This is a genomic window from Enterococcus sp. CR-Ec1 (assembly GCF_002850555.1).
Taxonomy (GTDB): Bacteria; Bacillota; Bacilli; order Lactobacillales; family Enterococcaceae; genus Enterococcus_D; species Enterococcus_D entomosocium.
This window is the reverse complement of sequence record NZ_CP025223.1, coordinates 2,045,244-2,102,144: the sequence shown is the minus strand read 5'-3', so window position 1 is coordinate 2,102,144 and position 56,901 is coordinate 2,045,244. Positions and strand designations below refer to the sequence as shown.

64 protein-coding genes and 1 pseudogene (2 of these 65 running past the window's edge) are annotated in these 56,901 nt (G+C 41.9%); 58 read left to right on the top strand and 7 right to left on the bottom strand.

Annotated elements, in window-relative coordinates; all coding sequences use genetic code 11:
* The 6 genes and pseudogenes from CXM95_RS10135 to CXM95_RS10110 all read left to right on the top strand — a co-directional run.
* A protein-coding gene (locus CXM95_RS10135; RefSeq protein ID WP_101699120.1) for an AAA family ATPase crosses the window boundary here: on the top strand, positions 1 to 643 show its end. It extends 695 nt beyond the left edge of the window; the window shows 643 of its 1,338 coding nt (coding positions 696-1,338); its start codon lies off the left edge, out of view; its stop codon occupies positions 641 to 643.
* Complete coding sequence (locus tag CXM95_RS10130; protein ID WP_101699119.1) at positions 643 to 1,707, top strand: ATP-binding protein; 1,065 nt, start codon at positions 643 to 645, stop codon at positions 1,705 to 1,707. Before CXM95_RS10135 ends, CXM95_RS10130 begins: the two co-directional genes overlap by 1 nt.
* A 12-nt stretch (positions 1,708 to 1,719) precedes the next feature.
* Positions 1,720 to 2,355 (top strand): hypothetical protein, encoded by a 636-nt coding sequence (locus CXM95_RS10125; RefSeq protein WP_101699118.1) that lies wholly within the window; start codon positions 1,720 to 1,722, stop codon positions 2,353 to 2,355.
* Between the two features lie 12 nt (positions 2,356 to 2,367).
* Positions 2,368 to 2,795, top strand: a pseudogene (locus tag CXM95_RS10120) (replication terminator protein).
* Positions 2,796 to 2,799: 4 nt separating this feature from the next.
* Entirely contained in the window at positions 2,800 to 3,564 is a 765-nt protein-coding gene (locus tag CXM95_RS10115; RefSeq protein WP_101699117.1) for a hypothetical protein, read from the top strand.
* Between the two features lie 10 nt (positions 3,565 to 3,574).
* Positions 3,575 to 3,757, top strand: coding sequence for a hypothetical protein (locus tag CXM95_RS10110; RefSeq protein WP_101699116.1), 183 nt, complete (start codon positions 3,575 to 3,577; stop codon positions 3,755 to 3,757).
* Here the strand turns inward: CXM95_RS10110 and CXM95_RS10105 are convergent.
* Positions 3,741 to 4,532 carry a hypothetical protein gene (locus CXM95_RS10105; protein ID WP_101699115.1) on the bottom strand — a complete coding sequence of 264 codons (792 nt, stop codon included), beginning with the start codon at positions 4,530 to 4,532 and terminating at the stop codon, positions 3,741 to 3,743. The genes CXM95_RS10110 and CXM95_RS10105 overlap by 17 nt on opposite strands.
* A 57-nt stretch (positions 4,533 to 4,589) precedes the next feature.
* On the opposite strand from CXM95_RS10105, the gene CXM95_RS10100 reads away from it, so the two are divergent.
* The 13 genes from CXM95_RS10100 (at position 4,590) to CXM95_RS10035 (ending at position 16,160) form a co-directional block, all read left to right on the top strand.
* The gene (locus tag CXM95_RS10100) at positions 4,590 to 6,191 is read left to right on the top strand and encodes a DEAD/DEAH box helicase (RefSeq protein ID WP_101699114.1); all 1,602 of its coding nucleotides are present in this window, start codon (positions 4,590 to 4,592) and stop codon (positions 6,189 to 6,191) included.
* 31 nt (positions 6,192 to 6,222) lie between these two features.
* The gene (locus tag CXM95_RS10095) at positions 6,223 to 6,456 is read left to right on the top strand and encodes a hypothetical protein (RefSeq protein WP_101699113.1); all 234 of its coding nucleotides are present in this window, start codon (positions 6,223 to 6,225) and stop codon (positions 6,454 to 6,456) included.
* Positions 6,457 to 6,904: 448 nt separating this feature from the next.
* Positions 6,905 to 7,162, top strand: coding sequence for a helix-turn-helix domain-containing protein (locus tag CXM95_RS10085; protein ID WP_101699111.1), 258 nt, complete (start codon positions 6,905 to 6,907; stop codon positions 7,160 to 7,162).
* Positions 7,163 to 7,176: 14 nt separating this feature from the next.
* Positions 7,177 to 9,414, top strand: coding sequence for an AAA family ATPase (locus CXM95_RS10080; protein WP_101699110.1), 2,238 nt, complete (start codon positions 7,177 to 7,179; stop codon positions 9,412 to 9,414).
* Positions 9,415 to 9,641: 227 nt separating this feature from the next.
* The gene (locus CXM95_RS10075) at positions 9,642 to 9,821 is read left to right on the top strand and encodes a DUF3797 domain-containing protein (protein WP_101699109.1); all 180 of its coding nucleotides are present in this window, start codon (positions 9,642 to 9,644) and stop codon (positions 9,819 to 9,821) included.
* Positions 9,814 to 10,206, top strand: coding sequence for a RusA family crossover junction endodeoxyribonuclease (locus CXM95_RS10070; RefSeq protein ID WP_101699108.1), 393 nt, complete (start codon positions 9,814 to 9,816; stop codon positions 10,204 to 10,206). Before CXM95_RS10075 ends, CXM95_RS10070 begins: the two co-directional genes overlap by 8 nt.
* Complete coding sequence (locus CXM95_RS10065) at positions 10,207 to 10,434, top strand: hypothetical protein (protein ID WP_101699107.1); 228 nt, start codon at positions 10,207 to 10,209, stop codon at positions 10,432 to 10,434.
* A 29-nt stretch (positions 10,435 to 10,463) separates the two neighbouring features.
* On the top strand, positions 10,464 to 10,847 hold the full coding sequence (locus CXM95_RS10060; protein WP_101699106.1) for a sigma-70 family RNA polymerase sigma factor: 384 nt from the start codon (positions 10,464 to 10,466) through the stop codon (positions 10,845 to 10,847).
* Positions 10,848 to 11,043: 196 nt separating this feature from the next.
* A complete protein-coding gene (locus CXM95_RS10055; protein ID WP_101699105.1) occupies positions 11,044 to 11,274 on the top strand; it encodes a hypothetical protein in 231 nt (76 codons plus the stop codon).
* 84 nt (positions 11,275 to 11,358) lie between these two features.
* A complete protein-coding gene (terS, locus tag CXM95_RS10050; protein WP_101699104.1) occupies positions 11,359 to 12,069 on the top strand; it encodes a phage terminase small subunit in 711 nt (236 codons plus the stop codon).
* Positions 12,066 to 13,382, top strand: coding sequence for a PBSX family phage terminase large subunit (locus CXM95_RS10045; protein WP_101699103.1), 1,317 nt, complete (start codon positions 12,066 to 12,068; stop codon positions 13,380 to 13,382). The genes terS and CXM95_RS10045 overlap by 4 nt, the downstream gene beginning before the upstream one ends.
* 11 nt (positions 13,383 to 13,393) lie before the next feature.
* Positions 13,394 to 14,977, top strand: coding sequence for a phage portal protein (locus CXM95_RS10040; RefSeq protein ID WP_101699102.1), 1,584 nt, complete (start codon positions 13,394 to 13,396; stop codon positions 14,975 to 14,977).
* 4 nt (positions 14,978 to 14,981) lie between these two features.
* Positions 14,982 to 16,160, top strand: a complete 1,179-nt coding sequence (locus CXM95_RS10035) for a phage minor capsid protein (RefSeq protein WP_101699101.1) — start codon at positions 14,982 to 14,984, stop codon at positions 16,158 to 16,160.
* 2 nt (positions 16,161 to 16,162) lie between these two features.
* Here the strand turns inward: CXM95_RS10035 and CXM95_RS10030 are convergent, their stop codons facing one another.
* The gene (locus CXM95_RS10030) at positions 16,163 to 16,456 is read right to left on the bottom strand and encodes a hypothetical protein (RefSeq protein WP_101699100.1); all 294 of its coding nucleotides are present in this window, start codon (positions 16,454 to 16,456) and stop codon (positions 16,163 to 16,165) included.
* A 138-nt stretch (positions 16,457 to 16,594) separates the two neighbouring features.
* On the opposite strand from CXM95_RS10030, the gene CXM95_RS10025 reads away from it, so the two are divergent.
* The 22 genes from CXM95_RS10025 (at position 16,595) to CXM95_RS09920 (ending at position 35,176) form a co-directional block, all read left to right on the top strand.
* Complete coding sequence (locus CXM95_RS10025; protein WP_101699099.1) at positions 16,595 to 17,188, top strand: phage scaffolding protein; 594 nt, start codon at positions 16,595 to 16,597, stop codon at positions 17,186 to 17,188.
* A gap of 3 nt (positions 17,189 to 17,191) precedes the next feature.
* Positions 17,192 to 18,175, top strand: coding sequence for a major capsid protein (locus CXM95_RS10020; RefSeq protein ID WP_101699098.1), 984 nt, complete (start codon positions 17,192 to 17,194; stop codon positions 18,173 to 18,175).
* Positions 18,172 to 18,348: a HeH/LEM domain-containing protein gene (locus CXM95_RS18985; RefSeq protein WP_233499038.1), complete on the top strand. Its 177-nt coding sequence runs from the start codon at positions 18,172 to 18,174 to the stop codon at positions 18,346 to 18,348. The genes CXM95_RS10020 and CXM95_RS18985 overlap by 4 nt, the downstream gene beginning before the upstream one ends.
* Positions 18,349 to 18,377: 29 nt before the next feature.
* The gene (locus CXM95_RS10010; RefSeq protein WP_101699097.1) at positions 18,378 to 18,833 is read left to right on the top strand and encodes a hypothetical protein; all 456 of its coding nucleotides are present in this window, start codon (positions 18,378 to 18,380) and stop codon (positions 18,831 to 18,833) included.
* Positions 18,830 to 19,165 (top strand): putative minor capsid protein, encoded by a 336-nt coding sequence (locus CXM95_RS10005; protein ID WP_101699096.1) that lies wholly within the window; start codon positions 18,830 to 18,832, stop codon positions 19,163 to 19,165. Before CXM95_RS10010 ends, CXM95_RS10005 begins: the two co-directional genes overlap by 4 nt.
* Positions 19,165 to 19,530: a minor capsid protein gene (locus tag CXM95_RS10000; protein ID WP_101699095.1), complete on the top strand. Its 366-nt coding sequence runs from the start codon at positions 19,165 to 19,167 to the stop codon at positions 19,528 to 19,530. The genes CXM95_RS10005 and CXM95_RS10000 overlap by 1 nt, the downstream gene beginning before the upstream one ends.
* Positions 19,530 to 19,928: a phage tail terminator protein gene (locus CXM95_RS09995; protein ID WP_016610911.1), complete on the top strand. Its 399-nt coding sequence runs from the start codon at positions 19,530 to 19,532 to the stop codon at positions 19,926 to 19,928. The genes CXM95_RS10000 and CXM95_RS09995 overlap by 1 nt, the downstream gene beginning before the upstream one ends.
* Positions 19,929 to 20,447: a phage tail tube protein gene (locus tag CXM95_RS09990; protein ID WP_101699094.1), complete on the top strand. Its 519-nt coding sequence runs from the start codon at positions 19,929 to 19,931 to the stop codon at positions 20,445 to 20,447.
* Between the two features lie 54 nt (positions 20,448 to 20,501).
* Positions 20,502 to 20,882 (top strand): hypothetical protein, encoded by a 381-nt coding sequence (locus tag CXM95_RS09985; RefSeq protein ID WP_233499037.1) that lies wholly within the window; start codon positions 20,502 to 20,504, stop codon positions 20,880 to 20,882.
* A 4-nt stretch (positions 20,883 to 20,886) separates the two neighbouring features.
* Positions 20,887 to 21,468, top strand: a complete 582-nt coding sequence (locus tag CXM95_RS09980) for a Gp15 family bacteriophage protein (protein ID WP_101699092.1) — start codon at positions 20,887 to 20,889, stop codon at positions 21,466 to 21,468.
* Positions 21,455 to 26,185 carry a tape measure protein gene (locus CXM95_RS09975; RefSeq protein ID WP_101699091.1) on the top strand — a complete coding sequence of 1,577 codons (4,731 nt, stop codon included), beginning with the start codon at positions 21,455 to 21,457 and terminating at the stop codon, positions 26,183 to 26,185. Before CXM95_RS09980 ends, CXM95_RS09975 begins: the two co-directional genes overlap by 14 nt.
* A complete protein-coding gene (locus CXM95_RS09970) occupies positions 26,182 to 26,937 on the top strand; it encodes a phage tail protein (protein WP_101699090.1) in 756 nt (251 codons plus the stop codon). Before CXM95_RS09975 ends, CXM95_RS09970 begins: the two co-directional genes overlap by 4 nt.
* Entirely contained in the window at positions 26,934 to 30,119 is a 3,186-nt protein-coding gene (locus CXM95_RS09965) for a phage tail spike protein (RefSeq protein ID WP_233499036.1), read from the top strand. The genes CXM95_RS09970 and CXM95_RS09965 overlap by 4 nt, the downstream gene beginning before the upstream one ends.
* On the top strand, positions 30,116 to 30,553 hold the full coding sequence (locus CXM95_RS09960; RefSeq protein WP_074932800.1) for a DUF1617 family protein: 438 nt from the start codon (positions 30,116 to 30,118) through the stop codon (positions 30,551 to 30,553). Before CXM95_RS09965 ends, CXM95_RS09960 begins: the two co-directional genes overlap by 4 nt.
* Complete coding sequence (locus CXM95_RS09955; RefSeq protein WP_101699088.1) at positions 30,540 to 30,761, top strand: hypothetical protein; 222 nt, start codon at positions 30,540 to 30,542, stop codon at positions 30,759 to 30,761. The genes CXM95_RS09960 and CXM95_RS09955 overlap by 14 nt, the downstream gene beginning before the upstream one ends.
* Positions 30,762 to 30,774: 13 nt before the next feature.
* Positions 30,775 to 32,196, top strand: coding sequence for a BppU family phage baseplate upper protein (locus tag CXM95_RS09950; RefSeq protein ID WP_101699087.1), 1,422 nt, complete (start codon positions 30,775 to 30,777; stop codon positions 32,194 to 32,196).
* 5 nt (positions 32,197 to 32,201) lie between these two features.
* Positions 32,202 to 32,516: a hypothetical protein gene (locus CXM95_RS09945; RefSeq protein ID WP_233499035.1), complete on the top strand. Its 315-nt coding sequence runs from the start codon at positions 32,202 to 32,204 to the stop codon at positions 32,514 to 32,516.
* Positions 32,509 to 32,646 carry an XkdX family protein gene (locus CXM95_RS09940; protein ID WP_101699085.1) on the top strand — a complete coding sequence of 46 codons (138 nt, stop codon included), beginning with the start codon at positions 32,509 to 32,511 and terminating at the stop codon, positions 32,644 to 32,646. Before CXM95_RS09945 ends, CXM95_RS09940 begins: the two co-directional genes overlap by 8 nt.
* Before the next feature lie 40 nt (positions 32,647 to 32,686).
* Positions 32,687 to 33,160 carry a phage holin family protein gene (locus tag CXM95_RS09935; protein WP_199559927.1) on the top strand — a complete coding sequence of 158 codons (474 nt, stop codon included), beginning with the start codon at positions 32,687 to 32,689 and terminating at the stop codon, positions 33,158 to 33,160.
* A gap of 46 nt (positions 33,161 to 33,206) precedes the next feature.
* Entirely contained in the window at positions 33,207 to 34,184 is a 978-nt protein-coding gene (locus CXM95_RS18980; protein WP_101699083.1) for an N-acetylmuramoyl-L-alanine amidase, read from the top strand.
* Positions 34,185 to 34,272: 88 nt separating this feature from the next.
* Positions 34,273 to 34,791 (top strand): hypothetical protein, encoded by a 519-nt coding sequence (locus CXM95_RS09925; RefSeq protein WP_101699082.1) that lies wholly within the window; start codon positions 34,273 to 34,275, stop codon positions 34,789 to 34,791.
* Positions 34,784 to 35,176 carry a hypothetical protein gene (locus CXM95_RS09920; RefSeq protein WP_101699081.1) on the top strand — a complete coding sequence of 131 codons (393 nt, stop codon included), beginning with the start codon at positions 34,784 to 34,786 and terminating at the stop codon, positions 35,174 to 35,176. The genes CXM95_RS09925 and CXM95_RS09920 overlap by 8 nt, the downstream gene beginning before the upstream one ends.
* Before the next feature lie 40 nt (positions 35,177 to 35,216).
* On the opposite strand, the gene CXM95_RS09915 is transcribed toward CXM95_RS09920, so the two are convergent.
* Positions 35,217 to 35,417, bottom strand: coding sequence for a hypothetical protein (locus CXM95_RS09915; protein ID WP_101699080.1), 201 nt, complete (start codon positions 35,415 to 35,417; stop codon positions 35,217 to 35,219).
* Between the two features lie 594 nt (positions 35,418 to 36,011).
* Entirely contained in the window at positions 36,012 to 36,365 is a 354-nt protein-coding gene (locus CXM95_RS09905; protein WP_101699078.1) for a hypothetical protein, read from the bottom strand.
* Positions 36,366 to 36,822: 457 nt separating this feature from the next.
* Here CXM95_RS09905 and CXM95_RS09900 point away from each other — a divergent pair, with 457 nt between their 5' ends.
* Entirely contained in the window at positions 36,823 to 37,482 is a 660-nt protein-coding gene (locus CXM95_RS09900; protein WP_008378159.1) for a hypothetical protein, read from the top strand.
* Between the two features lie 62 nt (positions 37,483 to 37,544).
* On the opposite strand, the gene helD is transcribed toward CXM95_RS09900, so the two are convergent.
* Positions 37,545 to 39,827 carry an RNA polymerase recycling motor HelD gene (gene helD / locus CXM95_RS09895; RefSeq protein WP_086299382.1) on the bottom strand — a complete coding sequence of 761 codons (2,283 nt, stop codon included), beginning with the start codon at positions 39,825 to 39,827 and terminating at the stop codon, positions 37,545 to 37,547.
* A 140-nt stretch (positions 39,828 to 39,967) separates the two neighbouring features.
* Here helD and CXM95_RS09890 point away from each other — a divergent pair, with 140 nt between their 5' ends.
* The 12 genes from CXM95_RS09890 to rbfA all read left to right on the top strand — a co-directional run bounded on the left by CXM95_RS09890 (position 39,968) and on the right by rbfA (position 50,450).
* Positions 39,968 to 40,840 (top strand): aminoglycoside 6-adenylyltransferase, encoded by an 873-nt coding sequence (locus CXM95_RS09890; protein ID WP_034872541.1) that lies wholly within the window; start codon positions 39,968 to 39,970, stop codon positions 40,838 to 40,840.
* A complete protein-coding gene (locus tag CXM95_RS09885; RefSeq protein WP_005235615.1) occupies positions 40,810 to 41,307 on the top strand; it encodes an ASCH domain-containing protein in 498 nt (165 codons plus the stop codon). Before CXM95_RS09890 ends, CXM95_RS09885 begins: the two co-directional genes overlap by 31 nt.
* Positions 41,308 to 41,395: 88 nt before the next feature.
* The gene (locus CXM95_RS09880) at positions 41,396 to 41,572 is read left to right on the top strand and encodes a 2-hydroxymuconate tautomerase (RefSeq protein WP_005225916.1); all 177 of its coding nucleotides are present in this window, start codon (positions 41,396 to 41,398) and stop codon (positions 41,570 to 41,572) included.
* Between the two features lie 310 nt (positions 41,573 to 41,882).
* The gene (gene thrS, locus CXM95_RS09875) at positions 41,883 to 43,823 is read left to right on the top strand and encodes a threonine--tRNA ligase (protein WP_101699077.1); all 1,941 of its coding nucleotides are present in this window, start codon (positions 41,883 to 41,885) and stop codon (positions 43,821 to 43,823) included.
* A 174-nt stretch (positions 43,824 to 43,997) separates the two neighbouring features.
* Positions 43,998 to 44,432 carry a DUF4234 domain-containing protein gene (locus CXM95_RS09870; RefSeq protein WP_008378150.1) on the top strand — a complete coding sequence of 145 codons (435 nt, stop codon included), beginning with the start codon at positions 43,998 to 44,000 and terminating at the stop codon, positions 44,430 to 44,432.
* Positions 44,417 to 44,770, top strand: a complete 354-nt coding sequence (locus tag CXM95_RS09865; RefSeq protein ID WP_034695542.1) for a DUF2752 domain-containing protein — start codon at positions 44,417 to 44,419, stop codon at positions 44,768 to 44,770. The genes CXM95_RS09870 and CXM95_RS09865 overlap by 16 nt, the downstream gene beginning before the upstream one ends.
* Before the next feature lie 207 nt (positions 44,771 to 44,977).
* A complete protein-coding gene (gene rimP, locus CXM95_RS09860; RefSeq protein ID WP_008378146.1) occupies positions 44,978 to 45,451 on the top strand; it encodes a ribosome maturation factor RimP in 474 nt (157 codons plus the stop codon).
* Between the two features lie 21 nt (positions 45,452 to 45,472).
* Positions 45,473 to 46,687, top strand: coding sequence for a transcription termination factor NusA (gene nusA, locus CXM95_RS09855; RefSeq protein ID WP_008378144.1), 1,215 nt, complete (start codon positions 45,473 to 45,475; stop codon positions 46,685 to 46,687).
* 16 nt (positions 46,688 to 46,703) lie between these two features.
* Positions 46,704 to 47,000 (top strand): RNase P modulator RnpM, encoded by a 297-nt coding sequence (gene rnpM, locus CXM95_RS09850; RefSeq protein WP_005225922.1) that lies wholly within the window; start codon positions 46,704 to 46,706, stop codon positions 46,998 to 47,000.
* Complete coding sequence (locus CXM95_RS09845) at positions 46,993 to 47,295, top strand: YlxQ-related RNA-binding protein (RefSeq protein WP_016612174.1); 303 nt, start codon at positions 46,993 to 46,995, stop codon at positions 47,293 to 47,295. Before rnpM ends, CXM95_RS09845 begins: the two co-directional genes overlap by 8 nt.
* A gap of 12 nt (positions 47,296 to 47,307) precedes the next feature.
* Complete coding sequence (gene infB, locus CXM95_RS09840; protein WP_061054241.1) at positions 47,308 to 50,067, top strand: translation initiation factor IF-2; 2,760 nt, start codon at positions 47,308 to 47,310, stop codon at positions 50,065 to 50,067.
* A gap of 32 nt (positions 50,068 to 50,099) precedes the next feature.
* Entirely contained in the window at positions 50,100 to 50,450 is a 351-nt protein-coding gene (gene rbfA, locus CXM95_RS09835) for a 30S ribosome-binding factor RbfA (protein WP_005225925.1), read from the top strand.
* Between the two features lie 51 nt (positions 50,451 to 50,501).
* Here rbfA and CXM95_RS09830 read toward each other — a convergent pair whose 3' ends face one another.
* Positions 50,502 to 51,080: a phosphatase PAP2 family protein gene (locus tag CXM95_RS09830; protein ID WP_086299383.1), complete on the bottom strand. Its 579-nt coding sequence runs from the start codon at positions 51,078 to 51,080 to the stop codon at positions 50,502 to 50,504.
* Between the two features lie 122 nt (positions 51,081 to 51,202).
* Between CXM95_RS09830 and truB the strand changes: the two genes are divergently transcribed.
* The 4 genes from truB (at position 51,203) to iadA (ending at position 56,231) form a co-directional block, all read left to right on the top strand.
* Positions 51,203 to 52,129: a tRNA pseudouridine(55) synthase TruB gene (truB, locus tag CXM95_RS09825; protein ID WP_101699076.1), complete on the top strand. Its 927-nt coding sequence runs from the start codon at positions 51,203 to 51,205 to the stop codon at positions 52,127 to 52,129.
* Between the two features lie 2 nt (positions 52,130 to 52,131).
* Complete coding sequence (gene ribF, locus CXM95_RS09820) at positions 52,132 to 53,085, top strand: riboflavin biosynthesis protein RibF (RefSeq protein ID WP_008378129.1); 954 nt, start codon at positions 52,132 to 52,134, stop codon at positions 53,083 to 53,085.
* Positions 53,086 to 53,324: 239 nt separating this feature from the next.
* Entirely contained in the window at positions 53,325 to 55,016 is a 1,692-nt protein-coding gene (gene yfcC / locus CXM95_RS09815) for a putative basic amino acid antiporter YfcC (protein WP_176273503.1), read from the top strand.
* Positions 55,017 to 55,046: 30 nt separating this feature from the next.
* Entirely contained in the window at positions 55,047 to 56,231 is a 1,185-nt protein-coding gene (gene iadA, locus CXM95_RS09810; protein ID WP_016620344.1) for a beta-aspartyl-peptidase, read from the top strand.
* Between the two features lie 136 nt (positions 56,232 to 56,367).
* Here iadA and CXM95_RS09805 read toward each other — a convergent pair whose 3' ends face one another.
* Positions 56,368 to 56,901, bottom strand: partial view of an aldo/keto reductase gene (locus tag CXM95_RS09805; RefSeq protein ID WP_086299384.1) — the 3' portion only. The gene runs 333 nt beyond the window's last position; only the last 534 of its 867 coding nucleotides appear in the window; its start codon lies off the right edge, out of view; it ends in the stop codon at positions 56,368 to 56,370.

Here is a 56,901-nt window from a genome sequence, read left to right as displayed (position 1 = left end):
ACTTCAAGCACAACTGCAGAAAGAACAAATCGAGTTCGACCGACTATCAAAAGACTTCGCAACAGCGCAAAAGACTGCTGAAAACTTGCAAGATGAATCGACACAAGAATTGCAACAAAACATTGCAGAAGTGGATGAGATCAATCGACGAGTCCGAGCGAATCTTGACAAGGACAAAGCCGAAGAAGATGCCAAAGACTACAAGAATCAGTACGACGTGCTCACAAATGATATCACAGCGATACGTGAAGAAAAGAGCTCTTTACTAACGAATGCGAAATTACCACTTCAAGGGCTTTCTGTGGCTGATGGTGAGTTGATCTATAACGGTCAAAAATGGGATAACATGTCCGGATCTGATCAGTTAAAAGTATCAACGGCGATCGTCCGGAAATTAAAACCGGATTGCGGCTTCATCCTATTGGATAAGTTGGAGCAGATGGACATGGTCACGTTGAACGAGTTTGGCCAGTGGCTGGAACAAGAAGGCTTACAAGCCATTGCAACTCGCGTTTCAACAGGGGACGAGTGCGAGATCATTATCGAAGACGGCTATGTGACCGAGAATAAGCTAGCACCGTCTGAGGGCGGACCTACACCTCAGCAATCACCACAACCTAAGTGGAAGGAAGGAGAATTTTAATGAATATTACGAAAGGTGTCATTGCAAGGGCACAAAAGGTCGTGATTTATGGACCGGAAGGGATCGGGAAATCTACACTGGCTGCTCAGTTTCCTAATCCATTATTTATTGATACGGAAGGCAGTACCGACAATATGGACGTTGCACGTTTGGATAAACCTAGAAGCTGGTCGATGCTTTTACAGCAAATCGATTTCGTGAAACAAACGATGCCCTGTGCGACTTTAATCATTGATACTGCAGATTGGGCAGAACGTTTATGCATCGAGCATATTTGTTCACAATTCGGTAAAAAGGGAATTGAAGATTTTGGCTATGGAAATGGGTACACGTATCTTGCTGAAGAGTTCGGTCGTTTGCTGAATAAGTTATCTGATCTCAAAGACATTGGCGTGAATGTTGTATTAACCGCACATGCCCAAATCCGTAAATTTGAACAGCCAGATGAAATGGGAGCTTATGATCGGTGGGAACTGAAGCTGGGTAACAAAAAGACCTTAGCTACAACGGCACCTTTAACTAAAGAGTGGGCGGATATGGTTTTATTCTGCAATTACAAAACGATGTCTGTCGCTTCCGATGACAAAGGAAAAAAATTCAAAGCACAAGGCGGAAAGCGTGTCATGCATACAACGCATCATCCAGCTTGGGATGCCAAGAACCGATTTGGCTTGCCAGATGAGTTGGATATGGGCTTTGCAGGAATTGCGCACATTTTCGCGTCTCAGAAAGCACCACAGGTAACGGAAAATACACCAGCAGCGGTTGAAACGCCAGTAACCGAACCAGAAACGGTTCAAGAAACGCAACCAGTAACAACGGAACCAAATTTTGATCGAGAGCCAGACGATTATGCAGGGATTCCACAACAACTCATTGATTTGATGAAAACAAACAATGTCATTCCTGCAGAAATCATGGCTGCGACAGAATCCAAAGGGTATTATCCGACAGGCACACCGATTCAAAACTATGATCCGGGATACATTGATGGCGTGTTAGTTGCTGCATGGCCACAAGTATTTACTATGATTCAAGAAATTCGAAAAAACCAACAATTTTAGGAGGAACGATCAATGACACAACAATTTCAACAAGAACGAGAATTAGGCTGGGATGACACGATTGTCCAAGACAGTGAGTTTGTACTACTAGAACCGGGAGAATACTGGTTTACAGTAGAAAAATTTGAACGAGCACGTCATACTCCAAATCCAAATTCAAGAAGTCAAAATCCTTTGCCAGCGTGTAATAAAGCAATTTTGACATTAAAAATTGAGACTCGAACAGGGGAAACAAAGACCGTAAAGCATAATCTATTTTTGCACTCACGTACAGAAGGCATGGTTTCGGCGTTTTTCGGAGCCATCGGTCAAAAGAGACATGGTGAACAGTTGCAAATGAATTGGCAAACAGTGGTTGGATCTATCGGCGTGACATCCATTAAAAAAGAAATGGGTAGCAATGGGAATGAATACAATTCTACTGGATACATGATTTATTCCGAAGATGTGGATACAACAAAACAACTAAATGATCGACCGGGATCAGCTCAATCGGCTTACCAACAACCACAAGCAAATTATCAAGCACAGCCTGCAGCCAATCCAAATCAACCAGTAGCAAATTCAAATCAGCAACCAGCCCAAAACTTTACCCAACAACCACCAACTAACCAACCGCAACAAGGCTATCAACCGGGAGCATTTTAGGAGGAATTAAGCATGACTAAGAAAATCGATTTGCCATTGTCAGAATTAGCGGAAGGCGCCATCCAAGAAAATTGGATGGTGAGCTTCAAAAAGTGTTTCAGAACATTCATGATCCAAACACATCGGCAGAAGCCAAACGTGTCGTTACGATCAAATTAGAATTCAAGCCAGATGGTACTCGTCAAGTTATTGCTGTCGACAGTAGTTTCACAACAAAGCTTGCACCAGTGGATGGTGTATCTACAACCGTTCTAACCGGGAAGGATCTCACAACTGGGAAAGTCGAAGCGCATGAGTTGCGATCGACAGTGCCAGGGCAAACGTATTTAGATCCTGAAGATGGACAACCTAAAACGGACATTGGGGAACCAATTGACGTCATCGAAAAAGAAGAAGCTAATCGTCAGCAAGTAATCGACCTACAAAAGAAAAGAGGATAAATAAATGGACTTAACAAAAGATGCAATCAAATTTTTAACAGAAGTAGGAACTGAACCACATGAAAGAATAGTTGAAATGGATGATGGACGTTTATTTTCTGTGAATACTGCAGGAAACGTGGAAGAAATTTTCCCTCATGCTGTATTGGCCAAAAACAGTATCCGAATCAATACACTTAGCGGCTTAGTGAATTATGTGAAATCGAACATTGAGCGTGAAGAGGAAAAATTGATTCTGCACATTGAAGATGAAACAACTATCAAGTTGATGGGAACATTAGAAATTGATGGACGACGTGAAGTGCTTGCAACAACTGAAGCGATTTTACCAAGTTTTGATTTTGGCTATTTCTACGACATGGAAGCTTTTAACATTGCCCTTCAGTCTAAATTTGTCAATCTAAAATCTGAAAAGCTTCTTGATGATCGGGCGATCTTATTGCAAGTAGTAGGCAATGTGACCGAAGACAATGTAAAAATGACTGGCGACGATGGTGTAAGCCAAGCAGTCGCGATCAAACAAGGGCTTGCTAGTAAAGCGGATGTGAAAGTACCGAATCCGGTCAACTTGGCACCTTATCGGACATTCCTTGAAGTAGAACAGCCAGTTAGTCAGTTCGTATTCCGGATGAAAGATGGTCCACGTGCAGCCATTTTTGAAGCAGATGGAGGTGCTTGGCGCAATCAAGCAATTGTGAATATCCGCGAGTATTTGAAAGAACAGCTTGCAGATGAAGTTATATCACAACGTATCACGATTTTAGCATAGGAGGATTATTTTGATATTAGAGTCGGTTCATTATACATCAGAATTTAAGAAGCATATTGAGTGGATAATTGAAGAATTAAAAAAAGATAGCACCAAAGAGGGCTATCTGGAATTAGAGTGGTTTGATGAATCAATATTAATAGATTTAGATATGGCGAGAGAAATCAAGAGAGTTATTACAACCACAAAGTAACAAAATGACCTATAACAGCACCAATAACGGTCGATACCAAATATGATATTGGTTTGAAAAATTTTGATTCAACGAAACGTTGCCAATAACCTTTTATTGAAGTCCCATAAAGTTGATTTTTTGGGACTTCAATTTCAAGTTTATTATCTACTGCTAAATTGACAATTTGAGAGAACATCCGAACTTTTCCGGATGTAGATAAACTTAATTCATAATATTTTTCATCCTTAAATGCTTCAGATTCCTCTTCTCCATTCAAAAAATGTTTGGGTTTTAAATTATTTCTACTCATTAGCATCTGCATTTTTGGATCAGCAATATATTCAGGTCCGTAAACTTCTTTCAAGAGAGATGCGATATTTATCTGACTTGAATCTTGTATCTTTTCAGGAGTACCTCCAAGTACCTCAAATCGATGCTCGAGAGCTTTAAATCCAAAAATTGAATCTCTCATGTTCCAGTGTAACCACGCTTTTTCTCTGTTTTGAGAAACATATTTGTAAAAATCAGAGAGCATTGATTCTTCAATATCAGCATAACGTGTAGAAATTTGATTAAACTCAATATTCATTTTTTCCGCGGTTTTATAAATGGCAAAGAGCTCGGCTTGCCCGTATTCTAAGTTTTCTATCGCAATGGAGGTTATTTTAGGGCTTTTTCCCTTGAGATTATAAAAGCTCTCGCATGAATAATGAATAACAAGGTATTTATTCTTATTTTTATCTATTTCTTTTAACTTTTTCAATCCGTTTTGGCGATCAGTGACTCGACTCATATTGAACCTCTTTCTAAATATTTATAACAATTATACCAACAAAGAAAGGAAAGTTCTATGCAATTAAGGCCCTACCAACAAGAAGCGCGCAGTTCAATCCAGAAGGAATGGAAAGAAGGTAAGAAACGTACGTTGCTAGTTCTACCTACTGGCTGCGGAAAAACAATTGTATTCAGTAAGGTCATCGAAGATCGGGTAAGAATGGGCGAGCGTGTGCTCGTCCTTGCCCATCGGGGAGAATTACTGGATCAAGCTTCTGATAAATTAGAAAAGTCCACTGGACTAAAAACAGCAGTTGAAAAAGCAGAAAAAACAAGCCTTGGAAGTTTCTTCCGGGTCGTGGTGGGATCCATTCAGAGTATGCAACGTGAGAAGCGATTAAGTCAGTTTCCGCCTAATTACTTTGATACGATCATCATCGATGAAGCCCATCATTGTATTAGTGATGGTTATCAAAGAGTACTGAGCCATTTTGAGGATTCAAATGTACTAGGGGTTACAGCTACGCCAGATCGTGGCGATATGCGAAACCTCGGTACATATTTCGAATCTTTGGCTTATGAATACACCTTACCAGCAGCAATAAAAGAAGGGTTTTTGTCACCAATCAAAGCATTAACTATTCCCTTGAAATTAGACTTGACTGCAGTGAAACAACAAGCCGGTGATTTTTCTTCAAGAGATTTAGGTACTGCATTGGATCCCTATCTTTATCAAATCGCTGATGAAATGGTCAAGCACTGTGCAAATAGAAAAACAGTGGTATTTCTACCATTAGTAAAAACTAGCAAAAAATTCCGAGATATCTTAAATGAACGTGGATTCCGTGCAGGGGAAGTGAACGGTGATTCAAAAGATCGTGTGGAGGTTTTGGAAGACTTTGAGAATGACAAATACAACGTCCTTTGTAATTCGATGTTGCTAACAGAAGGTTGGGATTGCCCATCGGTCGATTGTATCGTAGTTTTACGTCCGACAAAGGTTCGATCACTTTACAGTCAAATGGTGGGACGTGGGACTCGATTACATGAAGGAAAAGAAGAACTTTTGTTGCTAGACTTTCTTTGGCACACGGAACGTCATGAGCTTTGCCATCCGGCGCACTTAATTGCCTCAAGTGATGAGGTTGCACAGAAGATGACTGAAAACATTGAGGATGCAGGCGAGCAAGGATTGGCATTGGATTTGGAAGAAGCAGAGGTACAAGCTGAAAAAGACGTTATTGCAGAACGTGAGGAAGCTTTAGCCAAGCAATTGGCGGAAATGCGACGGAGAAAGCAAAAACTTGTAGATCCATTGCAATTTGAAATGTCCATTCAAGCTGAGGATCTTACCAGCTATGTTCCTTCCTTTGGTTGGGAAATGGGACCACCTTCTGATCAACAAATTAATGCATTGGAAAAATTGGGTATTCTTCCTGAAGCAATCGAGAATGCCGGAAAAGCTAGTCTCATGCTTGATCGTTTGCAGAAACGAAAAGAAGCAGGTTTGGCAACACCGAAACAAATTAGACAATTGGAACAACGTGGCTTTATGAATGTAGGTACGTGGTCTTTTGATGCCGCAAAAAACATGATTGGTCGAATTGCGTCAAACGGTTGGCGTACGCCTAATACTGTTGATCCTAAAACATATTCGCCTGAGTTAGTCCATAATTGACAGATATAGAAAACTAGAAAGGAATGTATTTATGAGATCAAAAAAAGAACAGCAACATTTTGACGAGGGATATTTTTCGGCAATGAGAGATGCTATGTCACTCGATATAGAACATTATGGAAATGGTGCTGGGGCAGAATTGATACAAGAATTTAATTTGAGACGTTCCGATTTTTTGAAGTATTTTGAAGCTGAAGATATTAAATTTATAGATGAATATGTTGAAGAAGGATCAAGGCGATACAAAGAAATTTGGTTATCATAATTATTCTACTATCCACCAAAATTGTGGAAATAAAAAAACTACCCTAAAAGAGTAGCAACAGAATCATAAATTATTTTTTTTTGAATCTGAAATTCCGTGTTTAACTGCCAATCTGATGATTCCATAAAGCATAAATCCTATAAAAATATACCAAATAAAAGCTAAAAAAGTTCCCAAAGCAATACCTCCTTTTAGGTATTGTAACATATTTTATATTTTACCAAGTCAGTTATCCGACGAAATAGCAGAAAGTGAGGTCATTATATGAGAGAAATTGACAGAGTGCGAAGCAGCAGGTCTGAGTTGGCAGCAATGATTGAAAGCTACCATGCACTCGGATATGTTGTGCAAGTCGCAATGGTCGGAGACTTCAGTTCCTGCCCTCTAGGTGCAATGGTAGAGCACAAGCCATATCTTGTGAAAATATTCAGTTTAAAGGAGGAATAAGATGACGGAGGAAAAAGAGCGTCTTAGACCAATTGGTGAACGACCAGTTGAAATTGTCATCGGCGAAAACATAAAAAAATATTATGAAGAAAGCGACTATGATAGCTTAACAGCTTTTGCAAGAGATATGGGATGCGATGCTGCTCGTGTAAGAAGGATCATGGGCGGTAAAGCTGCCTTTAGTATTCAATTGCTGCAGCGTGCCGCGTACCATTTAAACATCAAAACACTTGATCTTTTCGAAGATTGGGCAGACTAAACAAGGAGCAGCATATGGAAAGCAAACTAGATTTAACAGAACTATTACAATACGTTGACCCAACCGTGCTGAGTTATCAGGAATGGGTCAACGTGGGCATGGCTCTTAAACATGAAGGCTATACAGCGCTTGATTGGGACCAATGGAGCCAAAAAGATTCCGGGCGCTATCATTCCGGAGAATGCTTTAAGAAGTGGGATAGCTTTGAGGGCACCAACCAACCAGTTACTGGTGCAACAATTACACAGTTGGCCAAAGATTATGGCTGGACATCTCCTTTTAGAAGTGAAGACGGTGGACATGAATTGGATTGGAACGGTACACTCCAAAAAGATGATTTGGTTATTATTGACCGTAACTGGATAGAAGGTAAGGAAATAAACGAGCCATCGAAATGGGAACCAGCAAAACAGATCATCCGATATTTAGAGACGCTATTTGAGCCTTCTGAAACGGTTGCTTACAATGTGGAATCTTGGCAGGACGATGACGATAAGTGGAAGCCTTCGAATAAGGGGGCTTTCGATCGAACTGCAGGTCAATTGATTGAAGCGTTGACTCATTGCGGCGATGATATCGGCTCAGTCCTTGGTGATTATAATCCGGAAGCTGGTGCGTGGATTCGTTTCAATCCTATGGATGGTAAAGGAGTTAAGAATGATAATGTCACAGAATTCCGCTATGCGTTAGTAGAATCTGACAATATGAGTCTTGAAAAACAAAATGCAATCATGCGAGAACTTGAGCTTCCAATTGCTGCATTACTTTATAGCGGCAGTAAATCGATTCATGCCATCGTGCGAGTGGATGCGGACAATTATCCGGAATATCGGAAGAGGGTTGATTACCTTTACGATGTCTGCAAGAAAAACGGACTGACAAATGATAATCAAAACAGGAACCCTTCAAGGCTTAGTCGGATGCCAGGTGTCACACGAGGAGAAAAAAAGCAGTTCATCATCGATACCAATATAGGAAAATCCTCGTGGGATGAATGGAAAGAATGGATTGAAAGTGTCAATGATGATCTTCCGGATCCGGAAAGCTTATCAGATTTGTTCGACAAAGCAATTGAGCTTGCACCGGAACTAATTAAAGGAATGTTGCGTCAAGGGCATAAGATGTTGATATCAGGTCCATCTAAAGCAGGAAAATCATTTTCGTTGATACAGCTGGCAATTGCTATCGCTGAAGGTCGCCGGTGGTTCGGATTCGATTGTGCGCAAGGGAAGGTTCTTTATGTCAATCTTGAATTAGATGATCGGTCGGCAAGAGTTCGTTTCGTTGATATCTATGAAAAACTTGGCCAAGGTCATGCAAACGTCGGAAACATTGATATTTGGAATTTACGTGGTAAGACTAGCCCGATGGATAAGCTAGCACCAAAGTTGATCCGACGTGCTCAAAAATCCAATTACATGGCCGTGATCATCGACCCGATTTATAAGGTACTGACCGGGGACGAAAACAGCGCGCATGAGATGGCTAAGTTTACGAACCAATTTGATAAGATCGCGACAGAGCTGAATTGTGCGGTCATATACTGTCACCATCATTCGAAAGGCTCTCAAGGCGGAAAAAATTCGATAGACCGCTCGAGCGGATCCGGCGTATTTGCACGAGATCCCGATGCCATTCTGGATTTGATTGAGTTACCGGTCACGGAAGACAGATACATGGCCATGGAAAATGAGGCAATCTGCAGTGTTTATCTGAAGGCTATTAAAACGCATAATCCGACATATGGCGAAATAAGTCAAGATGATCAATTCAGCGTGAAGCAAATGGGTCAACACTTGATGAGTGCAATTCGATCACAGGAAATCTTAAAACAAGTAGAACTTGAAAGGCAGCAGGCTGTCCGTCTGGCAAGGCAAGCAACAGCATGGCGCATCGATGGGACGCTGCGAGAGTTTCCTAAGTTTGATCCAATCAATGCGTGGTTCAAATATCCGCTTCATGTATTGGATCCATCACTGGCGGATATCAAACTAGACGAGGATCCAAAAGACAAGTGGAAAAAAGGTACGAAGAAAGTCAATCAGTCTCGTAGTGAGAAATCTAGACAAGAGCTAGAAACAGCATTCGGCGCTTTGTCTATGGATGGTGAGGCAGTGAGTGTTGAAGATGTAGCAGAATATCTAGATATAGACAAAAAATCGGTTTACAGGAAAGTAAAAAAACATGACGGATTAAAAACTGAAGGTGGCTATATTGAAAAAGTTGAAACTGATAATAGTAACAATCCATAGGGTGTTACTAGCTTGTTACAAAACATTTAATCCGGTAACGACCTATAACAAGTTACTAGCTTGTTACAGACGATAAACGTTGTTAGACCGGTGTCTGCTAACCTCGTAACTATCTCCCCTTGGGGAGTAGATAGTTACGGAGGGTTACAGCCAAGACAAAATGGATAGTGAAAAATAAAATGTGAATTTGATTAGAGAAATAAAATAACGCGAAATGAGGATAATTCATGTTACTAAGCAAAAGTATGGAGCTGATGAAAAAATATGGCAACTGTCCTGAATGTGGGAATCGTTTTATTGGAAATGGACAAGGTGGGTTAGTTATTGAAAAATACACATTTGAGCGTTGGTGTAAATGCGGTTGGAAAGTAATTATGGATGTGCGAAAGGATGAAGATGATGATTGAATTTTTCATGCCGATGATTCCGCCAGAAACAACTCACCAGCAAAAGAAGGTGTCAGTAGTAAACGGCAAGCCACATTTCTATGAACCTAAAGAACTGCAGGCTGCACGAGAAAAGTTGACTGCACATCTGGCCAAGCACGTTCCGGAAGAAAAATACATGGGTCCGGTTCGTCTCATGGTGAAGTGGTTGTTTCCTACAATAAATGGTCATCAAAATGGGGAGTACAAATACACGAAGCCAGACTTGGATAATAGTCAGAAATTATTGCAGGACTGTATGACCGATTTAGGATTCTGGAAAGATGATTGCTACGTGGCCAGCTTGGTAGCTGAGAAATTTTGGGCAGATCAACCGGGCATCTATATCAGAATTGAGGGGATATGATTGGATTGGAGTGCAATATTTTCGGATTTACATGAATGGATGAACGAATCAAACCAGATGACCCAGCAATATCCGATCACGTCTGATCAGTATTGGGAATGGCTAGTAAAGTCTATTGGGGAACTGGGTAATAAATACAATAACCATCCATTAGTACTTGGGTTCTTGAACGCGGTCATTACGTTTCAAGATGAGAATGTTCAAAAATTAAAAAATGTAAGAGGGTGATTCGCATTTATGAATGGGTGACTACATTAATGACCATCGATCAGGAACTGTATGAATTGCAGCTTGCCCTCGATTTGAATGAAAAAGAATTACATCGCTGGCAAAATTATTCTAGCAACGATGGTGATTTGGCTAAACATCATACCTTTTTAACAGCTCTACAAAAGCAAGCCAGACTTAAGGAAGTGATTGAATCAATGGGAACCAGAGAGGAAGAATTGAGAAAACAAAGGCAAGATATTATTGATACGATTGAAAAGTTTCAGGGGCTAGATCAGCGTATCCTTAAAATGAAGTATGTGGAAGGTATGACACTTGAATCAGTTGCTGAAGAGACTGGGTATACCTATCAATATATAAGAAGCAGACACGCAGACATCATGAAGATGATAAGATTTAGCAAAAATGTATAATACGTTGTCAACACAGATTCAACAGACGTATTGATTTTTACGTGTTATTCTAATATTGTCGAAAAATATGAAAGACAGCACAATTTTTTGAAGCGAGGTGAATCATCTCATTTCAGAATTCGCTCGTGCTGTCTTTTTGTTATTGCTTTCATTTTTTCTGAGCAAGGAGTATTATTTGTTTGAAGGAGGTGAAGTCATGGCTTTGAATGAAGTAGAATTGGATATACTAAGAAGTATTTACGATGGAACGCTTATCAATGCAATCAACACAAATGTTCTAGATATCAATCAGAATAATGCGGCACTTGTTCTAGATAGACTGAATGAGAAAGGATTAATTGTTATGGAGCCTAGCAACACAGGTTTGGGAGAACAAATAATTAAAGGTCTAACTGACCAAGGCTTAATAGTTTTGAAAAATAGTTGAATTGTTTGACACCTTAAGTGTGAGGTGTCTTTTTTCATGTACATATCTACAAAACAAACACGATAAGCGAGGTGGTGGGATGAATTGATCGCATGGGATAAAATCAAACAGGAATACGAGAATGAAGATATAAGTTTGAAGGCTTTAGCTGAAAAACATAAGCTCAGTCCTTCAACTGTCCGAAGCCGAAAGAACCGGGAGGATTGGCAACGCAACGAAACAGGAAACGTTGCAACGCGTCGCAACGCAACGGACGCACCGGGAGGACAACGCAGTAATAAAAATGCTGCAGGTAATAGCGGAGGGGCACCACCGAAAAGAAACAAAAATGCCTTCAAGCACGGATTATTTGCCAAGATCATACCCAAGGAATCCCTGCAGATTGCACAAGAGCTTGCAGACAGTGATCCAGCTGATATCTTGTGGAACAACATCATGATCCAGTATGCTGCTATCATACGAGCGCAGGAGATCATGTTTGTCACAGATCGGGATGATCTGTCTAAGGAAGAGTCAGGATGGACGTCTGGTGACGGAGGCAGCAGTTCTACGATGCAAGTCCAATATGCATGGGACAAGCAAGCGAATTTCTTGAAGTCCCAATCACGGGCGATGATGACTTTGTCGAACCTTATCAAGCAGTTTGTCTCAATGGCTGATGAACAAGACGAACGCCGCAAGAAATTGGATCTCATGGATGCGCAGATCGCCAAGCTGAAAGCAAGCACGCCAGAAGGTGGCGATGATGATGGCGAACCAATTATCATCCAAGACCCTTGGAGTGATCGGCTATGAAGAAAATATTCAATGTGCTGAAAGAAGTTAACCCTCATTTCATGAGTGTATGGAAAGCGGAGAAACCTTACAACATCTTAAAAGGTGGACGAAACTCATTCAAATCATCTGTGATCGCGCTTTTGCTAGTCTCGTTGCTACTTCCTTACATAATTAAAGGGAAAAAAGCAAACATCGTCGTTATTCGTAAAGTGAGTAACACGATTCGCGATTCTGTGTTTAATAAAATGCAGTGGGCGTTGAAGAAGTTTTTCATCTTCAAGCGATTTGACACGACGGTCAGTCCGTTTAAGATCATCCATCGCAAGACTGGCAGCACGATTTACTTTTATGGCCAAGATGACTTCCAAAAGCTCAAATCAAATGACATTAACGATATCATCGCAGTGTGGTACGAGGAAGCAGCTGAATTTAAGAGCGCAGAAGAGTTCGATCAGTCCAATACGACCTTTATGCGGCAAAAGCATGAAGATGCAGCATTTGTGCGATTCTATTGGTCTTACAATCCGCCACGTAATCCCTATGAGTGGATCAATGAATGGGTAGAAGAAAAGGAAACAGATCCGGATTACTTAGTGCATCATTCAAGCTATCTGAATGACACCTTGGGATTTGTTACTGATCAGATGCTCAAGATGATCAATCGTATCAAAGAAAATGACTACGACTATTATCGCTATCTGTACCTTGGGGAGCCTGTTGGCCTTGGCGATAACGTCTATAATATTCATAATTTGAATCCATTGGATGAAGTACCGAGCGACGATTATATCGTGGCTCTTTTTTATGCCCTCGATGGTGGGCACATCAACTCTGCAACGACTTGTTTGTGCTTGGGATTGACCCAAAAAGGGAACGTCATTCTATTAGACACCTATTATTATTCACCTGCAGGGAAAGTCGACAAATTAGCACCTACACAGCTATCACGTATCTTGTACAAGTTTATCGATCGAACCTCTAAGATGCCTGTGTGCAATAATGCACCGATTGTGAACCTAACGATCGATGGCGCTGAGGGCGCTTTAAGAAATCAGTATTACTATGATTATGAGATTCGATGGAATCCGGTGGCTAAGCTGAAAAAAGCAGTGATGATCGATTATGCTACTAACCTGTTTTCCCAAGGGCGTTTCTTTTTTATCAATAATGAGAACAACAAGATCTTTGTTGAAGAGCACAAGAAATACCGCTGGGATCCTAAGACGGTTAAGAAGGACAATCCGGAAGTGATCAAAGAAGACGATCATACCTGCGATGCTTTCCAGTACTTCTGCATTGATAATGCCAAAGAATTAGAGTTGATGGTTTAGGAGGTGAGCATTTGAGGATCGTAGACAATATAAAAAAATGGCTAGGAAAGGGGGCAGCTCTTATCAATAAGCAAGAGTTTCAATCTGTATTTGATCATCCCAAAATCGATGCAGATCCAAAAGAGTTTGAGCGTATCGCTGAAAGTTTTCGCTACTATCGCGGCGAGTACGGCATCATCAATTACACTACCAGTCGGGGAAGCAAGAATAACCGCCGATTTTCTACAGTCAACATGGCCAAGAAAGTGGCTGCAGAATATGCAAAGGTTTTGTTCAATGAGCAAGCGGAGATCCTTGTCGGTGAAGTGAAGGACGAAAACGGCAAAGAAATTGCCAATCCTTTGAACGACTGGATCCAACATGTTCTTGAGCATAACGACTTCAAGAAGAACCTCAGCCGATACTTAGAGCCTGCAATGGCATTAGGTGGGTTAGCGGTCCGGCCATATTTCAACAAAGACTCACAGGAAATCGAGTTTTCTTGGGCGTTAGCTGATGCATTTTATCCGTTACGCAGCAATACGAACAAGATCAGCGAGTGTGCAATCCCATTCCGGACTACTGAAACAGTCGGCGATACAACTTACTATTACACCAAACTAGAATTCCATGAGTGGGTTTGGGATGGGGAGAAGAAAAAACATAAATATGTAGTTACCAACGAATTGTATGAAAGTGAGTCGCCGGACGTTTTAGGAAAGCAAGTTGCTTTGAAAAAGCAGTACTCGAAACTGGCTGAGAAAGCAACCTTCTACAACATGTCACGACCGCAGTTTGCTTATTTAAAACCTGCAGGCTTCAACAACATCAATCCATATAGTCCGCTAGGGCTTGGCGTATATGACAACTCGAAAAACACACTGGATCGCCTGAATTTAACCTTTGATGAATTTAACATGGAAATCAAGCGTGGCAGACGTCGGATTGCAGTCAGTGAGATGTTGATGAAAGGCAAGGTTGATCATCGTACGAATGAAATCACCGATTTCTTTGATGACGATGAAGATGTCTTTGTGCGAGTACCCGGTAGCAAAATGGATGACATGACGATCAAGGACCTGACATCTGACATTCGAACAACTGAATACGTTGCCGCAATCAATCATCATTTGCGTACGTTGGAGATGGAGACCGGCCTTTCTACTGGCACGTTTACTTTTAACGGTGAAGGGATCCGTAGCACGAAAACAGCCACAGAGGTGGTCAGCGAGAACTCACAGACCTATCAATCACGCAACATGCATGAGAAAGAATTGCGAAAGTTCATTCAAGAGCTGATCATCTCGATTTGCGAGCTTGGAACCAATGTAAAAAATGCAGTTGGCCAAAAGGTCTATAGTGGTGAAATACCTGCAGCTGAGATCATCGGTGTTGACTTGGACGATGGCGTGTTCCTGAATAAGGATGCCGAAGTAAATCAGTTTCTGCGTTTGAGGAATGCTGGCATCATACCGGGATGGTACGTGTTGGCCAAAACCAAAGACATGCCAGAAGATGTGGCAAAACGTCTTTATGCTGAAGCTCTGAAGGACGAATTCAATATGATGACCAGGGGCGACTTGCCAACAACAGGAATCGATGATTACGAGGAGTGAGTAGATGACTATCACACCGAAGCAATTAGAGATTGAAGCTTCATACGTCCAAGATGCCTATATGGCGATGGAAGACGAGATCATGAAGATGCTTGTCCGCCAGTTAAACAAGCCAACGAAAACGCCGCTCACAGAGGATAATGCATTCCGGTGGAAGATTGAAAAGATGCAGCAATTAAATTTGTTGAATCAGCAATCGCTACAGCGAATCGTCCAAGACACAGGGAACTACACCTATGGACAGCTGAAAAGAATCATTGTTGATATGGGCTTTGAGGTTATTTCTGATCTTGATAAGAGCTTATCGAAACAAACTGGAAAAGAACCACCTCCTAGGACTGAAATCAATAACGTCATGCAATCCTATTTCAATCAGCAGTGGCGAGATCTCGACAACCATGTCAATCAAACACTGATCGACACCAATTATCCGAATAATCCGCTAGCCAAGATGTATCAGCAAGTTCTCAATGATACAGTGGCTAAAATCATCGGTGGTGCTAAAACGCCACAGCAGGCGCTTAGAGAGTCGATCTATGCGATCGTGGAAAAAGGGGTTATGACTACCTTTATCGACAAGGCAGGTCGCGAGTGGAGCCTTGAGCGCTATGTCAGAATGGTTTTGAAAGCTACAACTCATCGTGTCTATCAGGATCTACGGCTTAAGCGAGGCTTAGAACACGGCATTGTCACAGCATTAATGAGTAGTCATGTGGCTGCACGTCCGGCGTGCGCTCACATTCAAGGTGGATGGGTTCTATTAGTCCGTACAGAGGATGCACCGGAAGAATTGCGGCATATTCCATCAATTTATAACCACGGCTATGGCGAGCCTGACGGCACACAAGGAATCAACTGTAGGCATCGATTATACATCCAAATCTATGATCCGAATCTTGACGTCCATATGAAACAATATGATCCAAAACAAGCGATTGACAATGCGGACCTAGTTGCTAAGCAGCGCCGCATGGAAGTCGCTATTCGTCGTGCAAAAAGGCAGCTTAATGCCGCAATAACGATCGACAACAAAGAAGACATCCAACACTTCAAACAACTGATCAGACGGCGACAAGCATCATTGAGAGCATTTATCAATGAGCACGATCAATTGTTGCGTCGAGATTATTCGAGAGAACAAGTGTATGAAAAAATAGCCCACAAATTATTTGTGGGCAACTAGCTCTATTTATAAGTATTCTGAGCAAATATCGCTTGTATTTTTTCATCTGAGTCAATAATTCCTGTCCAACGAGAAGTTCCTTTGACTAGTGTAGTAACAAAAACTTTATCATTGGTTCCCAATTTACTACGAATTTGATCTCTAAATTCTCCACTTGTAAGTGTAGTTGCGACAATGAAACTGGATTTTGTAATTCTTCCATAATTATTTCCAAAAGATTCTAGAAACTTATATAGTCCATCATAGCTATTACCTTCGGCTATATCATATGAAACATTATGAACGTAAGTAATCATTCAATTCACCACCTTTCTATTTTAATAATAAACCAAAAAATTAAATTGTAAACAAAATTTTAGACCTGCACGGATGTCTCAAAAAGACGGACTCACAGTGGTAGTTGCCACTCAAAAAATTCTTAGGAGGAACTAACAATGAAGAAAGAAGAATTAATCAATTTAGGTATTGATGAAGAAACTGCCAAAAGCGTAATGGCGCTGCACGGAAAGACTGTGACACAACTTAATGCGCAAGTAGCTACCGCTGAAAGTGAGCGCGACAGTGCCATGCAGGAATTGAAAGACAATCAATCAGAATTAGACACGTTGAAAGAGGCAGCAAAAGGCAACAAGGAACTCGAACAGCAATTTGCGGATCTGCAAGACAAATTTGACGAGTCAAAAGCGAATTCTGAAAAGCAACTGGCTGATCAACAAAAAGACTTTGCTATCCAATTAGCCCTCAAAGAAGCAGGTGCTCAAGATGAAGCCATCGTTCTTAGTCTTTTGGACCGAGACACAATCAAAGTCAATGAAGGCAAGCTTCAGGGCTTTGAGGAGCAAGTCAAAACGTTGAAGGAACAAAAAGCATTCTTGTTTCAAGACAGTTCCGAAAACAACGATCCCGACTTTGTTTCATCGGGTAATGCCGGAGGACCACCTAAAAAAGGCGGCACGTCACTGAAACAAGAAATGAAGTCAGAAAAATTTAATCTGACTGAGTATTTACAAAAAGAAGGAGAGAAATAAAACATGGCAAATGAAATTACAAAATTATTGGATGTTGTGACCCCGGAAGTCTTCAATGACTACATGAATAATTTTACAGAAGAAAAATCAGCAATTATCCAATCAGGTGTTGCTGTAGCTGATCCTACTGTTGCTGCAAACATTACAGCTGGTGGATTGTTGGTAAACATGCCTTTCTGGAATGATCTTGATGGAGAAGAAGAAACATTAGGTGATGGCGATAAGGCATTGAAAACAGGAAAAATCACTGCGTCTGCAGATATTGCAGCAGTTATGTATCGTGGACGTGGATGGTCAGTGAATGAATTGGCAGCTGTGGTTTCTGGAGATGATCCGTTGGGAGCTTTGTTGGGTAAAATTGCTTCTTGGTGGATGCGCCGAGAACAAGCAGTTCTTGTTTCCGTGTTGAATGGTTTGTTTGCAGAAAATGGTGCCTTAGCAAGTACTCACTTATTGGCAAAACCAACGGAGGGGATTTCACCTGAACTGGTTTTAGACGCTAAACAGTTACTAGGTGACTCTGCAGATCGATTAAGTATGATCGTTATGCATTCGGCTGTTTATACGACGTTGCAAAAGCAAAACCTTATTGCATTTATTCCAAACGCACGTGGCGAAGTGAATATTCCAACCTACTTGGGGTATCGAGTAGTTGTTGATGATGGCGTTCCTTCACAAGGATCAGGAGCTGCGAAAGTTTACACTTCATACTTATTTGCTTCTGGATCAATCGGCCGTAACACAGGGAACCCTAGCAAGCTGACGACATTTGAAACAGCTCGTGTTGCAAATAAAGGGAATGATGAGGTTTATACTCGTCGAGCATTCACTATGCATCCTTATGGTGTTAAATTCACGAACACAGAACGTGAAGAAGGTGAAATCACACCTACAAACAAAGATTTGTCTGATCCGGCTAACTGGAAAAAAGTTTATGAAGATAAACAAATCGGTATCATTGGTATTCAACACGTTTTGTCAAAGTGACGCCCCCTGAAGAAACAGGGGAGCCTGCTGGCAATAAGGCAGAAGGCCACTCAGTAGTAATCGATGGCATGAAAGTCGATGAGCTTAAAGCTGAACTGGATCGCCTTGGGATTGAGTACCCAGCTGCTGCCAAGAAACCAGAATTAATTGATCTGTTAAAAGAGAGTGAATAATCGCTCTCTTTTTTCATGGAGGTGAAACCATGGAGCGATTACGTAGAAAGCCGTTGAATGAAATCTTTGACGATCAGGAAAGCATCGAGTCTTGTGGCTATTTGTCTCTCAAAGAGTACAAACGCTTAATAGACAAGGAAACGGAACTGACAGAAAAAGATTTCCGGAAGCTTCTGAGAAAAGCAAGTGCATTGTTGGACATCCAAACGAGACGTTTCTATCAACGAAATGAGCTCGAATCAGATATTCCGATGCGGCGCAACGCATTTAAGTTGGCTGTTGCCTATCAAATCGAATACATGCATGAAGCAGATGCCACTACCTCATTTGGCATGCAGGAGCCTGACAGTTGGTCCATAGGACGGATGAGTGTTTCTAAGAGTAAAGGTGGTTCATCATCCACAAATGAAACTCCTTTACTCTCTGGCGATGCTATGATGCAGCTTTCGGGAACTGGATTATTGTACAGAGGAGTGAGCCGATGAGAATGCCACCAAAGCGATTCTTCCCTCATGCAATGATCTATCGGAAGAAAATAGGTGTAACACCAAGAGGCGAGCCAATTCTTGAAGATGAGCTTGTCATTGAGCATGTCCGCTTTGATGACACGCTCAAGTTTGAGCCACGCGACATCGATGGGAAAGCACAAACGTCCAATGCATTGCTCTCAATGGTCAAGAAATACACTGGACCATTACCGGAGTTTTCGATTGCGGATCAAATTGAACTCTTTGGAAAGCAGTACACGATCGCAAAAGTTGTACCGCTGACTGCTGATTCACTTGATCCATTTGGCTATGAGATTGAGGTGGTCTGATGAGTGGAATCAAGATTGACATTGATCTAGGTGGTGTCCGGTCAAAGCTTAGTGAAGATAACTTGGGGCTTGGTCAATTGAACATGGCCAATCGGATGCTACAAACCATGAACGAAACTGTGGTGCCGTGGGATACCATGCATTTACGTGACAGTGGTCACGTTTCCGGAAGAGGTGATCAGCTAGTGTGGGATGTTCCTTATGCTGGCCCTCAATATTATGGAGGTCGTAAACATCAAACAACTGGTGCTTGGATTCCATTTGTGAATAAACAGCCCGGCACCGGTCCTTTTTGGGATGAAGCCGCGAAACCGCTATTCATGAGTGACTGGTTACAGGCATTTAAGATTGGAGCGAAACTATAATGGATTTTATTGATCGGCTGCAGGAAGTAGCCAGCAAAATTGATGTGCCGGTGATCATCCAAGCCATCGATCAGGAGGAGTCAATCCGGTTGGCACCTTTACCGGGAGGACGTACAGCGAAATCGTACATGAATGGCGACAAGGTCAAGGAATTGCCTTTTGAATTCCGATTTAAAACGAAAAGTTTTTCTGGCGATCGAATCATTTATCAATTGTCAGAGATCTTAGAAAATGTGACCTCTATCCCATCTGAAAATGGTTCTTATCAATTCATGGCGTTGACGATTGCCAATGAACCTTTTTTACTTGGACAAGATGATCAAAAATTCTTTTATTATCGCTTAGTTGTACAAGCAAAACTTTATATCAAAAAACGAAAACAGGAGAGTGAAGACTAAATGAAAAATGTAAACAGCGAGCGTGGCCATTTTATTGCGCCATTTACGAGTATCAGCACAGCACCTACGGAATCAGCGTGGGTAGAGCTAGCAGACGGGATTGAAGATATTTCCGATGCGACGACAGAAACAACAGAAGAAAAAGCCTATTACAACGGTGTAAAAACAAACATGGTCAACAGTGTATCCGGTGCGTATAACGTCTCTGGTGACTATGATTCTGAAGATAAAGCGCAAGAAATTATTGCGGATATGAAGTACAAGACCGGTATTGGTCGAAAAGTTTGGCATCGAGTGGTAAGTGCGGATAAGACGAAACAATGGACTGGTCATGCGACAGTGACGGACATTGTGGCTGGTTCTGGTGCAGCGGATGCCACAGAAGACTTCTCATGTACGATTACCTATGACGCAACACCAACTGAAGGTGTCCCGGGATCTGGGGGAAATAATGCAGATGCGGCGTTGAATTCGGCGCCAGTTAATGCCAAGGCAAACAAGAAAGAAGAAACCAAGTAAGAGGAGCGTTTAGCGCTTCTCTTTTTTACATACAAACGAATGGAGGAAACAAACATGGTAAAAATCCCAGTAAAAACAACCCAACTGCCGATCGAAATTGGCGAACATACATTTTACATCGACACATCGGAAAAAGGTTCAGAAGCATTTTGGAAATTGGTTGCAGGATATGCGGAAAAATCCTCGAAAATCACGAAAAAGTTGGAAAAGGAACAGATTAAACCAGAAACAGCCAAAAAGAATGCACACGAAGCATTAGAAAAAGTGATCGAAGATCTTTTAGGTCCCGGCGCATTTGAAAAATTGTTTGAGCTTTCCCCTGACTATACGTTGATTTCCGAGTACTATATGGAGATTTGTTCAGCAATCGGAGAAGAAATAGGTGATCGAAAAAAACAATTCTTCGATAAAGTGCAACACTACTTAGAAGGTTAAATCAATGAAATTACAGTATCGATTAGAAGACACGGTGGAAATCGAAGGTGTAAGTTATCCGATCGATCTTTCTTTCGATACGGTACTTCGCCTTTTCGATTTATTAAAAGACCCGGTTCTATCGGAGTCAGAAAAAATACTTTTAGGCATCAATCTGTTGCTGGGTGTTTCATTTTTATATGATATCGAAACGCAAAATACGATTTTTTTGTCGATCTTGGAGACGTTTGATATTTGGGAAAAGCCGAAACCACGATATGACAAGAAAGGCAAAAAATTAAAACCAAAAATGAAAGAGATCGCGGACCAGCATTTTTCTTTCGATTATGATGCGCCAAATATCTACGCAGCCTTTTACCAAGCTTACGGAATTGATTTGTTTGATCAGCGAGGAAAAATGAGGTGGGAGAAGTTTATTGCTTTGTTTGGTGGATTGCCGGATGAAACAAGATTCCGCCAAATCGTATCCATTCGGACGAAAAAAATGCCAACAGGAAAAGGGAACAAAGAAGCAAAGGATGAGCTTCGGAAATTGAAGAAACTCTATGCATTACCGAAAGAAGGTGAAGAAGATGAGCAGAAGTGATGGCAAGGTAACGATCGACATAATCGTCAATGGAAAACAAGTCACCAAAGAAATCGATATGGTTGAACAAGGTTTTTCCCGACTAGGTAAAAATGCCGACGATGTGATGAAAAAAGTCGGTTCTGATATGGGAACAAACACCGAATCAGGTGCCAAGTCCGCTAATAAAGCGGTGGATTCGGTGCAAAAGACGGTTTCAGATCTAGGTAAGACGACTGAATCATCAACGTCCAAAGCAGGTAAATCAATCGGTGATAACTTTGATTCAGGATCAAAGGGAGCCAATCAAGCGACTGATAGTGTGGCCAAGACTGTCGCAGATCTTGCATCATCTGTCGAATCTTCTGCACCAATTATGGGGCGTAGCATTAGTGAAACTTTCTTAAGCGCTGCTAAAGATTCAGAAGCATCTACGTACAAAATCTCAAATGCGACAGGGGAAATGAGTGGAGCTGTTGAAGCCCATGCGACTCGAGCATCCAATTCAATAGCCAAATGCTTTGAATCAGGTGCCAAAGATGCAAGCAACTCCACAGATGGAATCACTAAATCTGTATCGAATATGGTTGGTTCAGTAGAAATAGCCATGCCAGGTCTCGTTGGATCAATCAGCGAGCCGTTTATTATAGGTTCGAAACATGCCACCGCATCAATGGACGCTATCAAACAATCCTCTGCTAATATGGTGCCAGAAGTAAATTTGGCGGCAACAGCAGCTGGAAATAGCTTGTCTAGACACTTAGAGGCTTCAGGAAAAGATGGCGCACGATCGATTGCAGATGCAGTTGCTATCATGAAAAAAGATCTTGGGGATCTCGGCGATAGTGCAGAACAGGTAGGAAATCAAACAGGCAATGCCTTTCATATTCCAGAACCGAAGGCGCAAAAACTAACCGGAACGATCGGACAATTAAGTGCTGCAATGCTGTTAACGAAGGGTGCAACTACAGCATTATCTCTGGCTAAAGGGTCATTGGACAGTGCTTTTGGTCGTATTGATACACTGAACAACTTCGAGAACACCATGACGCGATTGACTGGCAGCTCAGAAGAAGCGGCTGAGGGCATGGAAGGTGTGCGAGATGCGGTAGTTGGCACAAACTATATGCTTGATAGCGCTGCTCAGACGGTTCAACGATTGGTCTTACAAAATAAAGACCTTGAGAAGTCAACAGAAAGTTATAAAGTCTGGGGCGATGCCGTCGCTTTCTATGGTGATGGATCCGCCGATGCAATGGATAACGTCATGGATGCGATGATTCAGATGCGTGCTACTGGTACCGTCAATATGGCACAGATGGACCGCATGGTGCGTCGTGGTGTCGATCCATGGGAAATCTACGCAGATGCGACTGGTCGTAGTGTCGGGGATGTACGTGATGCCATGCGCGATGGCGAGATGGGAGCAAACGAGTTTTTCGATGCTGTGGAGCATGCGATGCGTGAAGGGGGTAACGAACTCGCTTCTGTTACCGGGATGGCTCAACAAGCAGGGGATACATGGAAAGGTTCATTTGCGAATATGGCTACAGCCACTGCACGTGGAACCGCCAGTATTATTGAATCTATGGATGACGCATTTTCCGAGACACGTTTTGGCTCAATGAAAGAAAATGTCCAAGGATTTGGGAAAACTTTCGAGGGTGTATTAAACGGTGTAGCTGGCGTGATTCCACCTGTTGTCTCAGCAATTGACACGATGGTTGGTGGGATTATTGACCTTAAAGAATCATCGGTAATACTGGCGCCAGCGATTATTGGCGTAACCACTGCAATCACAGGTTATATGGTCATTAAGAAAGCAGAATTGTACACTCGCGGCTTTATCGCTTCAATTAAAACCTTAACTGGTGCTAAAACAGCTGCAGCGGCAGTTACAAAGGCAATGACCGTAGCTGAGAAATCACATCTTAGTGCTGCTGCTCAGACAAAAGCAATGACTGCAGGGTCGACAGCAGCTACTAAAATGCACACTATTGCAATGAAGGCCAAAGCGATTGCGGCAGCTGCATTGAAAATGGCAACCAGTGGTGTCGGATTAGCCATGGGAGCTGCAGCTGCTATAGGGGCTGTTTTATTCAAGCGTTGGAACGACAACCGTAAAGCGGCAAAAGAGTTAGCAAGTGAAATTGATAATCTAGGTGAAGAGTTTGACAGCCTTAACGATACTTCTGAATCAAATGCCAAAGCTTTTGAAGCGCAAGGAAAAGTTATTGATTCAAATACCGAAAGGAACAAAGACCTAGCTGCAGAGTTAGAACGATTGACCGCAATAGAAGGAAAGTCAGCTGCTGAAAAGCAATTGATGGCTGATACCGTCGAAGAGTTAAATAGTTCAGTTGCTGGGTTGAATCTTGCCTATGATGAAGAATCAGGCTTGTTAAATGCCACAACTGAGGAAATCCAAAAACGTATTGAAGCTTCTAAAGGCATGGAAGAAGTTAATAGCTTGGTGGAACGTCAAAATCAACTGACGCAAGAAGCCGCTGATTATGAGACTACTCTTAAGGAAGTTGCGAAAGAGCGAGCAATGCTTGAATATGATGCTGCTGTATCAGGGGTCGATGGCAAGAAAGCTGTTCAGGAATCCCTAGCAGAATTGGACGCCAAAGAAGCAGAGGCTATGGGGAATCTCGAAGGCATTTATGCCGAGAAAGATCGACTTGCGGATGAAGAGCAAGCGAAAAGACAAGAAACGTCTGAGGCTACTGTGGCAGCTAACGAGATGATGATCGCCTCTTACGGAAGCTTAAACGATTTTCAAAAAGGCGTTGTCGATGAGTTAAATAGTCAGTTAGATAGTTTTCAAAAGAAGAACGAAGATGTTTTCAAAGATGTCCCTGAAAAAGTAGAGTACGGCATGGGGCAGGCTAGGCAACATCTGAAAGATCACCTCACCTATCAAGCCGAACACGCTGACAATATGGAGAAATTGTGGGCTAGAGCCGGGGATGGTATGGATACAGGCTTGCTTGAGAAGATGGCAGAAGGCACGCCGGAGATGCGAGCTTTGGCTGCAGATATGGTCAATGCTTCTGAAGAGGAAATGTCGAAATTGTTAGAGGAATACGCCAAAATTGGTGAAAATGCACCGAAACAATTCGCCAAAACCCATGGCCTTGGAGAAGAAGATGTGCGGCTTGCTTCAAGAGAGTTAGCCAATGTATCTGTGGGTACTCTTCGGGATGAATTGGATAAAGCAGATTTGACCTCCGTCGGCAAAAAAATTCCTGAAGAAACTGCAGAAGGAATGGCTGAAGGTGAAGAACAAGTTGCAGAAGCGGCTGAGAATATCGCACAAGTTCCGGGACAAGTGATTGAAGAAACGATTGCTGAAACGAACTACGCAGAAATTACAGATCCACTTGCCAAGGGGACGTCAGACGGAATTTTGGCAGGGATCCAACCTGTAGGAGATGCATCGAAAGAACTAGCTGAAACGCCTGAGAAATTATTTGGTGAAGTGATCGATCAAGATGTTTTTGTCGCTCACGGTGAGACGCCGGGTAAAGGATACGTTGAAGGCATCGATCGAAGTAAGGAAGCAGTTCAGGCAAGTGCCACCGAATTATCAGGTGTGCCACGAGAAGTCTTTGAAAAAGAAATGGATCCAGAAACGTTTAAAGGATTCGGCGTAAATATTGGGGAAGGTGCAGCTGGAGGGATAGATCAATCTGCCCCACAAGTCGAAAACGCCACAAAAAATATGGCTGAACTGGCAAACAAGGCCTTCCGCAAGGCTAACGATATCAACTCACCATCCGGTGTATACCGAGAGTATGGCCAAAATATCACAGCTGGACTGGCACAAGGGATCAACCAGAACACCAAAGGTCCAGAACAGGCAATCACACAGCTAGCTAAAAAATTGATGTTTTTACTGGACAAAGAACTCAATGCCAATCAGATGGGTAACCAGATTGGTAAGCCGATGACTGAGGGGATCGCTCGAGGGATTGATCAGAATTCTTCCAAAGTATTGACATCGATTGCCAAAATGACAGATGAAATGGTTAAGCAGTCCAAGAAGGCTGCAGAAGACGTCGTCAAGGAATTTGAAAAGATGGATCGTGATGTTGATCGAACGTTGCAGAACATGCCAAGGATCGCCGCAGCCACTATGCGTGAATCAAATCAAGCCTACCGTGAGGGGATGCGAGATGCGAATGACACAATCCGTGAAGGTGCTCAACGCTTGCCAGATCAGATGAGTCATTTACCTGATCAGTTTTATCGCATCGGACAAAATTCTATGATCGGTTTAAATAACGGCTTGGTAGCTGGTCAAGCACAAGTATTGAATACTGCAGCTACGATTGCCAATCAAGTGGCCCAAACGATGCAGCGCGCCTTAGACATCAATTCACCATCGAAAGTGATGATGATGGATGTGGGACGTTGGATCCCTGCCGGAATAGGCGAAGGGATTGAGCGATTCAAGCATTTTGCACTAGATGCCATTGAGGATTTGGGCGCACAACTAGTGTTGCCGAATATACAAGCCGAATCGGTGGCCATTGCCGGTAACGCAGGCTTTGGATTGTCGTTGCCAGCGGTTAAGAATGAATCGAGAACCACAAACCAAACGATCCATAATACACCGCACATCGATATTCATTTTGATGAAATCACCATTCGTAACAATCAAGATGTAGCAGAACTAACGCAAGACATTGCCCAACAAACGGCAGACGAGATAAGGAGGTCATTAGAATGACAAATGAACCGTATTTTGAATTTAATGGCCATAAGTCGATCGATAAGAATCTTTATTTGCTCAATGAGATGGAATTGACGATTCCTGAGTCTGATTTGCGCTTTGATGAGGTCGATGGCCGACAAGGCGCAGTCATTTACGACAATGAACGAGAAAAAGATATTATCAAGACATTTCCCATGGAACTTAGAAAAGAAGAAGGCAAGTCGCTTTTCCAACAAGTCAGAGAGATCACTCACTGGCTCAAGGAACCCAAGCGATACAGTCGGCTTCTTTTTTCTGAGGATCCGGAATACTTCTATGAGGGCATCTTTCACTCGCAAGTTCGAATTCTCGATCGCTGGCGTGATCACTTTGACGTGGCGTTGCCTTTTCGATGCAGGCCAGTAATGTTTCGGCTTGATGGCCAAACTGCAACTGCCCACGTGTCTGGTCGAACCTTGGAGAACCCCGAACCAATTGAATCATTGCCGTTGATCCAATTTAGATATAGCGGTACGGCAGATGCAACACTGACGATCAATGGACGCCTGTTCCGTATTTTAAGAGCTGCCGGAGCTGGGGTGATTACGATTGACAGCGAGCTAGGAACGGCTTATCGGGATGGAATAGCGAATATATCCAATGCGGTCCTGATGCAAAGTGATGGCTACCATGTGCCACAGTTGCGACCAGGTAATAATGCTATTTCATTTACGGCTCAAATCACACAAATGACTATTACGCCAAGATGGAGGGTGACTGCAATATGAGTGTGCCAATTCTTTACAATGAATCGAATAACGATTACAGCACGCTTGGCTTGGGTCTCTTAAAAGAAGCAAGCAATGTTTTTGCGACACGAAAACGGAATAATTTTCCTTTTCTAGAGTTTACCTATCCAGTTTTCGGTGTTCTTTTTTCTCAGCTTGAGAAAGGGAAAAAAGTTGTGGTCGATGTAGGACCGGGCACAAGATCAAAGCGACAACGATTTGAAATCGTGCGGATCACCAAACCACAAAATGGACTCGTGTCGGTCTACTGTGAACATATTACATTAATCACTGAAAAAACAGCACTCAATAAAGGACAGAAGCACACCGCACTTTCAGCGCAAGAGGCGTTGAACCAGTGGCGTGCTCTTTTAGTTCCTCAACGTGATTTCACCGTATTCACAGATCTGACGACGGTCACAGCAATGGACTTTTCCGAGGTTGGCCATTTTGAAAGCGCCGCTGAAGCTTTGGGCGGAAAAGAAGGTTCAATTCTTCAAAAGTACAATGGCGAATACATTTTCGACAATAATGAAATTCGCTTGATGCGAGAAGGCGGTAAAGAGACCGGGGTTGTTATTGCGTATGGTAAGAACTTGGTGGATCTCGTGCAAGAAGAGACGATCGAGAGTACCTATACTTCGATTCGACCATATGCTCGAGCGAATGAAGAAGGGGCAAATGAGTTAGTTCTTCCAGAAGTCATTATTGATGGTCCACACGTCAATAATTTTCCGGAACGACGTGTTCAGACAGTTGATCTAAGCAGCCGCAATCCTCAAACAGTCGCAGAGTTGCGCCAATTCGCCCAGTACTATATTTCGAGCAATCAGGTTGGGTTGCCTCGTGTGAATCTAAAAGTAAAGTTTGCGGATTTATACAGCGCAACTGGTGAAGAACAACATCGGCTGCTCGAGCAGTTAGAACTCTACGACACCGTCACCGTGGCTTTTAACAAGCTAGGTGTCAACGTCAATGCAAAGATCAATCAGACGGTTTGGAACGTGCTATTAGATAAGTACGAATCCATAGAGATTGGCGATTCAAGAGCGACATTGGGGTCCAACCAAAAAGAACAGGATCGCGATCGTGAGGAACAAATCAATCGGCCCCCAATTATTGGACCCGGAAACATAGCAAATGTTCGACCTGGCACGATTACAAATCTAGTCGCGTATGGCGGCTTTAGCCAAGTGATCTTACATTGGGATATGCAAGGGCTAACGGTCAGAGAATATGAAATCTATGCCTCTCAAGAAAAAGGGTTTGTTCCGGGACCAAGTAATCTGTTGGGGACTACAAATGTGAATGCTTATACCCATGGAACAGAAACCAAGTTGCAATGGTATTATCGTGTTCGAGCAGTTAACCATCATGATGTTGCTGGTCCATTCTCAGATGAGGTATATGGTCAAACAGCCAATACAAAAGAACTGGATGAGCTAGAAGGAATCTTGGATGATTTGAATGATCGGATTCTTCCGGAACTGGATGAGCGGTTAACTGAGAATGATCAGATCCTTTATGAGTTGAAGGAGAACATTTTGCCGGATCTTGAAGGAAGGCTGAAAGATCTTGAAGTCGAAATGGATATACTCACCACTGTAAAGTTACCGGGACTTGAGCAGAAATTGATCGATAACGAGCTTGCTTTGAATGAATTGAATAATGTTTCTTTACCACTGTTGGATGATCGGTTGAAGTCAGCCGAACAAAATTTTCTTGATGCACAAAAACGAATCGATGAAGCAATGGCAGATATTCGAGAGGTTGAGGATCTGCTTTCAGACTGGCAGTGGCAAGACACGGTTGAAATTGACGGCGGAAAAATTCGAGCCAATACGATCCAAGCGTTGTCTATCATGGCAGGAAGCATTACAACAACCCAGATCCAAGCAGGAAGTATTGTCGGGAATGATTTGGCAATAAATACAATTACAGCCAGAGAAATCAATGCCCAAACGATAACAGCAAACGAGCTTGCAACCAATGCAATTATCACAAGACACATATCAACCAATGCGGTAACCGCGAATGAGATAGCCGCCAATACTATAGCTGCAGATAATATTTCCACAAATGCAATTATCGCTCGTCATATTTCTACTAGCGCAATCACGGCAGAAAAGATCAATACGAACGCAGTAACGGCCATAAAAATCAACGCAGGTGCTGTCACTGCTGAGAAAATTGCGACAAGTGCTGTGACAACAGTCAAGTTGAACGCCGAGGCGGTAACGGCTGCTAAAATCGCTGCCAATACAATCACAGCAGCGCAGATTGCAGCCAATACCATTACGGCCAATCAGATTGCCACAGAAACGATCACAGCGAATCGAATTGCAACAAACGGTATCATTGCGCGCAATATTACGGCAGGATCGGTCGTCGCAGACAAATTGGCAACTGGATCAGTGACAGCAGTCAAAATAGCCGCTGGAGCCGTCACCGCTGATAAAATCGTCGCTCGAGCTGTGACTGCGGATAAATTAGCGACAAATGCCATTCAAGTTGGCTTTAACAACATGGGGAATAGCTTAAGGTTGACACCTACGACGTTGGCATTTTGGCAAAGCACCTCAGTGCGGTTTATGGAAATGACTGGTCTTCGTCTTGAATTTTTCACTGGTCAAAGCACACGTATTGGTGGTTTTGAGCGAAGCAGTATGAGTGGGCGGACTTGCGTCGCGTACTTTGCAAGAAACTCTTATAGCTTAGTGTTGGGACGAATAGTCAACTCCGCAGGAACGAGTGAACAAAGAATACCTGTGATGGAAATTCAAGGAAATAACGCTGCAATCCAGATGCACGCCAACATCAACATGAATAGATGGAGCATTACCAATCAATCCGATATCCGCTTGAAAGAAAACATCCAAGAAACTTCTGTTTCAGGCATAAAAGAAACAAAGCGAATTCGCATGGTTGATTTTGATTGGAAACAAGACTATCGTCCAATTGACAAAGACACTCCGCCACCAACTACTCGTCAGTTTGGAATGATTGCCCAAGAGGTACCTTTCTTACAAGCAAACATTGATGGGGATAATCATTATTTGTCGATTGATATGAATAAACAAGTCAATCTTAATACGAAGACCAATCAAGAGTTGATCGCGATCGTTGAAAGCCAAGAACAGCGTATTCAAAAATTAGAACGAGAAATGGAGAAAATCGCATGAAAATCACACTAAAGAATTATGAATTAGGGGCTGCTCTTTTATTTATCCAAAATATGGAACTTAAAGCTGCGGATAGTCGCCATCGTTCGAAGTTTAAAAAAGCTTTGATGGAAGCCGTTCAAGGACTGCAGGAGTCAGAGTTGGAATTGTATGATCTTTACGGAAGAAAAGATGATGAGGGACAATTGATTGTCAATGAAGAAAAAACTGGCTATGAAGTTAAACCAGAAAATCGCAATCAGTTCTATCAAGAAATGAATGTTCTTCTAGATGAAGAAATCGTGATCAAGAGTGGGCTATACGCTAGAAATTTCGAGAAGTTTGGAGAAGTGCTTTCCGAATACAATGGTGTGATCTCAGGAAAAGAAGCCGATATTTATGATCGTCTAATGGATGAATTTGAAAAGGAGGAAAATCAAGATGTTAAAGACTAACAAAAGCACTAGTGTAAATGGACAGGTCATGATTGACGAAACGATGGTTGTTTATCTATCGGCTTCGATCGATGAAGACAAAGGGGTGTCAACCTCACCAAGCATCAGTATCCAAGATCCTGAGTTGTACAAAAAGAACAAAAAAACTTGCCGTGAAGGAATTAAAGAATTTTTGAAAGAACTGTGGGCGTTAGAAGACAAAGCTTGAAGGAGGGCGGATGATGGAAAATCTCTACGTAACCAGTGAGATCACCTTAAACAAAACTGCGGAAAAACGTTCTTCTCCAGTACCGACCAACACAGAATTTTTCAGTTATGATCAACGAGTCGCAAAAAAGACGATCAACTTTCAGTTTGAAGGAGAGCCGTTGGACCTATCAGAAGCCAATGTCATTTTGGGTTTTGACTTCGTGACTGCAGGTCAGTCAGTCATTTTTGAAAGTGCTGATGGCTCAATCGAAATTGAAGATTCTGCAGCCGGAAAAGTGAATGTGATGTTGCCAAATGACATCTACGCGTATTCCGGCTCAGTAATCATTTATGTTTTTGTCGAATTTTCTAATGGCCAATCATTAGATTATCCAGCATTTAGTACGGAGTTCCAAGAATCTTGGCTTGATCAGGACCTAGAAGAAATGGCGCAGTTTTATGTGAAGCGTTTTGAAGATCTACGAGACCTTGTTTTGGAACAAGCCTCGGGGATCGATCACGATTTGACCGAATTTGAAAATCGAATTGAACAAATTGAATCAGACCTTGCAGCCTTTGATATAGATTCCCTAGCAAAGGAAATTGAAGAAGAGATTCGCATTACAGTAGAAGGCAGGCTCAGTGATATCGAGAAGCGACTTGAAGCTGCGGATTTTGTCACAGAAGAAAATGTTGATCAATCGCTAGAGAAGTTTATGTTTGGTGTTCCATTGGTACGAGAACCACTGCTTGATTTAACGGGGAAAATCCGTGGGAGTATGAAAGAGAACCTCCATAGAATCGGTGGAAGTTTAACTACCTCTTTGCCCAGCAGTGCAAATGGTGGGACGGAAGTCACTCAAGCGCAATACAATCGAATAGCTACAAATGATGGGCTTGATATTGGTATTAGTGGCACTTCTTCAAATGGTCGTATGCAAGTTGTATTTACATGGGACATACTCGGTGATATGAAGCGACGGTTTCCTGAATTATTCACTTTCTTTTCCCCAAAAACAGTACAAGAGGAATTGGCGGTAATTCAACCTTTTGTAAAGAATATTCAGTTTACCGCTTTTGCACATATCAATTCCACCACTTCATATCCAATCATTGGGTATCGACGAACGCCTGATAATACCGCATTTAATTGGGAAGAAATGGCAAGCCATGAGAGTACTTTCAACGATCAACTTACTTTTCCAATCGAGTTGATAACAAATCCAGCAATACTCGGACATGTGGGGAAAGCAGCCGTGGTATTACGAGGACCTGAGCGACAAACAACTAATCAAAATACGATTTGGGTTGCATATGCCAAAGTAGACTATACTGTTGCTTTTAGCTTGGATAAGTTATTTACCCCTAAAACAATCAATCAGTTGGCAAATCCAACTATTGATATGTTCAATCATTTAGCCCAGCGAGTAAACGAATTAGAAATGAAAGGATGATAAAAATGGACGGACACAAAGCAATCTATGACACAAGGAACTTACAAGATCTGCGGCCGCTATATACGCCGAAGGATCGCCCTGTATTTCATCCCTATACGGAAGTGGCACCGCCAATTGATCCGCATGTGGTGGTTATTGGTTTTGATTTTAATCGCCAACGTTGGAATGTGGTGAGTGCTGCAACACCAGAAGATGTCGAGGAGTTACAAGAAACGACGGATACTTTAGGACGATCGGTTGTGCAGCTGACGTTACAAAATCTTCAACAGGCACAGCAATTAAGAGAATTGACTCAAGGAGGGCAAGAGAATGCTTAATTTTGAGACGATTCAGGATTGGTACAATCGTGGATGGATGACAGAAGATGATGTCAATCAGTTTCTGGCACTAGGTGTGATCACGAAAAAGCAGGCAAATACAATTTTAGAGGGGAGAGGGAAGTCTTAGGACTTCTCTTTTTCAATTTCGGAAAGTGAAGGTAATAGGTATGTTTTATTTTGTCAGTCTTTTTATAGGAGGAGAGTTTATGTTCCATCTTTTTGGAGGTAGCCTTGATGTAATCGATGTCTACCTAACGTTAGTAGTAGTTGATTTGGTATTAGGTTATTTCAAAGCCTTAAAAACACATTCTTGGATGTCAGCACTCAATTTGGAAGGATTGTTCAGCAAGTTTATTGCTTTGGCCACTATTTTTGCTTCAGCTTCTTTAGATAAAGTAGCACCTATCGTGGGGATTAGTTTACCAATAAATATTGCGCTAGTGTGGACAGTGTTGCTAATTTTCTATGAGATTAGCAGCGTGCTAGAAAATGCTTATGAAGCTGGAATTAAAGTAGGTTTCTTACAAAAATGGCTTGCGGTTTTTAAGGAAAATGTACACAAAGAATCAGCGCCACCTGATTATGGTGATGGCCAAAGTGAGACGGAGAAAACAATTTACCAGAATAAAGATCAAGAGTAGCCGATTGGCTGCTCTTTTTCTATATCAAAAAATGGAGGAAAACACTATGACAAAAATTGTAGATTTACGAGGCGATTCAAGAATTTTAGGACCATCTAACCCTAACAGATCCGTGGCAGGCATCACAAAAATTGCTCGTCACCATTCAGCAACTGCAACAGGAGACGTTTGGGCATTCCAAAATCACTGGCGAAATTTAGGATGGGGCACTGGTGGCTACCACGAGATCATACTGAGAGATGGATCAGTTCAATTGGTCTATCGGGATAATATTACGACTAATGGAGTAGGTAACCACAACAGCAAGACTTACCACATTTGTTTGGTAGGTAACGGCTCCTTTACTGCAGAACAAGAAAAAGCGTTTGATGAGCGTGCAAAAGCAGCCATGCAGCGATTCAATTTGAATGTCGATGATATCTTAGGGCACAATGAGTTTTCTGGTCATGGATCAAATAGTTGTCCAGGAACAAATATGACAACTGTCCGTAATCGATTGCGAGGATCCGGAGGAACTGCACCAGCACCGAATCCAACTCCGAATCCTGCTCCTAATTTGAAATCAAATGATACAATTGCCAATGAAGTAATTGCAGGTAAGTGGGGAAATGGGACCGACCGTGAGGGCCGATTGCGTGAAGCTGGTTACAACCCTCAGACGATTCAAGCACTGGTTAATCAAAAGCTAGGGGCAAGCGCTACTAAGCCGACACCAGCCCCTCAGCCTGCATTAAAACCAATCGGAACGATCGCACAAGAAGTTATCGATGGGAAGTGGGGAAATGGTGCTGATCGAGAGAAGCGCCTAAAAGCAGCTGGCTATAATCCAGCTACCATACAGGCGGAAGTCAACCGACGCTTAGGCGTTGGGGCGGCACCGAAACCTGCAGGCAAGACCGTTGATCAACTTGCACGTGAGGTCATTCGTGGTGATTGGGGCAACGAGCCTCAGCGCTCACAACGATTGAGAGCAGCAGGTTATGATGCAGCAGCTGTACAACGTCGTGTGAATCTATTATTGTAAATATGTTAATTGAATAATATTTCTCTTTCATTATTCGTCACAATATGCCAGAATAAATCTAGAATATTGATGATTGAGGGGAGATTGTATGTCTAGTTACGATTTTATGCCAAGTATCAATTCGGTAAGGTTCATTAGGAGTCAAAGTGGTGATAATTCATTACACGAACTAGAAACATTTAATGGTGCTTTTGAGGTTGCGCTTGAGGTTGAAATTGGCGGATTAAACTATCTTGTAGAACCGGTGTTTAAAGTACCTCAGCCGTTTTATTTAACTGTCGTTACCTATACTGTAGAAGGTGACAAAGGTCAAATGTTACATGGATTCAGGTCAATCGAGTATGATGAGGAGCGACTAATAAGCGGTGCGAATGAGGATAATTTATCCTTTTTTGTTGCAAAGTTTGGCGAAGGCTATACACCAGATGAGATTGTTTATGATTTTGTTACTACTTCATTAAAAGTGAAACTGTTATACTCGCAAGAAGAGCTGGTAAATTTAATGGATATCGAACGTTATTTGTATGATAAAAGATATGTGCTTTTTGAAACAAAAATCCCTTTTGTGACTAAAGGGAAAAGAGAGCTAGGTGAATATAATGCCTAACAAGGACAACGTGGTATCTTTAAATACTGATTATGATGGAGTTTTTTTAACTAATTCTAGATCTAATGATAGTTCTGGCGGAAACGGAGGCGGAGTCATGTCTAATTACGTAACTAAAGAAGAATTTAACTCGGCAATCAAAGATATTAAACATGCAATTGAATTGAATCAGGAAAAAACAAATTCTAGTTTTTCTTTGCTAACCCAAAAAGTCGAGCACATTTCTGATGAGATTCCTAATAAGATACAACTTACTTTGAACGAAAAAGAAAAAGAATTGATCAAAGAACAAAAGGAAACGAAAAGGTATTTAGTTGGTACAATAATATTAGGGATTTTGGCCATTGTTGCTCCAATATTATTTGAATTATTCTTTGGAAACTAATATATGACTTATATGGAAAGCAACACTACAAAAAAACCTCTTACTCAGATTCGAGTAGGAGGGCTTTTTTACGTTCTTCGATCAATTGTTCTAATTCTGCCAATTCCTCAAGAGATGCGTTTTTGATGTAACCCTTAGCTCCAGAGCGATTGCGGACGTGTTTCATCTGTTCTTTATTCTTTTCTTGCCATTTTCTCGATGCTTTAAGTTGAGCATCAGATGTTTTCTTTTCAGCCAACACTCGCACTCCTTCCTAAAAAAGTTGAATAAGTTTCATTATGATAGAGATGGCGATTAAAACCACAAGTATCACCAAGGCGGAATTTAAAATTTTCCTTCTTTTCATATTCTTCGACATTAGATTCATTCCTTTCATTATGATATAATCAAAGGGAAGGGAGGGCTTTCGCCCTATCCCTAGTTGTCGAGAAGTTTGATTAGCAGTTCGAGTAACTTTTCAATTATGGCTAGTATCGCTAGTACTAAGCCAATTTTGATTGTTAGTTGCTCTTGCTTTTCAAGCTTTTCTTTTTCCCTTCGTTGTTTCCTCAATAGTTTCAACTCCTTTCTATACTTATATTATATATCGGATACATATATTTGTCAACGATTTTATTCAAATTGATGAAAAAAGTAGCCATATTTTGGCTACTTTAAATTGAATTATAAGGTGTTATATAGTAAAGAAAATCATGCTTTCCTAAAACAAAATCGACGTAGAAGAGTACGCAATCTTCCCCGAAAATTGATTCCTGAGATTCTGAAATAGAGTCTGGAAATTCAATCAAGAAAGTATTTCGATCAACATAGGCTTGTTCATATTGAGTAATAATATTCATACATCAAACCACTTTACTTCATTATAATAGTCAACATTTCGTATTTCATCATAATGGACAAGAGTATCGTCTAAATAAATTCCTAGATCATCGTAACCTTTCAGTGTTCCTGTAACATCAGGCATGAATTTATCATCGACAGTATAGTTGAGCTGTATGGCTAGCTTCTTACTTTTTGTGACTGCGGTTTGCAAGAATTCATTGATTTCTTCTTCTGCCATTTCCGGCTTAGCAGGGCAGGTGTACTTCAACTCTTTATCTATTCTTGCGATGTCGGCTGTATGCTCTGACAAGAAGAATCCTATCCACTTCAATTTTTTTCTGTCTTCATATGGTTTTAGAACGCTCATATAGTTATCCCTCCTTAATCAAATTATACGAACGTTCGTTCTCTTTTGGAAGAGAACAGAAGATTAAATCTTCTAATAATGAAAAATTAAGGGGCAAAAAAGGGGCAAATGGTGTAAATTATTGTACAATGATATATTTTTCCTCCCTTTGTAAATGCTAATATATAAGGGTTTTTACAACAGTGTCCTATAGAAATAGTGTGAATGACAAAATGTCTATCACAATGTGGCAGACGCTGAAGAATAAGACATACTGGCAGCCTAGAGGTGATCTGGCTGCCAGTTTTTGGTGTTTTTTTCATCAACCTTCCGTTGTTTAGTCAAGTGAAAAAAACAAGAGAGCGAGAAGCACTTCTCTTGAAAATTCTTCAATATTCATCGTCTTTTCAGTTGGTTTCCAGACATTTTATATGTTATGATTTACTACATAAGCAAACAACTCGTTAGGGGGGCAGACATGGAAGAAAAAATCGTTTTAGAGCCATTTAATCGAATCTTAAGTGGTTTTGAAAAGCTAGCAGAAGTGTCTGTATCGATTTCTGACTGCTCGGCTCTTTGTCGGAAATATCAAAAGTATGGGGTGGAAGGGTATCGTCTAGGCGATTATCGTGGTTCTTCTTATTTGAATCGTTATTTAAATGTCGTCGTTGATCGCGCACCCTTGTTAATTTATAAAGAGCGATTCTTGATTCCTTTGGTCTTTCGCATGTCGGAATACTCTGAACGGCTCTTTATCGATGATTATCGAATGGAAGGGTTCTTCATGCTGTTGGATTGGCTTTTGGAACACCGACCAGAAAAAGCAATTATTGATTATAAGCGAACGCGTGCTTTACCTCACAGAAAAGAATTGGTGATCGATAGTTCTTATGTGCTTTTTCGATTGACGGAAATTCTCGACGGTGCTGGTTTTCCTCTTAGTCGCTTTACAACGATCGAGGAATTTAGTCAATGGAATCGTACCCATCGTTTGATCGATAATGGCAGTATCGGACGTCATACAAAATTATTTGTTCCAGAAGATCCGGAACACGTTTCTGAGCTGCAGATGATTTTAACAATCGTTGGGATGCGTTATCCAGAAACCCGCTTATTTATTGGCGAATTAAAAGGCTAAAAAACATCACAATCGGCTGGTTTCATTTGAGAATCAGTCGAAAGTGATGTTTTTTTGTTAGGTTATTCGTCAATCCGTGATGCTTCTTGAAACTGATAAGTGGCAGGATCAGCTTTCACTAGAAGCGGCAATTCTTCTTGGGTAAGGACGGTCAACTGATGCATCGCCCGTGTCGCCATTGTATAAAAAATCAATTGGTCTTGTTCAGTCGCGAAAGTGGCACCTGGTGTCCAGACAAATACTTGGTCAAACTCTAGCCCTTTTGCTAAAAAGGCCGGGAAGATCATGACATTGCGTTTCATGAAGTCTTCTTCAGAGGTGATCAGCTGCACTTGTTCCTGCATTGTTTCTGTCAGCTGGGCATATAACTGCTGGCAATCCTTTGCGGTTTTACAAATGATCGCGGTGCGCCAACGCTGATTCTCCGCTGCCTTTCGAATACTGGTTTCTAGGAAAGCCAGATTTTCAGATTCAGTTCCTTTAACAATTGTTGGTACCGCACCTTTACGAGCCGTCAATTCCACTTGATCACTGCCAACTAAAAATTGATTGGCGAAATCTGTGATTTCCTTAGTCGAACGATAGCTGGTTTTCAATTGATAACGTTTCACGCTTTCGTGGGGGAATAATTCTGCTAATGCTCCGACGATCGTTTCATTGCCATAAACTTTTTGGTTCAAATCGCCGCACAGGGTGATACCAGCCTTTGGATAAAGCTGACGCAGCAGAGCCACTTGTGCTGGTGGAAAATCCTGCATTTCATCGATAAAGATAAACCGAGCTTTTTCTTCGACGTGAACAGGATAAAGCTGTTTGATCAGTAAGAAAAACAAAACGGCGTCTTCTTGTTTGATTTGTCTTTGGCGCATTCCTTGGCGAATGTTGGCAATACTTTGCTGCCAAGCCGCAGCCTCGATGCCAGTTTCTTTGACTGCAGCAGACTCAACCGATTGTAAAAAGTGTAAGTATTGCTTGGCTTGGTTGATAAACTGAAAGTTTTTCACTCCCCGCGTCAAGGAACGGAACTTCTTACGGACGATCTGCTGTCTGAGTTTCTTCCGCAAACGGCGTTCGTTTTCTTCGCTGTATTCTTGATGAGGATCGTTGGTAAATACTTGTTGCAATTGCTCTTCGGTCGCTTCTTTGACCCAGTCTTTTTTGGCTTCATCTTTTTCCAAGCCGCCGATTTTTTTTAATAATTTTGTTTGAAGCAGTTGGGTTCTTTGGTAAATCGGCAATTCATGATTGGTTTCTTGGTACCAGCGGCGAATCTGTTCTTTTGTCAAATAGGTTTGCCCTTGGATTTTTAGATCACGGAACAAGGGGCCGATCGGTGCAATCGAACGGACATAACGGTTGATTTTTTCCACCAAGAAAAGACTACTTTTGATTTTTTCAATGGCATCATCGTCGCCGCTTAAAAAGTTCTCTTCTTGTTGGGTTTCTTTTGTTACTTCATAGCCAGTCAGAATCAATTGGATAAAGTGGTGGAAGGTTCTTGTGGGCACTTCACTTTCCCCTAATGAAGGCAGGACCATGGATATATAGTCAGAAAACAAATGATTGGGTGAAAACAGCAAGACTTGTTTTTCGTCCAGCCATTTGCGATTACGGTAAAGTAAAAAGGCGACCCGTTGCAATAAAGCAGAGGTTTTCCCACTTCCAGCAATCCCTTCGATCAGTAAAAATTTATTGGTGGTATCACGAATAATTTGGTTCTGTGCTTTTTGGATCGTTGAAACGATGTTACGCATTTGAGAAGAAGAGGCCTCATCCAAGATTTCCAATAAAAATTCGTCATTGATGATCTCCGAAGTATCGACCATCGATAAGATCTCACCATTTTGAATTTTAAACTGGCGTTTTAAGAGCAGCTCTACCGTAAAACGGTCGGTGTCTGTTTCGTAGAATGTTTCACCAAGTTCTCCTTCATAGTAAAGATTAGCGATCGGTGCGCGCCAGTCAATGACGATCGTTTCTTCCTCTTTGTCTCGTAAAGAAGCGATCCCTAAATAGAGGGTCTCGGTTTCTTGCTCTTCTTTGAAATCGATTCGAGCAAAGTAGGGATTGCCTGCCATCGTTGTTAGGGTTTTGACGCGTTTTTCTTGTGATTCTGCGGTTTGATACTTGATCAGCAGTTCTTGTTCATGCTGCTGGTACTCGATCACTGATTCATAAAAGGCTTCACTGTCGCCTCCGCGAATTTTCTTATCGGCGATTTCTTTTAATTGATCATCCATTTTAGCGGCTAATTCTTGTTTTTGCTGCGAAAGGATCGCTTGTTCTCTGTGGATCAGAGCAATGGTTTCATTGACATGTTGTTGTTCTTTTTGACGTTCGTTCACGAAGGATCCTCCTTAAAAAAATTGCGACATAAAATTATAGCATATTTTCCCTGTGAATGTCGTGGAAAAAAAGAAACTATGCTAATATTTATAAAAAGAGCTTAGGTGTTCAAAAACGAAACGAAATAGAGGTGGAAAAGGTGAGAGAAGAAGCAGAATTGCGCCAATTGATCCTGTCTGTTGGGAAACGTGTTGGGGCACGTGCCATCGGTTTATCTGGTTCACGGACCGATCCACAGGCGCCAAAAGATATTTTGCAGGATTTTGACGTGGTCTTCGTGATGGAGGATATTCAGCCTTTGGTCGATGATTCTTCATGGTTAGAAGCCTTTGGATCAATCATGATCAGGCAAACACCGGAAGCTAGCACGATTTATCCGCCGAGTTTGGGCGGGTGTTTTACGTACTTGATGCATTTTTTAGACGGAGTAAGAATCGATCTCATGCTATGTCCACTTGCACTGGTCGATCGTCTTGCTAAAGAACCAGGCTTGCAGCCGCTGCTTGATCCAGACCAATTACTAAGTTTTGCTAATCAAGCAAATCATTCGCATTACTGGATCAAGCGCCCGACCCAAGCCGCTTTTCAAGAACACTGCAACGAATTTTGGTGGGTAAGCACGTATGTCGTGAAAGGGCTGCTTCGAAAGCAACTAATTTATGCTACGGATCATTTATACACCATTTGTTGGCAAGAATTGTTATGGATAGAAGATTTGTTTGTTGCCCATGCTCAGCAATTTCAGGTGAGTACTGGGAAAAATCATAAATACCTGCAGTCGTTTCTAACGGAAAAGGAGTGGCGGGAATTGACCTCATTGCTTGATTTTTCCACGATCACTGCTTGCGGTCAGTCCCTTTTGAAGATGCAAAAACGATTTGATAAGCAAGCAAAGAAAATCAGCGAGAAATTAGGGTTGGCCTATGATTGGCAAGAAGCTGAGAATGTCCAAACATATACGAAGTATTGGAGTGAAAAAAATTGGCAGATGAGACCAGAGAACCAAAAATAAAAGACAGTCAGATTCAAGCGTTTTGGCAGCGGTTTTTAAAAGCAAATCCAAGAAATCAATCTTCTCTGACCTATGAAGATGCTTGGTCCTTTGGTGATACTTCAGAAATGGCGGATGAACTGGCAGCACTTGTTTTAGCTGGCAAAAAGACAGCGACGACCTCCGCCGCTGCGCTCTATGAAATCGAGCAAGAAGCATTGCCACAATCAGAAACGTATAGTGTCCTTTTAGATGGTTCGGATGTACCAAGAGCTGTTCTTTATCTAGAGTCAGTGTCGATCGTGCCATTTGATGAAGTGACAGCAGCGTTTGCCTTTTTAGAAGGGGAAGGAGATCGCACTTTGGCTTATTGGCGCCGTGTTCATGAAGCTTTTTTTCGACGAGCTTATGCCTCAGCGGGGTTGTCTTTTCACGATCAAATGCTATGCGTTTGTGAAAAGTTTTCTGTCGTGTATCAGGAGGAATAAAGACACGTTTTTCTTTGGAAATCATGGGAATAGCTTTTGTCTTTTTGAAAAAGGTGTATAATCAAAAGCAAACAAAGGAGGAAATCGTATGCCATTTATTCATGTCGAACTAGTTGAAGGGCGTTCGCAAGAACAACTGACGAATATGATGAAAGAAATCACTGAGGCGGTCCATAAAAATACGGGTGCCCCTAAGGAGCATATCCATGTCATCATCAATGAAATGAAGCAAGGAACCTATGCTGTGAATGGCGATTGGAAATAATTCTCTTGCTTTTTCTTGTAGGTAGTGGTTTAATTGAGCCATAATCGATCAATAAAAAAGACACCTGAGTTTGAGAGTCTTCGATAAGAGAGGGAAATCTTGGCTGAAAATTTCCTGGAAGAAAACCAAAGGATGACCACTTTTTTAGACCTCTGTCGAAACGGAGGCGGTTGAACCGTTATCTCATGAAGAGGAAAACAGACTTTTTCTGTTTTCGAACAATAGGTGGAACCACGAGTGATCGTCCTAGTATCGTAACCGATACTAGGACTTTTTTATTGATTGAAATCATTCAAAGGAGGACATTCATATGTCATTATTTATTACATTTCCTGATGGCGCAAAAAAAGAATTTGCTGTTGGGGTAACAACTAAAGAGATTGCTGAAAGTATCTCGAAAAGTCTTGCAAAAAAAGCCTTAGCTGGAAAAGTCAATGGACAACTGATCGATCTTTCACGTCCGATCGAAGAAGATGCAACGATTGAGATCGTGACACCCGATCATGAAGACGCCTTAGGTTTACTTCGTCATTCGACAGCTCATTTAATGGCTCAAGCCATGCGCAGACTCTATCCATCGATCCATTTTGGAGTAGGACCTGCAATTGATTCTGGTTTTTACTATGACACAGACAATGGGGAAAACCCAGTAACTGCGGAAGATCTACCAGCAATCGAAGCAGAAATGATGAAAATCATTAAAGAAAATCTGCCAATTGAACGACGTGTATTAACAAAAGAGGAAGCTTTGGCTCTTTTTGCTGAAGATCCATACAAAGTTGAGTTGATCACAGAATTACCAGATGACGAAACGATTACTGCCTATCAGCAAGGAGAATTTGTTGACTTATGCCGCGGCCCTCATGTCCCATCGACAGGTCGTATCCAAGTGTACAAATTGTTATCAGTAGCCGGAGCCTATTGGCGTGGAAGTTCTGATAATCAAATGATGCAAAGGGTATATGGAGCAGCCTTTTTCGATAAGAAAGACTTGAAGGAATTTATTCGTTTACGAGAAGAAGCAAAAGAACGCGATCATCGTAAATTAGGGAAAGAATTAGAATTGTTTATGTTGTCCCCTGAAGTCGGCGCGGGTTTGCCTTTCTGGTTGCCAAAAGGAGCAACGATCCGTCGTACGATCGAGCGTTATATCGTGGATAAAGAAGTTAGCCTTGGGTACCAACACGTATACACACCAATCATGGCAAACGTGGATTTATACAAAACATCAGGGCACTGGGATCATTACCACGAGGACATGTTCCCACCAATGGATATGGGGGATGGCGAAATGCTGGTTCTACGACCAATGAATTGCCCACATCACATGATGGTTTACAAAAATGACATCCATTCGTATCGTGAACTACCAATTCGGATCGCTGAATTAGGAATGATGCACCGCTATGAAAAATCAGGGGCACTATCAGGGTTGCAACGGGTTCGGGAAATGACCTTAAATGATGGTCATACATTTGTTCGTCCTGATCAAATCAAAGAAGAATTCAAACGGACACTGGATCTTATGGTGGGCGTTTACGAAGACTTTAATATTACTGACTATCGTTTCCGTTTAAGTTATCGCGATCCACAAAACAAAGACAAATATTTTGATGACGATGCGATGTGGGAAAATGCGCAAACAATGCTAAAAGCGGCCATGGATGAATTAGAATTGGATTATTTTGAAGCTGACGGTGAAGCAGCTTTCTACGGACCTAAACTAGATGTCCAAGTGAAAACAGCTTTAGGTATGGAAGAAACCTTGTCAACGATCCAATTGGATTTCTTATTGCCTGAACGGTTTGATCTAACATATGTTGGTGAAGATGGCGAAAACAATCACCGTCCAGTGGTGATCCACCGCGGAATCGTTTCAACGATGGAACGTTTTGTGGCTTACCTGACAGAAGTCTATAAAGGGGCATTCCCGACTTGGTTGGCACCAATCCAAGCATCGATCATTCCGGTCTCAGTCGAAGCCCACAGCGACTATGCTTACGAAATCAAAGAACGCCTGCAAGCGCAAGGACTGCGAGTGGAAGTGGATGACCGCAACGAAAAAATGGGGTATAAGATCCGTGCATCACAAACCCAAAAAATTCCTTACCAAATTGTTGTTGGGGATCAAGAAGTCAATGATGCGACAGTGAATATCCGTCGCTACGGCAGCAAGGAGACCCAAGTCGAAGAATTGAATTTGTTTGTTGATGCAATGGCTGCTGAAGTGAAAAATTATAGTCGAGCATAGCTTTTGGTTCAAAGAAAACGAATGATTTTATAGTATAGGCACCTGCTTTCAGCAGGTGCTATTTACCTTTTTTAATCTATATAAAATAAAATAATTAGATTTTTTTTGTTTTTGTGAATAAAATCGTGCATAATTAGTAAGTGATAAAAAGGAATAAACTAGAAGGAGTTTGTGATGAATTATAATTACGGAGTTAGAAAGAAATCGGTTGTATCGGTCATTTTATTAACATTTATTACTTGTGGCATTTATACATTCTTTTGGATGTACCAAACAACCAAAGAGCTGGCAGAATACAGCGGGGATAATCGTCTTTCGCCAGAAACGTCGATTTTACTCACAATCCTTACTTGTGGATTGTATCAAATTTATTGGTGGTACCGAATTGCGGATATCTTTATGAGTGCACAACAACGAGCGAATATGCCTCGTCTGAGTGACAACAAAATTCTTTTTGTCGTCTTGAGCCTGTTTGCTTTTGATTTCATCAACATGGCGATTTTACAAGGTGATATGAACCAAATGTGGGAAGCGGCTGATCAAAATGCCATGACCTCATCTAACAATACAAACGATTCGTCTGATTCAGATGATTGGGTAGATTATTGATTTGTCCGTTTAAATGGTTAACGGGGTTTCCTTGTCCAGGTTGTGGCATGACGCGCGCCTATTTGCACTTATTTCAGGGTGATCTTGAAGGTGCGCTGCATTTTCATCCCTTGTTTTGGTTAGTGCCGATCGTATTCGGAATTGTTTTATTCAAAAAAAATCCGAAAATCAGCAAACTTTACTACAGTCACAACCTGTGGGTGACATTGACACTTTTGGTACTAGTGGTTTATGGTGGTCGGCTCTGGCTTCATTTCCCACATGACGCGCCAATGGACTTTGATCCAGAGAGCATTTTCCCACAACTACTACGTCGGATTGGTCAAGTGATTCACTAACAGCCATTCACCCAAGCATTAAAAATCTTTAAGAAAATACTTTGTTTTTTTCTGAAAGCGAAGGGAACATGCGACAGTAGTTGAATCTTTATGAAAATTGTGTTATATTTACAATGTAATGATACTTAGAGTGAGTGAGCGGTTTTTTCGCTCACTCTTTTTAATGGAATGAAGTTCGTTTCGTTGAGAAATAAAGGAGGCGATGTTGTGAGTACGGTAGTGGAAACTGTTACAGATATAGTGACCCCTATTCTGGATGCGCAAAAATTTGAATTAGTTGAAGTAGAATTCGTGAAGGAAGGGAAAAATTGGTTTCTTCGTGTGTTCATTGATAAAGAAGGCGGAATCGATATCGAGGAATGTGCCTTTGTCAGTGAACAACTTAGTGAACAATTAGACCAATGCGAACCTGATCCTATTCCACAGGCCTATTTCTTGGAAGTTTCTTCCCCTGGCGCCGAGCGTCCATTGAAGAAAGAAGCAGATTATCAACGGGCAGTCGGCGAGTACATTCATGTTTCTTTATATCAACCGATTGATGGAGAAAAACAGTTCGAAGGCTTTTTACAGTCATTCGACGAAAATCAGCTAGTTATGAAGACCCGAATCAAAACCAGAGAAAAAGAACGAACGATCGACCGGAAAAATATTGCCAAAGCTCGTTTAGCCATTCAATTTTAAACACGGAGGAATGAAAGAATCATGAGTAAAGAAATGTTGAATGCATTGGATGCATTAGAAGCAGAGAAAGGCATTTCAAAAGAGATTGTCATCGATGCCTTGGAAGCGGCATTGGTTTCAGCGTACAAACGTCATTACGGGCAAGCACAAAATGTGGAAGTAGAATTTGATCAGAAAAAAGGCAATATCCACGTCTATGCAGTCAAAGAAGTGACAGAAGAAGTCATGGACTCGCAACTAGAGGTTTCATTAAAAGAAGCGATGACAATCAACCCCGCTTATGAAATCGGCGACAAAATCCGCTTTGAAGTAACGCCTAAAGACTTTGGTCGTATTGCGGCGCAAACGGCAAAACAAGTCATTTTGCAACGGGTCCGTGAAGCGGAAAGAAACATTATCTATAACGAATTTAGTGCGTACGAAAAAGACATTTTGCAAGGAATCGTTGAACGCCAAGACAATCGTTATATCTATGTAAACTTAGGCAAAATTGAAGCCGTGCTTTCAAAACAAGACCAAATGCCAAATGAGTTTTATCAACCCCATGATCGGATCAAAGTATTCGTTTCTCGTGTTGAAAATACTTCAAAAGGGCCTCAAGTATTCGTTAGCCGCAGCCATCCAGATTTGCTGCGCCGATTATTTGAACAAGAAGTGCCAGAAGTATATGATGGTACTGTAGAGATCGTAAGTATTGCTCGTGAAGCAGGGGATCGTGCCAAAGTTGCTGTTCGTTCCTTTGATGCCAACGTCGATCCAGTCGGCACTTGTGTTGGCCCTAAAGGTCAACGGGTTCAAGCGATCGTTAATGAACTAAAAGGCGAAAACATGGATATCGTGGAATGGAATGAAGATCCAGCGATCTTCATCGCCAATGCGTTGAATCCAGCAGAAGTCAGCGACGTTATTTTTGATGTTGATAATCCGAAGGCTTGTACTGTTGTCGTGCCTGATTACCAACTATCATTAGCGATCGGTAAACGCGGACAAAATGCTCGCCTAGCAGCCAAATTGACTGGCTTCAAAATCGATATCAAATCAGAAACAGACATGGAAGAATTTTATGCGAAGCTGGATGAAGGCGACTATATCGATGAGTATGATGCCAACGCTTCAGAAGCTGCTGAAGAAATCAGCACAGAAGCAACAGAATCTGCAGAAACAGTTGATGAAGCGATCCTTCCATCAGACATGACTGCGGATGATTATGAAAATGTTGAGTTTGACGAAAAATAGTTGAGGTGAGATCGTGATGAAAAAACGAAAAATTCCTTTACGAAAATCAGTGATTTCAGGCGAAATGCTACCTAAGAAAGAAATGCTTCGTATCACTCGTTCAAAAGAAGGCGTTGTTTCCATCGATCCGACAGGAAAAATGCCAGGTCGGGGAGCTTATATAGCGATCGAACCGGCTGAAGCCCAGAAAGCATGGGATAAGCGTATCTTGGATCGAGTGCTGGAAACGAAATTGACAGATGAATTTTACCAAGAACTATTGGACTATGTAACGCACCAAAAAGCGCGAAAAGAGTTATTTGCAAATGAATAAAACCAAAGCATTAAATATGTTAGGACTAGCCATGCGTGCTGGGAAATTAGTAACTGGTGAAGAAATGACTTTAAAAGAGATTCGCAATGAGAAAACTGCTTTAGTCATTATCGCCAGTGATGCTGGTAAAAATACACAAAAGAAAATTAAGGACAAAAGTTCTTATTACGAAATTCCGCTCCTAGATGCATTTTCTGCTGATGAAATCAGTGCGGCCATTGGGAAACCAAGAATGGTCATTGGCATCTTAGATCAAGGATTTGCAAGGAAGGTGCAGGAATTAATATTAGGTTAGGAAGGTGATTGCATGGGAAAAAAAAGAATTTATGAACTTGCAAAAGAATGGAATAAGTCGAGCAAAGAGGTTGTTGAAAAAGCACAATCTTTAGGCTTTGATGTCAAAAATCATATGGGCGCGATCTCAGATGGAGAGGCGCAAAAATTGCAGCAGTCATTAGGCGGCAATCCAAATGGTAAAACATCTGCAAACTCAAATCCCGCAAATCAGAAACCAGCCAACCAGCCGGAAAAACAAGAACAAAAGAAATTTAAAACGCAAAGAAATAATCCTAACTTCCAAAACCGTCATAACAATCAAAGTCAACAGCGAACTACGCAAAGCAATAACCGTCCTGCTGGTCAAGGACAAGTAGATCGCACGAACAGTCAAGGAAGTAACAGACCAAATAACCAAGGAAGTCATAATCGAGTGAATAACCAAGAGAATCGTAACAATCAAGGGCAACAAAACCGCCCAACAAACCAAGGACAACAAAACCGTCCGAATAATCAAGGGCAACAAAATCGCCCAACAAACCAAGGACAGCAAAACCGTCCGAATAATCAAGGGCAACAAAATCGTCCGAACAATCAAGGACAGCAAAACCGTCCAAACAACCAAGGACAACAAAATCGTCCGAACAATCAAGGACAGCAAAACCGTCCGAATAATCAAGGGCAACAGAATCGCCCAACAAACCAAGGACAACAAAACCGTCCGAATAATCAAGGGCAACAAAATCGCCCAACAAACCAAGGACAGCAAAACCGTCCAAATAACCAAGGGCAACAAAACCGTCCGGCCGCTCAATCTGCAGGAAATACGCAAGGGGCAGACCGTAACAATAACCGTCCGCAAGGATCGAATGATTCTCGTGGAGGAAATCAAAACCGCGGCAAGTCAAACTACGGTGGACGCAACAATAATTTCAACAATAACAATCGCAACAAATTCAATAAAAAAGGCAAAAAAGGCCGTCAGCAGACGGAAAAGAAACCGCCAGTTCCAGCACGTAAATTCCGTGAGCTACCAGAAGTATTGGAATATTCAGAAGGCATGAACGTAGCGGATATCGCGAAAAAAATCTACCGTGAACCAGCAGAGATCATCAAGAAACTCTTTATGATGGGGGTTATGGTCAATCAAAACCAACCTTTAGATAAAGATACGATTGAACTGCTTGCTACCGATTACGGAATCGAACCACAAGAAAAAGTTCAAGTGGATATCGCAGACATCGATAAATTCTTCGAAGCAGAAGAACAAATTGAAGATAATTTAGTATCACGACCACCTGTTGTGACGATCATGGGTCACGTTGACCACGGGAAAACAACATTGCTTGATACTTTACGTCATTCACGCGTAACAAGTGGTGAAGCTGGGGGAATTACGCAGCATATTGGCGCTTACCAAATCGACATCAATGGCAAACCAATTACTTTCTTAGATACTCCTGGACACGCGGCCTTCACTAGTATGCGTGCACGGGGAGCAAGTATCACCGATATCACGATTCTTGTTGTCGCAGCTGATGATGGAGTGATGCCACAAACAGTGGAAGCGATCAACCATGCGAAAGCAGCAAAAGTGCCGATCATCGTTGCAGTAAACAAAATCGATAAACCAGGTGCTAACCCACAACATGTGATGCAAGAATTAAGTGAACATGAGTTGATCCCAGAAGCTTGGGGTGGCGATACGATCTTCGTTGAAATCTCAGCGAAATTTGGGCAAAACATTGAAGAATTGCTTGAAATGATCCTCTTAGTAGCAGAAGTCGAAGATTTGAAAGCTGATCCTACCCAACGGGCGATCGGTACAGTCATTGAAGCGCGCCTTGATAAAGGAAAAGGTCCTGTAGCAACACTATTGGTTCAACAAGGGACTCTTCATGTAGGTGATCCAATTGTTGTAGGGAATACTTTCGGTCGTGTTCGCGTAATGACGAATGATTTAGGTCGTCGTGATAAAGCAGCTGGACCTGCTACACCAGTCGAAATCACAGGATTGAATGATGTGCCTCAAGCAGGTGATCGTTTCGTTACTTTTGAAGACGAGAAAACAGCTCGAGCAGCGGGTGAAGAACGTGCAAAACGTGCTTTGATGGAGCAACGCGCATCAAGCAGTCGTGTGACATTGGATAACTTGTTTGAAAGTCTAAAAGAAGGCGAACTGAAAGAAGTAAATGTCATCATCAAAGCAGACGTACAAGGTTCAGCTGAAGCATTAGCTGCTTCATTGAAGAAAATCGATGTTGAAGGTGTGCGAGTGAACATCGTCCATTCAGCCGTTGGTGCAATCAATGAAAGTGATGTAACGCTAGCAGCAGCAAGTAATGCCATCATCATCGGATTCAACGTCCGTCCAACACCGCAAGCCAAACAGCAAGCGGAAGCGGAAAAAGTCGATATTCGTTTGCATCGCATCATCTACAAAGCGATCGAAGAAATCGAAACTGCGATGAAAGGGATGCTTGATCCTGAATTCGAAGAAAAAATCACTGGTCAAATGATCGTTCGTGAAACATACAAAGTATCTAAAGTGGGCACGATCGCAGGTTGCTACGTAACGGAAGGCAGTATTCGCCGTGACAGTGGCGTCCGCGTGATCCGTGACGGCATCGTTATCTATGAAGGCAAACTTGCCAGCTTGAAACGCTTCAAAGATGATGTCAAAGAAGTGAAGCTAGGGTTTGAATGTGGCGCGATGATCGAGAAATTCAACGATCTTAAAGTTGATGACGTGATCGAAGGCTATGTCATGGAAGAAGTACCGACAAAATAACGGAATGACAACTATACAAGGAGGCTTTTTGAATGGCTAACTATCGAGATCGCCGAGTGGCACAAGAAATCTTAAAAGAAGTCAATCAAATTCTTCGTAAAAAAGTTCGTGATCCTCGCGTGCAAGATGTGACGATCACAGATGTACGAGTAACTGGAGATTTACAGCAAGCAACGATCTTTTACAGCACCCTAACGGACTTAGCTTCAGATAAGCAAAAAGCCCAAGCAGGACTGGAAAAAGCAACTGGCTTGGTTCGTCGTGAATTAGGTCAAGCGTTAACGCTCTATAAAGTTCCAGAAATCCAATTCGAATTGGATGAATCAGTACAATACGGGAATAAAATTGATGAAATGATTCGCGCATTGCACTCAGAAGAATAAAAAAAAGAGCAGCTTCCAATCGAAGCTGTTCTTTTTTATTTGAAAAGAGCATCAGGTATTCATCAGTAAAGTTACCAGTCCAGCAACACCTGTCCCCAAGAGCCAGCCTCCGATCACATCTGTTAAAAAATGGATCCCTAAGTAGACTCTGCTAAAGCCGATCATAAAGCTTAACAAAACTGCCAGCAGACTCATCGGAAGGACTGCTGAGGGAACCAATTGTCCAAGATTCAAGGCGATCGTTCCGTACATGGCAGCGGATGTGGCAGCATGGGCACTAGGAAAGCTGTGATCTTTTTCTTCAACTAAACGATGATCGATCGGACGATCTCGTCGGACGATCCGTTTGATCAGGTAAGCAGCTGCTGATACTATGAAGATACTGACTGCTGTTTTTGGTGCAAGATCCGCCCGCGATGATGGAAAGACAAACAATAGTAAAGCGATCGCAACTGTCGGAAAGGCTTTTCCTAAATTGGTAAAAAAGTGCATCATGCGCGTCAAAGAAGGCGTACGGCTTTGGATGATCTGCAAAGCAAACGCTTCTTCCCAACGCTGCATCGTGCCGAGCTGAATCATGATCAAAAAGATGGCAAATCCAATAAATGACCCTATCGTTAAAACAACCATTTTAGGACCTCCTTATATGCTTAGTTTATCATGTAATGAGAAGGAGCGAAAAGGATTTTGTCGTGCAATGAATTTTTTTTATATGTTATAATAAGCAAGTTGAAGTGAAATGGAGGAATACGATGGACGGGATTTTACCATTATGGAAAGAGCGTGGACAAACAAGTCACGACTGCGTGTTTAAATTACGAAAAATATTAAAGACAAAAAAAATCGGACACAGCGGCACACTAGATCCTGACGTGGATGGTGTCTTGCCCATTTGTATCGGAAAAGGAACGAAGATCGTCGAATACTTGGTTGATTCTGGAAAAGTCTACACCGGGGAAATCACCTTGGGCTTCAGTACCACTACAGAAGATCGGTCGGGGGATATCGTTGAACAACAAGCACTAACTCGTCCGTTTACGAAGACAGAAATCGATCAGGCAATGAAACAGTTGACGGGGACGATTACCCAGATCCCGCCGATGTATTCGGCGGTCAAAGTCAATGGCAAACGACTTTACGAATATGCTCGCAACAATGAAACTGTCGAGCGACCACAGCGCAAAGCAGAAATTTATTCCTTCAAACGAATTTCAGAGCCGGTTTTTCATGAGGACAATACGCAAAGCTGGCGTTTTGAAGTTTCTTGTGGAAAAGGGACTTATGTTCGCACGTTAGCGGTCGACACAGGAAAATTGCTGGGTGTACCCGCGCATATGTCTGATTTGACTCGCTTAAAAAGCGGTGGTTTTTCTAAAGAACAATCTTACACGATTGCAGAGGTGCAAAAGGCAGTCGATGAACAACGTGTTTCGGAACTACTGCTACCGGTGGAATATGGGGTATCGGAGTTTGTTCAAGTGACGATCGATGCGGACCTCTGGCAGAAAGTAAAAAATGGCATGCGCTTGCCTTTCAGCGTGTTTGGATTACCAAAGCGCCCAGAGGAATTAGTGGCGATTTTTTATCGAGAACAATTGATCAGTATCTATAAAGCTCATGACAAATACCAAGATATGATGAAACCGGTAAAAGTCATCCGTACAGAAATAGGAGAATGAACATGGAAATCATTGAAATGAGACACCCTTATGATCACGAAACGATTCCTGATGAGGAGATCGTCTTAGTGTTAGGCTTTTTCGATGGCGTACATCTAGGTCATCAGAAAGTCATTGAAACAGGACGAAAGATCGCAGAAGAAAAAGGGTTAAAATTGGCATTAATGACCTTTAATCAACATCCCTCGATCGTTTTTCAAAAAGTCGATCCTGAAAAAATGCAATACCTGACCAGCTTGGCTCAAAAGGAAGCGCATATGGAAAAGCTTGGAGTAGATATTCTTTATATCATTGAGTTTACTTCTGCTTTTGCAAATCTGGCACCACAGGTGTTTGTGGATGAATACATGATCGGTCTGCATGCAAAAGTTGTTGTTGCTGGATTCGACTATACCTACGGCAAGAAAGAGATAGCCAACATGGCGCTGTTACCAACATATGCAGAAAATCGTTTTGAAGTTGTGACTGTCGCGCAAGAATCGTTTGATGAAGAAAAGGTTAGCTCCACACGCATTCGCTCTGCCCTACAAAATGGCGATATGGCACAAGTCAATCGCTTGTTAGGGTATATTTATGAATTTGAAGGAACCGTCGTTCACGGTGATGCTAGAGGACGAGAACTTGGGTTTCCAACCGCGAATATCAAAGTAAAGAGCACCGTTCGGTTGCCAAAAGAAGGCGTCTATGTGACGGAAATCAAAGTCGGTGACAAGTGGTATCCATCGATGGGATCGATTGGTCACAATGATACGTTTGGTCAGGGGCGCCAGTTAACAGTTGAAATCTATATTCTCGATTTTCACCAAGATATCTATGGTGAAACCGTGGCGATCCGCTGGCATCATTTCTTACGTGATCAAGTCGCTTTCAATGGCGCACAAGCGTTGATCGAACAATTAAAGCAAGATGAACGAGACACTGAAACTTATTTTGATGGGCTTTCTGAAGAAAACTAAGCATTCGTAGTGAAAAGAAGCGTTTCTGGCTTCTTTTCACTTTTTCTTTTTCTTTCTTTTTATAACGTAGTTTATTTGAATTCTAATGCTTTCCCCATGAGGAAAAAACGTTTTTTCGATATACTAAAAAATAGGCAAAAATGATAATTTATGCAGAACGCTGCAAAGGGAAAGGGAGAGAAAAAGTGACAATTGGAAAAAAAGCGAAAAAGGGGAAAGAAAAGAAAGATTTAACTAAAATGAAAACGCCTCATACGTATGTCATCATCTTTGGGGTCGTATTGTTGGCGTGGTTGCTGACTTTCTTAGTTCCCGCTGGAAAATTCAGTACACAAGAAATCGAGTATACCGATGCAAATGGGGAAATAAGTACCAGAACGGTCTTGATGCAAGATTCGTTTCGTTATGCCTACCCGTTAGATAACGAATACGTCTATCAACAGTTGAATCAATTGGAAGACGATCCACAAGAGTTGGAAGAATTAGATGTCGATCCTGAGGCTTTAGCAGCTGTTCTAGCTGAAGGGCCTAAAGAGTTGTCCCAGAGTCAATTAGATGAGGTGGGACTGACCGATGACACGCTTTACAGTCTTTACGGCGAAAAAATTTATGATACTTCTGAAAAACTGCACAAAACAGCCAAGGTTTGGGGAACTGATGACTTTAACGGTTTCGGCTTCTTAAATTTTGTTTTTGAAGGATTGGTTTCTGGTGATAAATACGGCTCAGCAGTTGGGATCGCAGCACTGATCCTAGTGGTCGGTGGTGCGTTTGGTATTATCATGCAAACCGGAGCGATTGATGCGGGGATCTTTGCATTTATCAGCAAAACTCGTGGATTAGAACGCTTGGCATTGCCGCTGTTGTTCTTTGCTTTTTCATTTGGGGGCGCTACCTTTGGGATGGCAGAAGAAGTCATTCCGTTTTCGATGGTCATGGTGCCTTTCGTGATCGCATTGGGGTATGATTCGATCGTGGCGGTCACCGTCACCTATGTCGCCTCCCAGATTGGAAATGCCACCTCGTGGATGAGTCCGTTTAGTGTGGCAGTAGCTCAAGGGATCGCAGGTATTCCCGTTCTTTCAGGCGCAACGTTCCGAATCATCATGTGGGTCGTGGTTACCGCACTATCCGCAGGGTACCTCATGATCTATGCCGAAAGAATTCGCAAGAATCCTGAGAAATCGCTAACGTATCAATCGGATGCGTATTTTAGAAATCATCTTGAAAAAACCTCCAGTGAGCAAAAACCATTTTTATTAGGTCATAAATTGATCTTGGTTGAAATGCTGGCGGTTTTGATCTGGATCGTATGGGGTGTGACGCAGAAAGGCTACTATATTCCCGAGATTGCTTCTCAATTCTTTGTTATGGGCTTAGGGGCAGGAATCATAGCGGTTCTTTTCAAATTAGAAAATATGGGCTTGAATGATGTGGCGAGTGCCTTTCAATCTGGTGCCTCAGAATTGGCAGGAACTGCAATCGTTGTGGGGATGGCCAAAGGGATTCTTCTGGTTCTCGGCGGTTCTGATGCCAATGTGCCGTCAGCGTTGAATACGATTTTGCACAGCATCGGCGGTTTGTTAAGCAATGTTCCAGCATTTATTGGTGCCTGGTTCATGTACATTTTCCAAAGCTTCTTCAATTTGATCGTGACTTCAAATTCAGGTCAAGCTGCATTAACCATGCCGATCATGGCGCCATTAGCCGATCTTTTAGGTGTCTCTAGACAGATCGCTGTCTTGGCTTATCAATTAGGCTCGGGCTTTATGGATGCCTTCACTCCAGTATCGGCAAGTCTGATCGGTGTCTTAGGTGTCGCAAGAATCGAATGGGTGAAATGGGCGAAATTCCAGATCAAAATGCAAGGTTTCTTATTTGTATTAGGAACCATTTTTATCTTTATTGCGGTCGCAATCGGCTTGCAATAAGAAGTAATCAGCCACAAGGAGGAAGCACTTATGAAGGTGATACGACAAGCAGAGGTTTACGCTCCTGACTATTTAGGAAAAAAAGATATTTTATTAAATGAAGACAAGATCATTGCTATTCAAGATTCGATTGAAGGAGGATTCTCAGGTGTTCCTCTTGAAGAAATCGATGGCACAGGGTTACTCGCTGTGCCCGGCTTTATTGACTGCCACTTTCATATCTTAGGAGGTGGCGGGGAAGGCGGCTTTCAAAACCGGACACCAGAAGTGAAATTGAGTCAATTGACCTCTGCAGGAGTAACGACAGTGGTTGGCTGTTTAGGTACTGACGGAGTAGGCAGAGATATGACTGCCTTGATCAGTAAGGCGCGTGGACTAGAGGCGGAAGGCATCACGACTTATCTTTATGACGGTTCGTATCGATTGCCTTTGGCGCCCGTCACGGATTCCATCATCCAAGATTTTTTGACTATCGATAAAATTATTGGTATCGGTGAAATTGCCGTTTCTGACCATCGTTCTTCACAACCAAGTTTCGAAGAATTTACCCGCGCGGTTGCGGATGCTCGTGTTGGTGGGATGCTTTCTGGAAAAGCAGGTATCGTAAACGTCCACTTAGGTGGAGGAAAGAAAAAATATGAGCTGCTTTTACGAACCATCGAAGAGACAGAGATTCCAATCAGCCAATTTTTACCGACACATGCCAATCGGACCAGCGAGCTTTTCGAAGCAAGTATTGCTTTTGCAAAAATGGGTGGAACGATCGATTTTACGGCGAGTGAAGATCCTGATTTCTGGGAAAAAGAAGACGATGAGGTTCGCTTCAGTAAAGGATTGAAACGTTTGTTAGCAGAAGGGATCGGGCTGGATCAATTTACCATGACCTCTGATGGGCAAGGCAGCCTCCCGTACTTTGATGAAAACAATCAATTCATAGGTCTGGGTGTCGGCAGTTCGCGAGCGCTGATGGTAGGCATTAAAGAAGCAGTCCAAAAAGAGCAGATTCCATTGGAGATCGCCATTCGAGCAATCACTTCCAATCCAGCGAAAGTATTGAAGCTTGATCAAAAGGGACGTCTTGCAGCAGGGATGGATGCTGATATTTGCTTGCTGAACAAAGACTCATTAGCAGTAGAAACGGTTCTAGCAAAAGGCAGAACAATGGTAGAAGAACAAGAAGTAAAAGTGTGGGGTACCTTTGAACAACTAACATAAGAAGAATTCAGTTTTAACAGACTAAGAAACGGTTGTTTTTCTAAACAGAGTTGTAGAAGAAAATAAGCAGCCCGATCCATGACCAGCATTTACTGGACTTGATCGGACTGCTTTTTTCAATTAAACGCAAGTATTCTTAAGCTTGCAACTCATCCAATTTCTTCATGTCTTCTTCAGAAATTTCAAAGTCAACTTTGGCATTGTCAGCAATGTATTCTTCATGAACGGATTTTGGCAATGGCAGAATGTCTTTTTGTAGCAAGTAACGAATTGAAAGTTGTGGAATAGATTTTCCATAGGCTTCAGCAATCGTCTTCACTGCATCGTTATCGAGTAAACGACCAGTAGCGATTGGTGAATAGCCTTCCACTAAAATTTCGTGCGCTTTGCAAAATGTCAATAGTTCTTCATTTGTGAGGCCAATATGGTAAATAAACTGGTTGACCATCGGTTTCACATCGCAATGATCAAAAATATTTTGCAAATCTTTTTGATCGAAGTTGGAAACACCAATCGATTTTACTTTTCCACTTAAGTAGGCTTCTTCTAATGCTTTCCAAACATCGATGTTTTCAAGATAAAAATCTTTGTTTTCTGGATTGTTTCCCATGATTTTCCAAGGACGAGGGGCATGGATCAAAATCAAATCGATATACCCTAAGTCAAGTTT

What these genes read in the sequence shown, in the direction of transcription:
- nusA (WP_008378144.1), top strand. Translation starts at nt 45,473, where the DNA reads ATGAGTAAAGAAATGTTGAATGCATTGGATGCATTAGAAGCAGAGAAA.
- CXM95_RS10025 (WP_101699099.1), top strand. Translation starts at nt 16,595, where the DNA reads ATGAAGAAAGAAGAATTAATCAATTTAGGTATTGATGAAGAAACTGCC.
- CXM95_RS09925 (WP_101699082.1), top strand. Translation starts at nt 34,273, where the DNA reads ATGTCTAGTTACGATTTTATGCCAAGTATCAATTCGGTAAGGTTCATT.
- CXM95_RS09880 (WP_005225916.1), top strand. Translation starts at nt 41,396, where the DNA reads ATGCCATTTATTCATGTCGAACTAGTTGAAGGGCGTTCGCAAGAACAA.
- iadA (WP_016620344.1), top strand. Translation starts at nt 55,047, where the DNA reads ATGAAGGTGATACGACAAGCAGAGGTTTACGCTCCTGACTATTTAGGA.
- CXM95_RS09960 (WP_074932800.1), top strand. Translation starts at nt 30,116, where the DNA reads ATGAAAATCACACTAAAGAATTATGAATTAGGGGCTGCTCTTTTATTT.
- CXM95_RS10075 (WP_101699109.1), top strand. Translation starts at nt 9,642, where the DNA reads ATGTTACTAAGCAAAAGTATGGAGCTGATGAAAAAATATGGCAACTGT.
- CXM95_RS09985 (WP_233499037.1), top strand. Translation starts at nt 20,502, where the DNA reads ATGGTAAAAATCCCAGTAAAAACAACCCAACTGCCGATCGAAATTGGC.
- CXM95_RS10060 (WP_101699106.1), top strand. Translation starts at nt 10,464, where the DNA reads ATGACCATCGATCAGGAACTGTATGAATTGCAGCTTGCCCTCGATTTG.
- CXM95_RS10055 (WP_101699105.1), top strand. Translation starts at nt 11,044, where the DNA reads ATGGCTTTGAATGAAGTAGAATTGGATATACTAAGAAGTATTTACGAT.
- CXM95_RS09935 (WP_199559927.1), top strand. Translation starts at nt 32,687, where the DNA reads ATGTTTTATTTTGTCAGTCTTTTTATAGGAGGAGAGTTTATGTTCCAT.
- CXM95_RS09995 (WP_016610911.1), top strand. Translation starts at nt 19,530, where the DNA reads ATGGATTTTATTGATCGGCTGCAGGAAGTAGCCAGCAAAATTGATGTG.
- CXM95_RS09990 (WP_101699094.1), top strand. Translation starts at nt 19,929, where the DNA reads ATGAAAAATGTAAACAGCGAGCGTGGCCATTTTATTGCGCCATTTACG.
- CXM95_RS10085 (WP_101699111.1), top strand. Translation starts at nt 6,905, where the DNA reads ATGACGGAGGAAAAAGAGCGTCTTAGACCAATTGGTGAACGACCAGTT.
- CXM95_RS09950 (WP_101699087.1), top strand. Translation starts at nt 30,775, where the DNA reads ATGGAAAATCTCTACGTAACCAGTGAGATCACCTTAAACAAAACTGCG.
- CXM95_RS09980 (WP_101699092.1), top strand. Translation starts at nt 20,887, where the DNA reads ATGAAATTACAGTATCGATTAGAAGACACGGTGGAAATCGAAGGTGTA.
- rnpM (WP_005225922.1), top strand. Translation starts at nt 46,704, where the DNA reads ATGAAAAAACGAAAAATTCCTTTACGAAAATCAGTGATTTCAGGCGAA.
- infB (WP_061054241.1), top strand. Translation starts at nt 47,308, where the DNA reads ATGGGAAAAAAAAGAATTTATGAACTTGCAAAAGAATGGAATAAGTCG.
- CXM95_RS10045 (WP_101699103.1), top strand. Translation starts at nt 12,066, where the DNA reads ATGAAGAAAATATTCAATGTGCTGAAAGAAGTTAACCCTCATTTCATG.
- CXM95_RS10070 (WP_101699108.1), top strand. Translation starts at nt 9,814, where the DNA reads ATGATTGAATTTTTCATGCCGATGATTCCGCCAGAAACAACTCACCAG.
- rbfA (WP_005225925.1), top strand. Translation starts at nt 50,100, where the DNA reads ATGGCTAACTATCGAGATCGCCGAGTGGCACAAGAAATCTTAAAAGAA.
- thrS (WP_101699077.1), top strand. Translation starts at nt 41,883, where the DNA reads ATGTCATTATTTATTACATTTCCTGATGGCGCAAAAAAAGAATTTGCT.
- CXM95_RS09845 (WP_016612174.1), top strand. Translation starts at nt 46,993, where the DNA reads ATGAATAAAACCAAAGCATTAAATATGTTAGGACTAGCCATGCGTGCT.
- CXM95_RS09940 (WP_101699085.1), top strand. Translation starts at nt 32,509, where the DNA reads ATGCTTAATTTTGAGACGATTCAGGATTGGTACAATCGTGGATGGATG.
- CXM95_RS10115 (WP_101699117.1), top strand. Translation starts at nt 2,800, where the DNA reads ATGGACTTAACAAAAGATGCAATCAAATTTTTAACAGAAGTAGGAACT.
- CXM95_RS09920 (WP_101699081.1), top strand. Translation starts at nt 34,784, where the DNA reads ATGCCTAACAAGGACAACGTGGTATCTTTAAATACTGATTATGATGGA.
- CXM95_RS10100 (WP_101699114.1), top strand. Translation starts at nt 4,590, where the DNA reads ATGCAATTAAGGCCCTACCAACAAGAAGCGCGCAGTTCAATCCAGAAG.
- CXM95_RS10000 (WP_101699095.1), top strand. Translation starts at nt 19,165, where the DNA reads ATGAGTGGAATCAAGATTGACATTGATCTAGGTGGTGTCCGGTCAAAG.
- CXM95_RS10105 (WP_101699115.1), bottom strand. Translation starts at nt 4,532, where the DNA reads ATGAGTCGAGTCACTGATCGCCAAAACGGATTGAAAAAGTTAAAAGAA.
- CXM95_RS10005 (WP_101699096.1), top strand. Translation starts at nt 18,830, where the DNA reads ATGAGAATGCCACCAAAGCGATTCTTCCCTCATGCAATGATCTATCGG.
- CXM95_RS10010 (WP_101699097.1), top strand. Translation starts at nt 18,378, where the DNA reads ATGGAGCGATTACGTAGAAAGCCGTTGAATGAAATCTTTGACGATCAG.
- CXM95_RS09965 (WP_233499036.1), top strand. Translation starts at nt 26,934, where the DNA reads ATGAGTGTGCCAATTCTTTACAATGAATCGAATAACGATTACAGCACG.
- CXM95_RS10035 (WP_101699101.1), top strand. Translation starts at nt 14,982, where the DNA reads ATGACTATCACACCGAAGCAATTAGAGATTGAAGCTTCATACGTCCAA.
- ribF (WP_008378129.1), top strand. Translation starts at nt 52,132, where the DNA reads ATGGAAATCATTGAAATGAGACACCCTTATGATCACGAAACGATTCCT.
- CXM95_RS10080 (WP_101699110.1), top strand. Translation starts at nt 7,177, where the DNA reads ATGGAAAGCAAACTAGATTTAACAGAACTATTACAATACGTTGACCCA.
- truB (WP_101699076.1), top strand. Translation starts at nt 51,203, where the DNA reads ATGGACGGGATTTTACCATTATGGAAAGAGCGTGGACAAACAAGTCAC.
- CXM95_RS09900 (WP_008378159.1), top strand. Translation starts at nt 36,823, where the DNA reads ATGGAAGAAAAAATCGTTTTAGAGCCATTTAATCGAATCTTAAGTGGT.
- CXM95_RS10130 (WP_101699119.1), top strand. Translation starts at nt 643, where the DNA reads ATGAATATTACGAAAGGTGTCATTGCAAGGGCACAAAAGGTCGTGATT.
- CXM95_RS09955 (WP_101699088.1), top strand. Translation starts at nt 30,540, where the DNA reads ATGTTAAAGACTAACAAAAGCACTAGTGTAAATGGACAGGTCATGATT.
- CXM95_RS10125 (WP_101699118.1), top strand. Translation starts at nt 1,720, where the DNA reads ATGACACAACAATTTCAACAAGAACGAGAATTAGGCTGGGATGACACG.
- CXM95_RS09830 (WP_086299383.1), bottom strand. Translation starts at nt 51,080, where the DNA reads ATGGTTGTTTTAACGATAGGGTCATTTATTGGATTTGCCATCTTTTTG.
- CXM95_RS09970 (WP_101699090.1), top strand. Translation starts at nt 26,182, where the DNA reads ATGACAAATGAACCGTATTTTGAATTTAATGGCCATAAGTCGATCGAT.
- yfcC (WP_176273503.1), top strand. Translation starts at nt 53,325, where the DNA reads ATGAAAACGCCTCATACGTATGTCATCATCTTTGGGGTCGTATTGTTG.
- CXM95_RS09975 (WP_101699091.1), top strand. Translation starts at nt 21,455, where the DNA reads ATGAGCAGAAGTGATGGCAAGGTAACGATCGACATAATCGTCAATGGA.
- CXM95_RS09905 (WP_101699078.1), bottom strand. Translation starts at nt 36,365, where the DNA reads ATGAGCGTTCTAAAACCATATGAAGACAGAAAAAAATTGAAGTGGATA.
- CXM95_RS10030 (WP_101699100.1), bottom strand. Translation starts at nt 16,456, where the DNA reads ATGATTACTTACGTTCATAATGTTTCATATGATATAGCCGAAGGTAAT.
- CXM95_RS18980 (WP_101699083.1), top strand. Translation starts at nt 33,207, where the DNA reads ATGACAAAAATTGTAGATTTACGAGGCGATTCAAGAATTTTAGGACCA.
- CXM95_RS09945 (WP_233499035.1), top strand. Translation starts at nt 32,202, where the DNA reads ATGGACGGACACAAAGCAATCTATGACACAAGGAACTTACAAGATCTG.
- CXM95_RS09870 (WP_008378150.1), top strand. Translation starts at nt 43,998, where the DNA reads ATGAATTATAATTACGGAGTTAGAAAGAAATCGGTTGTATCGGTCATT.
- CXM95_RS10095 (WP_101699113.1), top strand. Translation starts at nt 6,223, where the DNA reads ATGAGATCAAAAAAAGAACAGCAACATTTTGACGAGGGATATTTTTCG.
- CXM95_RS10020 (WP_101699098.1), top strand. Translation starts at nt 17,192, where the DNA reads ATGGCAAATGAAATTACAAAATTATTGGATGTTGTGACCCCGGAAGTC.